Origin of the sequence: Baekduia sp. (genome assembly GCF_035996765.1) — a bacterium.
Classification (GTDB): domain Bacteria; phylum Actinomycetota; class Thermoleophilia; order Solirubrobacterales; family Solirubrobacteraceae; genus Baekduia.
This window is the reverse complement of sequence record NZ_DASYJG010000014.1, coordinates 1-56,396: the sequence shown is the minus strand read 5'-3', so window position 1 is coordinate 56,396 and position 56,396 is coordinate 1. Positions and strand designations below refer to the sequence as shown.

Here is a 56,396-nt window from a genome sequence, read left to right as displayed (position 1 = left end):
GCCACGGTGCAGCTCGAGAACATCCGCGCCACCGGCTTGCGCGGCAGCTATGACACCAACCACACGGACGTCGTTCAGCCATGGGGCGGTGTGGCCCGGCTGCGCATCGATCGCCTCACGGCGACCACTAACTACCAGGGCATCTTCAACCAGCCCGACCAGGGTCCGATCGGCCCGGTCGACCTGCGCCACGTCGACCTCGCCTACGACAACGTCGGCGCGAAGACCGGCGGGTACCTGCTCTGGTTGAGCAACGGGTGTTCCACTGCCACCACGGCGCTGACCGAGGTGTACGTCAAGGGCCGGCCGGGGTCGAGCCTCGGCTCGACCGTCTGGCCGCCGACGGGCCAGGCGACCAACTGCCCGGCCGTCGTGTCGGGCACCACCGCCGGCTGGCCGTCCCTACCGATCACGGGCGTCGCGCGCTGGGGTGCGCCGGCGGGTGGGTCGTTCGTGCTGCCGGCCGATGCCGGCACGGCCTACCGCTCGCCGGGCTATAGCTGAGCCGGGCCACGACTTCAGCCATTTGTCCAAGTGACCAGCATCAATCCCGGTCGGGCGCAAGAGACCGTCGATAGGACGTGTGACCGCCGGAGGGCTTCCTCCCGGTCAAGGTCCCACGTGGACCGAACGCCCCTGCCGCCAGCGCACCGCCCCGGTTGCGCTCTCCCCACACCCGAGGAATCCCGAATGCCGTCCCCGCGTCTCCGCGGGCTGCCCACGCCTGGGCGCCTGCGCCCGGCCATCGTCGCCGCCCTTGCCGCCCTGCTCATGATCCCGGCTGCCGCCTCGGCCGACGTCACGGTGACCACCACGCCCGGCGAGTCGTTCACCTCGTCGGCCACCTACATCCGCGCCGTCGCAGATGGGGCGGCCGAGGGCGGCAAGACGCTGGCGATGTACACGGCCGGGACCGCGCAGGCGACGGTCACGCCCTCGTCGCCCACCAGCTCGATCGCGGTCCTCCTACGCGGCACGGAGTGCGACGGCGCCCCGACGCTGCAGGTGACCGTCGACGGCGTGAAGACCGTGACCTTCACGGTCGCCGCGACCAAGTACTCCAACTACACCGTTGCCAAGAGCCTGTCCGCCGGCTCGCACACGATCGCGCTCGCGCTGACCAACGACCACAGCAGCGCGTCGTGCGACCGCAACGTCTACGTCGACACCGTGCGCACGCTCAGCCCATCCGTGAGCGGTCCGGTGACGGCGGTCGCCGTCTCCTCGAAGCTCCGCTGGCCCGCGCCGGCGCTCACGGCGCCGACGACGATCGCTGTCGCCCAAGGGGACCAGACCTACACCCTCGACAAGACCAAGGACTACGTGCTGAACCTCGGCACCACGACCCACCAGGGCAACGTCACGATCAGCGGTGGGCGCAACGTGGTCATGAAGGGTGGGGCGATCGCCTTGCCAGCGACCTCGACGAAGAGCACCGCGCTCAACATCGTGGGCAGCGTCGGGATCGTGCAGGTCGAAGGCGTCCTGTTCAACGGGGCCACCCACGAGATGGATGCGATCCAGATCAACGCGCCCGCGGCGATCGTGCAGGTGGAGAATGTGCGCGCGGTCGGCCTGCTCGGCTCCTTTGACACCAACCACACCGACGTGATCCAGCCGTGGGGCGGCGTGAAGGACCTGCGCGTCGACCACCTGACCGCGGACTCGAACTACCAGGGCATCTACACACGTCCTGACCAGGGCGGGATCGGGTCCGTCGAGTTGCAGAACGTCGACCTCACGTTCAACGCTGCCGACGCGACGTCCTCGGGCGGCTACCTGCTCTGGATGACCAACGGCTGCGCGATGGCGCCAACCACGCTCTCCAACCTCTACCTCACGCCGCGCCTGGGGACGAGCCTCGGGTCGGCGGTCTGGCCGGCCACCAACGACGCGTCCTGCCCGTCGAAGCTCACGGGCAACACGGTCAGCTTCCCCAAGCTGCCGGTCACCGGTGGCGTCATCGGCGGCGCGCCGCCGGCCGGCGCGTTCGTCCCGGCGGGCAAGGCGGGCACCGCCTACGCCTCCCCCGGCTATCAGTGAGCGCCGGCGGCGCCCGCCAGCACCGCGTCGCACAGCGCGTGCCAGCCGGCGCAGATCTCGTCCACGGACATCCCGCGCGCGTCGCGCTGGTAGAGGAACGGCTGGGCGCTCAGCGGCCCGAGTAGCGCGTCGACGAGGTACTCGTGGTGCTCGGTCTCGCCCAGCGCCTGACGCAGGAGCAGCGAGACGTGGGTGCGGTAGAAGGCGTAGACCGGGTGGCCGTAGCGCTTGCCACCGGCCAGCAGCTCACCCGCCTGGATGTAGACCGCGTGGCTGTCGAGGAACGTCAGAACCCCCTCGCCGAAGGCATGCAGGCGCTCGGCGGGCGGGGCGCCCGGGCCTAGCGGCGCGGCGCCGCGGATCAGCTCGTCCTGGAAGGCCTGCTCGGGCTCGGAGATCAGCGCGCGCAGCAGCGAGGAGCGGTCGCCGAAGCGGCGGTAGAGCGTGCCCTTGCCGACGCCGGCCTCGGCGGCGACGTCGTCCATCGACATGCAGTCGATGCCGACGCGGTCGATCAGGCGTGCGGTCGCGCAGAGGATGCGCTCGCGGTTGCGCCGTGCGTCGGCGCGCTCCCGATCTGCCGGTGCTGGGCCCGACATCGGAAGCTCGAAGGGTGGCGCCACATAGAGCACCTTAAACCGCCTGGGAGTCCCGGGCTCCCACTCTTGCGGCCAGGACGCCGAGCAACTCCTCCAGCGCGGTGCGCAGATCGGGCTCGATCAGGTGGCCGTCGTCGCCGAACGCGCCGTGGGCCTGGCCGACCGGCAACTCGCCGTCGAGCACGTCGGCGCCGATGATGCCGAGGATCTTCTTGGTCTCCGCCTGGGCCCAGACCGCGCCGAAGAGGCCGGTGGAGGCGCCGAGCACCGCGGTGGGCTTGCCCTTCAGCGCGCTGTCGGGGAAGGGGCGCGAGGCCCAGTCCAGCGCGTTCTTGAGCACGCCGGGGATCGAGCCGTTGAACTCGGGGGTGGAGATCAGGATGCCGTCGGCCTCGGCGATCGCCTCACGCAGACGCGCGACGGCCTCAATCGGATCCCGCCCACCCTCGACGTCGAGATCGGCGTCGTATGGAGGCAGGTCCCGGAGGCCGTCGTAGACCTCCAGCTCCACCCCGGACGGCAGCGAGAGCGCCGCCGCCCGGAGGAGGGCCGTGTTGTGGGACCCGCTTCGGAGGCTTCCGGAGAGGCCGAGGATCCGGATCGCAGACATGTGGCTCCTTACGCCTGCTTGACGAGCTGCAGGTCGACGGTGAGGGTGACCTCCCAGGCCAGCGAGTCGTTGCCGTTGGGGAGGGCGTTCTGCCAGGTGAGGCCGAACTCGCGGCGGTCGACGGTCGTCGACAGCTCGAACGCGATGCGGTCGTTGCCGAAGGGGTCGGGGCCGGCGGCGATGTTGCCCTTGGCGACGACGGGCTTGGTGACGCCACGGATCGTGAGCTCGCCGGCGACCTCGCCGGTCCCGTCCTCGTTGACCGTGATGTCGGTCGAGCGGAACGTGACCGTCGGGGTGACCTCGGCGTTGAAGAAGTCCTCGGCGAGGAGATGGCCCTTGAAGTTGGGCTCGTCGATCGTGACCGACGCGACGTCGGCAGAGCCGGTGAGGACGCCGTCGGCGTAAGCCGCGTCGTACTTCTCGAAGGAGCTGCGGAACGTGGCCAGGCCGTTGTACTTGACGCCGAAGCCGATGGAGCTGTGGACGGGATCGAGGCCGTAGGTGCCGGCGGGGATCTCGGTGATCGTGGTGCTCATGGGGAGGTTCTCCTGAGGGTAAGATGTGGACTGTGGTCCGCTTATGGAGGACACTATAGCGGACTCCGGTCCGCTTTTGTCAAGTCGGTGTCCGACCGTCAAGGGTTTGGCGCTTGCGGCCGATGGAAGAGGACGTGTCTGCGTCTGCCTCTTCGTCTTCCCCTGCCCCGACGATCGCGAAGGTGACCAAGGGCGCGAACGAGCCGAACCTCAACACGCTCAAGGGCACCACGACCGCGATCCCCAAGCAGTCGTTCTCCGAGAAGCTCCAGCAGTTCGGCACCGACTGGCAGGGCTTCGGCTCGCTGGTCTTCATCGTGATCATCGCCGTGGTCATGTGGCGTCTCTTGAAGACGATGCCCAAGACCAAGCCGGTCGAGATCAAGCCCGACGCCAACGTAGAGGTCGCCTGGTCCGACATCGCCGGCGTCGACGAGGCCAAGATGGAGCTCCAGGAGGTCGTCGACTTCCTGAAGGACCCCGAGCGCTTCGTCAAGGTCGGCGCGCGCGTGCCCGCCGGCGTCCTGCTGCACGGTCCGCCCGGCACCGGCAAGACGCTGCTGGCCAAGGCCGTGGCCCACGAGTCCGGCGCGACCTTCTACGCGCAGTCGGCGTCCTCGTTCGTCGAGATGTTCGCCGGCCTCGGCGCCGCCCGCATCCGCCGTCTGTTCCGCGAGGCGGGCAAGCACGAGCCGGCCATCATCTTCATCGACGAGCTCGACGCCGTCGGCGCCAAGCGCGGCAGCGACAACAACTCCGAGCGCGAGCAGACCCTCAACCAGCTGTTGGTCGAGATGGACGGCTTCTCGTCCTCGGGCCGCGTCGTCGTCATGGCCGCCTCCAACCTGCTCGAGAAGCTCGACCCGGCACTGCTGCGCCCCGGCCGCTTTGACCGTCAGGTCTTCGTCTCGCCGCCCGACGTCGAGGGCCGCCGGCGCATCCTCGCCGTCCACACCGCCAACAAGCCGCTGGCCGCCGACGTCGACCTGCAGAAGGTCGCCCAGCAGACCAGCGGCCTGTCGGGCGCCGAGCTGGCCAACCTCTGCAACGAGGCCGCGATCTTCGCCGCGCGCCGCGGCGTGGAGGCCGTCGGCCGCGAGGACTTCGACGACGCCCTGGAGCGGGTCGTCGCCGGCGTGCAGTCCAACACCACGCTCAACGAGCACGAGCGCCGCGTCGTCGCCTACCACGAGGCCGGCCATGCGCTGACGCGCGAGCTGCTCGAGACGACCGAGCGCACGCACAAGATCTCGATCGTTCCCCGTGGCAACGCGCTCGGCTTCGTCCTCAACCTGCCCGACGAGGACAGCTACCTCAAGACGCGCGAAGAGCTCATCGACCAGATCACGGTCCTGCTCGGCGGGCGCGTCGCCGAGGAGATCGTCTTCGGCGCGGTGACCACCGGTGCGGCCAACGACCTGCACCGCGTCGCCGAGATCACGCACGCGATGGTCCACGAGTACTCGATGGGCACCTCGACGGCCGGCGTCCGCGCCGTCACCGACCACAACATCGTCTCCGACCTCACCCGCCGCATCCGCGACGAGGAGCAGCAGGAGCTGGCCTTCGAGGCCCAGCGCGCCGCCTACGACCTCATCACGTCACACCGGCCGAAGCTCGAGGAGCTCGCCAACGCGCTGCTCGAGCGCGAGACGCTGGATCGCGACGAGATCGACACGATCATGGCCGGCATCCCACCGGTCAACCGCCGTCGCCCCTACGCGGTCCCGGCGCCGCCGGCGCGTCCGCACATCGCCGCGGTCACGCCGCTGCCCCATCCGGGCGGCGAAGACGACAACGTGGCGTAGCGCCACCGACCGTTCGCTTCCCACTAATGTCGCGCGCCATGTTCGCGCGCATCGACCACGTGGGCGTCGCCGTCGAGGATCTCGACGCCGCCATCGCCCTCTATGAGAAGACGTATGAGATGGAGCTCGTCCACCGCGAGACGGTGACCGAGCAGGGCGTCGAGGCCGTGCTGCTGGACGTCGGCGAGAACCACGTGGAGTTGCTGGCGGCGCTCGGGCCCGACACGCCCGTCGGGAAGTTCCTGGCCAAGAAGGGCCCGGGAATCCACCATGTCGCCTACCAGGTGACCGACATCGACGCGACGTTGGCGGCGCTGAAGGCAGCCGGGACCAGGCTCATCGACGAGACGCCGCGGGTCGGCATCCGCGGCTCGCGGGTCGCCTTCCTGCACCCGGCGGCCAGCGGCGGGGTGCTGACGGAGATCGTCGAGCCGGCGCACTGAGGGCAAGTAGGATCGCCGGCATGGCTCAGCGCATCTCGATCGGCTTCCACGCCAGCCCCCCATTGGCGACCCGCGTCAGCGACCAGGAGCTAGAACGGCTTCATGGTGCCCTCGGCACCGAGGGCTGGCATGACGTCGAGGCCGAAGATGGATCGATTCGTCTTAACCTTAAGCACGTCCTGTGGCTGCGGGTCGAGAAGGACGAGCAGCGGGTGGGGTTCGGGATCGGGAGTTAGACCCGACACGCGCGACCTGTCCATTCGGGCAGGCGGTGTTGCTGCACGGCGGGAAAGCCGTAACCTCCCGCATTCGGGCCGGCCACTGATGGACTGTCGCGCTCAATACCTCTATGGCCTGCACCGTCTCGCTCATCGTGCGCTGCTTCAACGAGGAAGCGCATATCGGACGTCTTCTGACAGGTGCGCTGCGGCAAACGCGACCGCCCGAGGAGATCATCGTCGTCGACTCCGGGTCGACCGACGCCACGCTCGCGATCGCCTCGCAGTTCGGCGTCAAGGTCGTCCACATCCGGCCCGGCAGCTTCTCCTTCGGCGGCTCGCTCAACCGTGGCATCGAGGTGGCTCAGGGCGACATATGCGTCTTCGCCAGCGCGCACGTCTACCCGGTCTACGACACCTGGCTGGAGCACCTCGTGGCGCCGCTGGAGGAGGACGAGACGGTCGCCCTCTCCTACGGGCGTCAGGTGATCCCCGCCCACGGGCAGTTCTCCGAGGGCCGCCTGCTCGAGCAGTGGTTTCCCGCCACGTCGAATCCCCGCCAGCGGGACCCCTTCTGCAACAACGCCAACTCGGCGATCCGGCGGGCGGTCTGGCGCGATCTTCCGTTCGACGAGGACTTGACGGGCCTCGAAGACCTTGACTGGGCCAAGCGCGTGCTGGAGCAAGGCAATGTCCTGGCCTACTGCGCCGAGGCGCCGATCGTGCACGTCCACGACGAGGTGTTCGGCCAGATCGTCAACCGCTACCGCCGCGAGGCGATCGCCCACAAGACGATCTACGACGAGCAGGAGATGTCGGCGCTCCACGCGATCCGGCTCGCGCTCCAGAACGTCGTCCTCGACGCGCTGGCCGCCCGGCGCGAGGGCCGGCTGGCGGCCGAGGCCCGCGGGATCGTCCGGTTCCGGCTGGGGCAGTTCTACGGCGCCTACCGCGGCTTCCGCCAGCACGGCCCCGTCTCCCAGCTGCTGCGCTGGCGTTTCTACTACCCGCCGAAGTCCGGCGCCGTCCCGCCGTCTGAGGAGCAGGCCGTCCCGGGCAACATCATCAACTACGACGAGCTGCCCAGCGAGGATCGCGCGTGAGCGCCTTCATCGACATCTCGGTGCCGCTGGCGCCCGGCATGGTCGCCTGGCCGGGCAGCCCGAACGTCGAGGCGCCGTACTTCCTGGCGATGGCCGACGGCGACCCTGCCAACGCGACGCGGCTGTCGCTCGACGTCCACTGCGGCACGCACGTCGACGCGCCGCTGCACCAGATCGACGGCGCCGCGCCGATGGCGTCCATGGCGCTAGACGACCTCTGCGGTCCGGCGGTCGTCGCCGAGATCGGCGACGCCAGGCGCATCGGGCCCGCCGAGCTCGCCGCAGCGGTGCCTGACGGCGCGACCCGGATCCTCCTGAAGACCTCCAACTCGCGCGGCGGCGTCGCGGACGACGCCTTCGACGAGGACTACGCGGCGATCACCGCGGACGGGGCGCAGTGGCTGGTCGATCGCGGCGTGCGCCTCGTCGGTATCGACTACCTGTCGATTCAGCGCTACGACGATGACGCCACAACGCACAAGATCCTGCTCCAGGCGCCTGTCATCATCCTCGAAGGGCTGGCGCTCGCGCACGTCGATCCGGGGCCGTATGAGCTTCTGTGCCTGCCCATCGCCGTTCCCGCGCTCGAGGCCGCGCCGGCCCGGGCCGTCTTGAGACCTCTGGAGATCTCCTAGGTGCACATCGCCGCGTTCGTTCCCATGCGCCACAGCAGTGAACGCGTCAAGGGGAAGAACTACCGATCGCTCGGCGGTCGCCCGCTGTTTCACCACATCGTCGAGACGCTGCTGGCGGTCGACGAGATCGACGAGGTCGTGATCGACACCGACAGCGACGTCATCGCGTCCGACACCGCGGAGGCGTTCCCGGCCGTGCGCGTCCTGGAGCGCCCCGAGCACCTGCGGTCGGGCGACACGCCGATGAACGACGTCCTGCTCAACGCGATCGCGTCGGTGCCCGCCGACCTCTATCTCCAGACCCACAGCACCAACCCGCTGCTGACGGCGGCGACGGTACGAGACGGCATCCGCCAACTGCGCGACGCCGGCGACGCCCACGACTCGCTGTTCACGGTGACGCCGCTGCACACGCGGCTGTGGACGCCCGCGGGCGAGGCGATCAACCACGACCCCGCTGTCCTGCTGCGCACGCAGGACCTGCCGCCGGTCATGGAGGAGAACTCCTGCATGTACCTGTTCGACGCCGACACGCTGCGCCGGCGCGGCAACCGCATCGGCGAGCGGCCGATCCTCAAGCCGATTTCCGGCGCCGAGGCGTGGGACATCGACGACGAGCTCGACTGGGCCGTCGTGGAGGCGCTGTACGCGGCTCGGGGGACGCACCCGTGAGCACCGCACGCGTCCTCGTGACCTGCAAGCAGATGCAGAACGTCTTCGAGACCTTCCGGCCGCGCTTCGAGGCCGCCCAGGTCGAGGCGATCCTGCCGACGGTCGAGCGCCAGCAGCTCTCCGAGGACGAGCTGATCGCGCTGATCGCAGACGTCGACGGCATCATCGCCGGCGACGATCCGCTCACCGCGCGGGTGCTCGAGCACGCGGGGCGCATGAAGACGATCGCCAAATGGGGCGTCGGGACCGACGCCATCGACTTCGACGCGGCCGCGGCGCAGGGCATCACCGTCACCAACACGCCGGGGGTCTTCGGCGAGGACGTCGCCGACGCGGCGCTCGGCTACCTGCTGTCGCTGACGCGCCACATCGCACGCATCCACATGGCGGTCGTGGCGGGCGACTGGCTGAAGATCGAGGGGACCCGGCTGGCGGGCAAGACGGCGGGCGTGTACGGGTTCGGGTCGATCGGCAAGGCGACGGCGCGGCGGCTGGTGGCGTTCGGGTGCGACACCCTCGCCTACGACGCCTTCCCCGCCGCGCTGGAGGGCGCCGCCGAACTGGGCGTCGCCGGCGTCGGGCTCGATGAGCTGCTGGAGCGCTCGGAGGTGCTCGTGCTCTGCGCGCCGCTGACGCCCGACACCCACCACGTCATCGACGCCGCGGCGCTCGCCAAGCTGCCCGACGGTGCGCTGTTCGTCAACGTCTCGCGCGGGCAGCTGGTCGATGAGCCGGCGCTCGTCGCGGCGCTGCGCAGCGGCAGGGTCGCGGCGGCGGCGCTCGATGTCTTCGAGGACGAGCCGCTGGCGCCAGACAACCCGTTGCGCGACTTCGAGCAGTGCGTGTTCGGCTCCCACAACGGATCCAACACGGCTGAAGGCGTGCTCCAGTGCAGCGCGCAGGCGGTCGACAACCTCTTCCGGGAGCTGGGCCTGCCGTGAGCCGCGTCGCCGTGGTCACCGGTGCGGCCGGCGGGGTGGGCTCGGCCACCTGCGACGTCCTCGAGGCCCAGGGCTGGTCGGTGATCGCCGTCGACCGGCGGCCCGTCGACCGCGAGGGAGCGCTGCAGGTCGATCTCGCCGACGCCCCGTACGTGATGGAGGTGCTGCGTCGCTGCGAGCGCGTCGACGCCCTCGTCAACAACGCGGCGCTGCAGCTCTTCAAGCCGCTGGAGGACACGACGCTCGCCGAGTGGGACGCCGTGCATCACGTCAACCTGCGAGGGGCGTTCGCCTGTCTGAAGGCGTGCCGCGACCAGCTGATCGAGGCCGGCGGCGCCGTGGTGAACGTCGCGTCGGTGCACGCCACCGCGACGTCGCACTCCATCAGCGCCTACGCCGCCTCCAAGGGTGGCCTGCTCGCCTTCACCCGCGCGGCCGCGCTGGAGCTGGCGCCCCACGGCGTGCGCGTCAACGCGGTCGTCCCCGGCGCGGTCGACACCCCGGCGCTGCGCGACGGCTTCGCGCGGCGCGAGAACGCCGAGGCGTCGCTGATCGCCTCGACGCCGCTGCAGCGCATCGGCCGGCCGGAGGAGATCGCCGAGTCGATCGCCTTCCTGGCCGACAACGGACGCTCGGGGTTCATCACCGGTCAGTCCTTGACCATCGACGGCGGCGCCCTCGCGGCGCTGAGCACCGAGTAGAGGCACGTGGCGATGTCCTCGGGCACCAAGGAACGCGGGCTCAAGGCGGCGTACGGGCGGCGGCGCTCGCCGCTGGTCAACAAGGTCAAGACGCGCGTCACCTGGGGGCTGCAGCAGCGTGCGCTGGGCAAGGCGGAGGGCCAGCGCTTCGACTACCTGGAGGTCGTCCCGCCGGTCGGCGACGACCCGACCGCGCTGGCCGATGTCTCGGCGCGCATCAACTGGTATCTGTCGGACCGGGGCGTCCCGGTCTTCATGGAGGGCGCGTCGGGCAGGACGATCGCTCCGGAGCAGGCGCCGTACCTCGACCCCGAGCTCGTGCGCGATCCCGGCTGGGCGGCGACCCGGCCCGCGGGCCGCCCGCTGCGGCTCGTCCACCGCTACACGCCGAAGCTGGTGGCCGAATACCTGCGCGCGCCGGCCTCGACCCGGGTCATCGACCCCAACTTCGCGCTGGTCGACGAGATCGCGTACTTCCACCTGGCGCAGGATCTCGCCGGCGAGGACGGTTTGCCCGACGCCGCGACCTCGTCTGCCCGCCTGCTGGCGCGCGCCAAGCCCGGTGGCTCGGCGTTCGTCCTGGCCACGGGGCCATCTGCGTCGATGGTCGACCCGGAGGCCGTCGACACCGACCTGCGCGTGACCTGCAACTCCGCGGTGCGCGACCACGAGCTGCTCGAGAAGCTCAAGCCCGACGTCATCGCGTTCAGCGACCGCGTCTTTCACTTTGGCCCCAGCCGCTACGCCGCGGCGTTCCGCCGCGACCTGCGCCACGCCTACGAGGCCACCGACGCGCTGATCGTGACCTCGCGGCTGTGGGCGCGACCCCTGCTCGCGCACATGCCCGAGCTGGCGCCGCGGGTCGTGGCGATCGACCATCGCCAGGACGTCGGCTGGCGCTGGCCGACGGAGAATGACGTCAGGGTCAAGAGTACCGGCAACGTGCTGACCAATCTGATGCTGCCGGTAGCTTTCGCGCTGGCCGACCGCGTCGAGATCGCCGGCTGCGACGGCCGCAACCCCGATGAGAACTACTTCTGGAAGCACAACGCCAAGACGCAGTACGCCGACGACCTGATGCAGGCCGCGTTCGAGGCGCACCCCGCGTTCTTCGCCGACCGCGACTACGGCGACTACTACGACGAGCACGTCGTGCAGCTCGAGGAGCTGCTGGCGACCGGCGAGCGCGCTCAGAAGACGAGCACCGGGGTCACGCCGAGCCACATCCCGGCGCTGCTGACGCGCGGCGCGCCACGGTTCGAGAAGGCGACCTCCGGATGAACGCACCGCCGACGGGGCGCAAGCTCTGCATCCTGGGTAGTCGCGGCTTCCCGAGCACCTACGGCGGCTACGAGACGCTGGTCCGCTACCTCGCGCGGCACATGGTGCACGAGGGCCATGAGGTCACCGTGTACTGCCGCACCCGCGACGAGGGCCGGCGGTCCTGGATCACCGAGGACGTGCGGTGCATCGCCACGCACGGCCGCGACTCGAAGTCGCTGTCGACCCTCAGCTACGGGTTGACCTCCACCGTCGACGCGGTCTTCCGCCGCTACGACGCCGTGCTGGTGCTGAACATCGCCAACGGGTTCTGGCTTCCGCTGCTGCGCGCATCACGGACCCCGTTCGCCATCAACACCGATGGCGTCGAGTGGGAGCGCGGCAAGTGGAGCCCGCTGGGCCGCGCGACGTTCAAGGCCGGCGCGCGCATGACGGCGCGGTGCGCGCCGGCGCTGATCTGCGACTCGGTCGCCATCGGCGACGTCTGGCAGCGCGAGTTCGGCCGCACGTCGACCTTCATCCCCTACGGGGCGCCCGTCCACGAGGACGTCCCGACCGACCGGATCGACGCGCTCGACCTCGACCCTGAGTCCTACCTGCTCGCGGTTGCCCGGCTCGTGCCCGAGAACAACGTGGAGCTCACCCTCGACGCCATCGAGCGGATGGGCGGGCGCGGGCCGCGGCCGGTGATCGTCGGCAGCGCGAACTTCGACTCGCCGATCGAGCACCGTCTCAAGGCGCTGGAGGCCGAGGACAAGGTGATGTGGTTGGGGCATGTCGACGATCAGGAGCTGCTGCGCCAGCTCTGGGCGCATGCCGGCGTCTACGTACACGGGCACTCCGTCGGCGGGACCAACCCCGCGCTGCTCCAGGCGCTTGGCGCCGGGGCGCCGACGCTGGCGCTCGACACGGTCTTCAACAGCGAGGTCCTGCCGATCGCCGAGCAGCGCTACCGGCACGACATCGACTCCCTGGTCGATCGGATCGAGCACGTGATGTCCTCCTCCGCGGTCCGCGCCGAGATGCGCGACCGCGGCCGGCAGATCGTCCGCGAGCGGTACGCGTGGGACGACGTCTGCCGTCGCTACACCGAGCTCCTGCTGTCGCTGGCCGACCGCGAGACCGGCGCCGTCGCGGTGTGAAGGCCGAGATCCTGTGCAGCAGCCGGGAGCTCTTTGGCGCCGACCGGTCGGCGTTGCGGCTGGCGGGTGTCCTCGCCGACGTTGGCGCCGACGTCACGCTCGTCGTGCCCGAGCAGCGGCCTGACCTGGGGCTCGACGACGAGGCGCGGCGGCGCGGTGTCGCGGTGGATGTGCGTCCGGTGGCGATCGCCTCCAGCCGCGGCGTCGAGGCGCCGCGGGCGCTGGTGCAGCGATGCCGTCCCACCCACCCCGCGCCGGACTTGACCATCCACAACACGACGGCGGTCCTCGGGGCAGGGCGCGGCAGCGGACGGAAGGTGATGATGGTCCGCGAGTGGCTGGAGCCCTCGTCGCCCAAGCACCGCGGGCTCGTCGCGGTGCATCGCCTCGGCCTCTCGGCGGTGGTCGGCATCTCCGGCGACGTGCTGACCCAATGGCGCGCCTGCGTGCGCGGGCCGCGGGTGCAGGCGCTGGTGCCCAACTGGCTGGAGGACGAGAAGGTCCCGGCCGCGCCGAACGTCGAGGAGGCGTCGCGGGAGGGCATCCTCTTTCTCGGGCGGTTCAACGACTGGAAGGGCCAGGACGTCCTGGCCGACGCCTACGAGCAGGCGTTTGCGGGCGCCGACGCGACATCCCGGCCGTCGCTGACCTTCGTCGGCGCCCAGCCCGGCACGGTCTTCGCCGATGCCGCCGAGCGCTTGGAGGCCCGCGGCCGCAACGGCGGCTGGACGGTGCTGCCGTTCGCCGACGATCCGACGCCCCACCTCGAGCGTGCAGCGCTGCTGGTCGTCCCCTCGCTGCACCCGGAGCCGTTCGGCATGGTGATCCTCGAGGCGCTTGCCCGCGGTTGCCGCGTCCTCGCGTTCCCGGGCGGCGGGGCGTCGGATCTCGCGGGGCCGTTTGGGGCGGCGCTGACGACCGTGCCGAGGACCACCGCCGATCTGGCCGCCGCGCTGCGCCGCTGGGCCGACGACGGAGCGACATCCCAGCAAGCCGAGACATGGTCGGGCACCCTCGCGACGCTGCGTACCGAGTACTCGCCGGCGGCGGCGGCCCGGCGCTGGACCCGGCTGCTGGACGAGTTGGGCTAGCCGGCCGCCTCTTCGGCGGGCGCTCTGCCGTCTCGCCGTCGCATCATCAAGCCTCCCGCGACGGCCGCTCCGGCCATCACGATCCCTCCCCGGACAGCGAGCCCGGCGACGCCCTCATCGGGCGTGAGCAGGGCGAACGCGGCGTAGACGACCACGATGGCGGCAAGCCCGGTGATGGCCCGGCGCCACTCGAGCCCGACCGGGCTGCCGAGCACGACCGCGTACAGGGTCGTGCCGAGCAGGAGCAGGAGGTAGCCGGCCGCCGAGGCGATCGCGGCAGCACGCAGCCCGTGGTCGGGGACCAGCCAGTAGATGAGCCCGAGGTTCAGCGCGGCGCTCGACGCCGTCGTGACCCAGACGAACGACGTCCTGCCCATCACGAGGCTCAGGCTGTTCATCGGGATGTAGTAGGCGCCGAGGAACGCGTAACCGAGCACGAGCCACGGCACCAACGAGGCCGCCCCGGAGAAGCTGGCGGGCGCGATCACGGTCACGAGCGGCGGCAGCAGCACGGCGCAGATCAGGCACAACGACGCCGCGATGATGAGCTGCGTCGTGGCGACGGTCGCGATGCCCTTGCGCTCGTCCGCGCTGTGGGCGGCGCGCGCGTACATCGGCATCAAGCCCTGGTTGAGCGACTGGACGGCGATCATCGCCGGCAGCGACAGGTTCGCCGTGAGGCTGTAGATGCCGACGGCGCTGGCGCTCACCAGGCCGATCAGCGCCGCGCGGTCGGCGAGCTGGAGCGCCCAGTGCGACAAGAAGTGCGGCATCAGCGGGACGCCGATCTTCAGGGCCGATCGCAGGTGCGGCCAGTCCATCGGATGGGGCCGGTGGAAGGGGATGATCAGCGCTGCCACGACCGCGGAGATGGCGTTTGCCGTGACGGCCGCGAGCAGCCAGCCTTCGATGCCGAGGTCCAGCACGATGACCGCCGTCACGGTCAGCCCGGTCGTCAGGATCGCCGAGATGACCGTCAGGGTGATGAAGTCCTTGAGCCGCTGCTCGGCGCGCAGCACCGTGAGCGGCACGGTCGTCGAGATCACCAGTGCGCCTGCCGACCACACGCCGAGAGCCATGTCCACCGGTTCGAGCCGGTTGTGCTGCAGCAGCAGGAAGGCCGCGCCGGTGAACACGAGGCATCCGGCGACGGCGGTGACGCAGGTGAGCACCCAGGCCGACCAGACCAGGTTCGCCTGCGCGTAGGAGTCGCCCTGCAGCCCGAAGTAGGTGCGAAACAGCGCCGAGTCGAGCCCGAGAGCGAGCAGGATCACGATCGCGGTGCTGATCGAGAGGATGACGGACAGGTCGCCGTACTCGGCCGGGGTGAGGGCCCGCGTGTAGAGCGGCAGCAGCAGCAGGCCGAGCGCACGCTGGGAGGCTCCGGCGAGCGCGTAGACCGCGCCGCTGACCAGCGCACGCTGCGCACGGGGCTCAGCCAAAGTCGGCTTCCGTCGTGCCGTGCAAGCGGCCAGCGTACCGGACCCTCGTTTCTCTCCTTCTTCCGGAGTACATGCACGACCTGCCACACTTCGCGGGCTCGCGAGAACGACTTGAGGCGGTGTGGATTTGCAGGCCGGTTGGCGTTACCTGGCGATCATCTGGAGGCGCAAGTGGATCGTCGTGCCGCTCGTCGTCATCCCGACGGCGGCAGCCTTCTTCCTGTCGCACAAGCAGGAGCGCATGTACCAGGGAACCGCCGAGGTGCTGCTCCAGCGCCAGAACCTGGCGAACGCGCTCACGAACCTGCCCGATCCCTCGACCGGGAGCACCGATGCGATCCGGCTGCTCGAGACGCAGGCCAGCGTGGCCCGTTCCATCAACGTCGCCAAGTTGGTCGTCGCTGCCGATCCGGACGTCGGCGTGAGCGCCGACGAGGTGCTGGCGCGGTCGAAGGTCGCCGCCGAGCGCAACGCCGACCTGTTGGAGTTCAGCGTCGAGAACCCGGATCCGGCGAAGGCGGTGCGGCTCAGCAACCTGTATGCGAAGGCCTTCACCGTCTATCGCGGGCAGCTCGACACGCGCGCGGTGCAGACGGCCATCCGGTCGGTCAACAAGAAGCTGGAGGGCTTGCGCTCCGAGTCCAGCACGTTGCACGACTCGCTGGAGGAGAAGAAGGAGCAGCTCGACACGTTGCAGGCGCTGCAGACGTCGAACGCGACCGTGGTCAACCCGGCGCGCGCTGCGGTCAAGACGGCGCCGAGGACCAAGCGCAACGTCGCGGCGGGCTTCGTGCTCGGCTGCGTCCTGGCCCTGTTGATCGCGCTCGCGCTCGAGTCGCGGCCCCCGCGGGCCCGGCCCGCCGAGCCGCTGCCTGACGAGCAGAGGCCCCACCGCTCGCACACCGAGCAGCTCGTCTGATCCGTGACGGAAGACCGCACCAGCCAGAGCGACTGGCTCGTGCTGGGCATGGCGGCGAGCTGCATCGTCATCGTCCGCGCGCCGCTGCTGGTCGGGCACACCCAGCCGCTCAAGCTCCTGATGCTCCTGTTGCTGTGGGCGGCCACGGCAGCGGCGGCGCAGGGCGAGCGGCGGTTCGCGCCGCCGCGTGAGGGAGCGCTGGCCCTCGGGCTGCTGTACGCCGGCTCCGTCGGCCTCGAGGTGATCCGCGGGAGCAAGGCGGGCGTCTACGGGTCGGCCATCAACGCCTATCAGCTCGCGGTGCTGTTCCTGGGCCTCGTGGTCTTCGCCTACATGGCGATCAACCGAGCGTCGAGCGAGGTGCAGCGCGAACGGCGGTTGATCGCGCTGGCCTTGGCGCCGGGGGTCTACGTCACGCTCAACGTGCTGCTCTGGGCGGCCGGCATCTCCTCGCCGGCCGCAGACGCGCCGGGCGGCGGCAGCGTCGCCCTCGGCGATCCGTCCTCGACGCTGGCCGCCGTCGGGATCCACGTCGGCCGGGTCGAGTTCCCGATGGCCAACTCGATCAACCTGTTCGGCGTCGCGGCCGCGGGCGGGTTTGCGGCGATCGGCGTCATGCTCGTGCGCCGCTCGCCGCACGTGCCGCGGCGCCTGGCGTTGCTGCTCGCTGCCGGCTGTCTCGCGGGACTGCTGCTGGGTGACTCGCGCGGCTCGCTGCTCATCGCCATCGCCGTGGTCCTGTGGTTCGTCTTCAGCGCACGCATCCGGGCCGCCTCGGGCGTGGCGGTGCTCGTTCCCGTCCTGCCGCTGCTGCTGCTCACCGTCCTCGGGCTGGTGGCAGGGACCGCGTTCGACACGTCCCTGTCGCGCAGCGGCAGCGGGGATCTCGCCACCGGCACCAACCGCCTGTACATCTGGCAGGGCGCGTGGGACGTGATCAAGCATCCGGCCGTCGACGCCGTGTGGGGCTGGGGCGCAGGGGGGCAGATCACGTCGGGTGCGTCGCTGAACTACGCCTACCTCTTCACCGGGGTGGCAGACCCGACGACGATGCCCGCCCACAGCCTGGTGCTGCAGACGCTGTTGGACGGCGGCTACATCGGCCTGCTGATCCTCTTGGCGGTGCTGGCGTCCTCGATCACGAGCCTTGCGCGAATCACCCGCGCCCGCCCGCGGTCCGGAAGCGGGCCGCTGCTGGCGTCGGTGGTGACGATCGTGCTGGCGGGCACGACGGAGGTCGCGCCCACCTACTACGCCCAGGAGGCCTTCATCACGATGCTTCTGGCGGTCGGCGCGGCGGCGGCCGTTGCCGTTCGCATCCCCGCGCCCGCGGCCGCTCGGGTGCCGGTGGTCAGCGCGTCGCCTTCCGCGACCGCGTGACGTCCGACATCGGTCCAGCCCGGTTTTGCCGGTTGGGCCGGCTGTCGACCCTAGGACCGATGTCCGTCACGCGCCATCCCTCGCTCCTCCGCGCCCTTGCCGTGCTCGTCGCGGTGCTCGCCGCTGCGGCGTGCGCGGCTGCGCCCGCGCACGCGGGGCCGACGCGCGCCGACAGCGCGGCGCCTCCCGGCGCCGACCCGAGCTGGCTGCCGGCAGAGAGCTGGGTCATGCAGCGTTGGCTGCCGTTCGACGAGCCGGCGCTCGAGCGGATCTACGCCATGGACACGGGACGGATCGCTGCGGAGCTCGACCGCACCGGCATCACGCTCAATCAGCTCGCAAAGCGGCGCCACGTGCCCACCCAGGGCCTGGCCGGCCGCCTGCTGGCGTCGCGGCATCTCGCGCGCGGCTCGGTCCTCCGCGCGACGCTCCTGGCGCGCACCAGGCGCATGCTGACCCAGTCCCACCTGGCCGTGCACGTCCTCAGCCACGTGTTTCACACCTGGACGGTGACGCGTGACACGGAAGGGATCTTCAGCGTCAGCCAGGACCGGTTCAAGGACCTGTACTTCACCCAGAAGCAGACGATGGGCGCGATCGCCGCCCAGGGTGGGGTGGGCACGGCGACGCTGCGGACGCGGGCCCTGCGCGCGGCCGAGCGGGCTGGGGCGCTGGGCGTCGCCCAAGGTGCGCTCTCTGCGCGCGAGAACCGGCTCATGCGCCAGCGCGACCGGCGCAACTTCCCCAGCTGGGCCGCCTACCACCTGCCCGGCCAGGCGGCGACCGCCAAGGCCGCCGCGGTCGCCCCGACAGGCCCGTCGCACCCGTTCTTCTGCCCGCTGTAGCGCCCTAGAGGACGCTGACGAGGAAGTCGCGGTAGGCCGCGGCCGTCGTCGCGAGGCTGAACTCGTGGGCGACGTCGCGCCTGGTGGCGATCAGCGCGGCGAGGCAGGTCGCGGCGTCGAGATCGGGCAGCCGTTGCACGACGACCATCCCCTCCCGCGTCTCGGGGCTGAACCCGGCGGCGCCGAGCGGCGTCGTGACCACCGTCCGCCCGGCCAGGAGCGCTTCGGCGATCTTCACCTTGATCCCCGTGCCGCTGAACACGGGGATGACGGCGGCGTCCACCTCGCGCCAGAAGTCCGCGGGGGTGGCCACGGGCCCGAGGATGGTCGCGCCGGCGTCGCGCAACGCGGGGTGGCGGTCGGACTCCCAGCCGCCCAGCACGACGTCGATCTCCGGCGCTTGGGCGGCCGGCGAGGCGAGGAGCGCGTTGGCGCTGTCGAGCGTCGGTTGGTGGGCGAAGTTGCCGAGGAAGCCGATGCGCAGGCGGCCGTCGGGAGGACGGGGTGCGACCGGCTCGGCCGACACGCCTGTCGGGACCCAGCGCGACGGGCGGCCGAGATGCTCGAGCCGGCGATGGTCGTCCCACCCGGCGACGAGCAGCGCCCGCGCGCGACGCAGCGCGGTCTCTTCGCTGCGGCGCACCCGTGCCGCGTAGGCGGCGCGGACGGCCGCCAGGGGCAGTTGCGCGGCGCGGGCGTCGATCTCATGGCCGCGCCACACGAGGTCGTAGACGTCGACGATGGGCGCTTCGGGCAACGCCTTGATCGCGGGCGCCAGATAGCTCGTGTGCAGCAGTGGAACGGCGCCTTGTTTGATGTGATCGCTCCACTGCTCGATCAGCGCCGCGACGGCGTGCCGGCCCGACTCGAACAGCGTGTGGGGGAAGACGCGCCGCTTGAGGCCCGCCGACGCGGCTGCGCCGTGTGCGCCGGCCCCATCCACCCCCGCGGCCGGCTCCTCCGTGCGCCAGCGGCCGGCCGGGGCGTCGAACCACACCACGACCGTCTCGCCGAGCGGCTCGGTGGCTCGCACCGCGGTCCGCAGCCGCAACGTCCCGCCCTGCTCCCGGTCCGGCCGGAAGGGATAAAAGTGGACGAACGGCGGCAAGGGCGCCATCGTACCCAGCGTTGTGGCGCCAAAACGGCCCTTCAGCTTCGTCAATCCTGGTCGACCGACCCGGATGACGCGCACCGTTTCTCAGCATAAGCCCGTATTCTGGGGTAAATGAGAGAAGGTGCCGAGCTCCGGGCACCCTCACGATCACCATGACCTCGCTCCTTGTCGCCGCCTCCGGTGGACACCTCGCGCAGCTGCATCGTCTTGCGCGGCGGCTCGACGCGATCGAGGAGGATCGGGTGTGGGTCACGTTCGACGGGCCTCAGAGCCGGTCGTTGCTGGAGGGCGAGAAGGTGGTCTTCGTGCCTTACGTCGGGCCGAGGGATCTGCGCATGGCGCTGCGCAACACGTGGCGGGCGCGGAAGATCCTGACCGAGTACGAGCCCAACGCGGTCGTCAGCACCGGCTCGGCGGTCGCGATGTCGTTTCTGCCGCTCGCGCGTCTCCGCGGGATCCCGACGATCTACGTCGAGAGCGCTGCGCGCGCCGACGGTCCCTCGCTGACCGGCCGGCTGCTGCAGCGCGTCCCTGGCGTCCAGCGCTTCTCGCAGTACCGGATGTGGGCGGATGACACCTGGCGCTACGTCGGGTCGGTCTTCGACGGCTTCAAGCCCGTCCCCGCCACCGCGCCGCCCGTCGGCCGGCCGCTGAAGATCGTCGTGACGTTCGGCCTGATCGAGGGCTACGGCTTTCGCCGGCTCGTCGAGCGGCTGCTGGCGATCCTGCCCGCCGATGCCGAGGTGCTGTGGCAGGTCGGCGACACCGACATGACCGGGCTGACGATGACCGCCTGCCGGTCGCTGCCGTGGCTCGACCTCACGGTGGCGATGAAGGAGGCCGATGTCGTCGTCGCCCACACCGGCATCGGCTCGGCGATCGACGCGATGGAGTGCGGGAAGTGTCCGGTGCTCGTGCCGCGCGAGGCCCGCCATGGCGAGCATGTCGACGACCACCAGCGCCAGATCGCCGCCGAGCTCGCTGCGGCTGGTCTGGCGATCTACCGGTCGGCCGAGGAGCTGACCTTCGGAGATCTGCGCGCCGCGATGGAGGTCCGCGTCGAGGAGCTCAGCGACCCGCCGATGATCCACACGCTGCCTGCGGATCGCCGCGCGGCGTGACGGCCGCACCGCCGCGCCCCGAGCAACAGACGCTGCGATGGGCGCGGGTCCTGGCGCTCGTGCTCGTCGCGACGGTGCCGGTCCTGTCGGGCGTCAAGCGCGGCCTGCCCGTGCCGGGCTTCCGGCTGAGCGAGCTGTTGACCGTCGTGCTCGGCGGCGCCGTGCTCGTCGCCTGCGGCCGGCGCTCGCTCGCGCGCCCCGGCGTGCTCGACTGGCTCGCGCTGGCCTACGCGGTCGCGACGCTCGTCCTCGGCGCGATCGACCTGCTGCACCGCGACGCGCCGTTTGACTCCGACAACCTCAGCGGTCTCCTGGGGCCGTTTCAGTTCTTGGTGCTCTACCGCGCGGTCGAGGTGACGGCGACCACGGACACCATCCGCCGCGACGTGCTGCGCGCGCTGCTGCTGGCGAGCATCCCGGTGGCGCTGCTGGCGGTGCTCCAGAGCCTCGACATCGATGCGTTCGTGAACTTCGGCGTGCACCTCACTGGCTCGGACTACCGCGGCGTCTTCGCCGACCAGGGCTTCGTCCGGGCGACGGGCACGTTCCCGCACTGGCAGGTCGCAGCCGGCTACTTCCTGACGATCGGCGTGCTCGGCTTCGCGCTGCTGATGCGCCCTGGTCATGGCGTCTTGGCCGACCGCGTGCTGCTGGCGGTCGTCGCCCTCGACATCATCGCGCTGCTGCGCACGGTGACCACGGGCGCGAGCACCGCGCTGGCCGTCACCTGCGTCCTGCTGGCGGTTGCCTCGGGACGGCTGCGCAACCCGCTGGCCTGGCCGCCGGTCATCGTGCTCGTCGTGCTGGTCATCGGCGGCTCGGTCCTCGCGCCGCGCTACCGCGAGCAATATCGGCCCGTTGAGCGTGGGCCGGAGGCGCATGGCATCGTGCCGCGGACGATCGTCTACCGCTATGACATCTGGAAGGACCAGTACCTGCCGGTCCTCGAGCACCGGTGGCTGGCCGGCTTCGGCCCCGACATCCCGCCCGACGCGCGCTGGAAGTACACCGAGTCGGTCTACGTGACCATGCTGCTGCGCGGCGGCATCTTGTTGTTGGCGATCTATCTGGCGTTCATGGTGCGCCTGGCGATCGAGGGGCGCCGCCTGATGCGCGACGGGCCGCCGTTGCACGTGGGCATCGGCTCCGCGGCTGTGGCGATCGTGCTCGTGCTCGCCGTGACGCAGATCATCGCCACGTACTTCACGACCAGCGGTGCGCCGCAGGTCGTCTGGGTGCTCGCCGCGCTCGGGGTCGCCACCGGCCTCCAACGGCGGGAGCTGCCCACATGACCCGGCTCGCCGTCATCGCCTGGACGCCGAGTCAGCGGCCGCACGAGCTCGCCGCTGCGCTCGGGGGTATCGCCCACACGCCGCACTTCCCGCGGCTGACGCAGCGCGCGCTCGTCCCGCTGCGCTACGGCGTCAGCGCCGTGCTGACTGCGGGCTTCCTGGTGCTCCGGCGCCCGCGCGCGGTGCTCGTGCAGAACCCGCCGATCGTGCCGGGCGCCATCGCCTACCTCTACTGCCGCATGACCGGGGCGCGCCTGGTGCTCGACAGCCACCCGCGCGGCTTCGGCCTCAAGGGCAGCCGCGCCGGGCGCCTCTTCCGGCCGTTGCATGACCACTTCATGCGCCACGCCGCCGCCACCATGGTGGCCAGCGAGCCGCTGGCCGGCGAGGTCCGCCGCGCCGGTGGCCGCCCCCTCGTCGTCCACGAGCCGCCGCCGCTGTGGCGAATCGACGCGCCACCGCCCGCCGACGCGCCGACCAGCGTGCTGTGGGTCGGCATCTTCGCCACCGACGAGCCGATCGCCGAGGTCGTCGAGGCCGCCCGGCTGACGCCCGACGTCCCGTTCGTCCTCTGCGGGGATCCGGACCGCTGCCCGCCGGAGGTGCGCGCGCAGGCGCCGGCGAACGTGACGTTCTCGGGCTACCGCCGTGGCGAGGACTACCGTGCGCTCGTCGCGGACGCGACGATCATGATGGTGTTGACCACCGCTCCGACATCCGTTCCCCGCGGCGCGTTCGAGGCGGTGGCCGCTCTGCGCCCGTTGATCGTCAGCGACCAGCCGCTGCTGCGCCAGCAGTTCCCCGAGGCGGTGTTCGCGGCCAACGAGGCGGCGGCGCTGGCCGGCGCCGTGCAGGAGGCCCGCGACCGGCGCGTCGCGCTGGCGGCCGTCGCCGGGCAGGCGCGTGAGCGCGACGCGCAGCGCTGGGCCGCCCAGCGCGCGGAGCTGCTGGCGGCGCTGGGGCTCGAGGCGTGAGCGACGGCACCCCGCGCCGCGCCCTGACGATGGGGACCGGCATCTACGAGGCGGGCGCGCCGCCCGTGTCGTTCCCGTTTGCCGACGCGCCTCGCTGGAGCGTCCTGGTGCTGTCTGACGGGACGCCGGCGGCGCGCATCGAGCTGCCCTCGCCCGGCGGCGGTGGTCCTCGGCTGCTCGCAGCGGCGCTCGGCCGTCAGGGCGACGCGGTGGCCTTCCGGCGGGCGCTGCGCGACGACCTGCGCGGGCGCCTCGGCGCGCCGCTGATCGTCGAGCCCCAGCACACGCTGCGGATATCGGTGATCCTCTGCACCCACCGCCGACCGCAGTACATCCGCGACGTGCTCGGCGGCCTCGCCCAGTTGGATCCGGCGCCGCACGAAGTCATCGTCGTCGACAACGATCCGGGCGAGGACGACTGCCGCGCGATCGTCGAGGCCGCCGGCTTCCGCTACGTGCGCGAGGACCGGCGCGGGCTCGACAACGCCCGCAACACCGGCGTGCGCCACGCGACCGGAGAGATCGTGGCGTTCACCGACGACGACTGCGTCCCGTGGCCGGCGTGGCTGCGCAGCGTGCCCGCGACGTTCGCCGATCCGCTCGTCGGGGCGATGTCGGGACCGGCGTTCCCGTGGAAGCTGGACACGCCGTCGCGGGTGCGGATGGAGCGCCAGGCGCCGCTCAGCCGCGGCCTGAACCGCCTCCAGTACACGTGGCACTCGATCTCGATCAACCACGCCGGCGGCGTCGGCTTCGGGGCCAACATGGCCTTCCGCCGGTCCGTGTTGGCCGCGCTGGGTCCGGAGCCGTTCCCGCCCGAGCTCGACGCCGGCACGCCCACGGAGTCCGGCGGCGACTACTACGTCTTCGCCCGCACGATCGTCGGCGGGCATCGGGTCGTCTACGAGCCCGACATGTTCACCTTCCACCAGCACCGCCCGGACCCGCGCGCGCTGCATCGCGCGGTGCGCGGCTACGGCGTCGGCTGCTCGGCGGCGATCAGCAAGATGCTCGTCGAGCACGGCGAGCTCGAGACGTGGCGCGCCTGGTGGTGGCTGATCGCCCAGTACCTGCGGACCCAGCGGCGGCGGACCGTCGGCCGCGCCGACACGGTGGAGACCCGCCTGTCGTGCGAGTTCATCGCCGGCTGGCTGCTCGGCCCGCGGCGCTGGCGCCGGTCGCTGGCCCAGCAGCGGGCGATCGCGGCGGCGGCGCAGACGGACACGACGAGCGCCGCGGCCACGAGCCCGGTGCCGGTCGATGGCGATGACGCCGGCGGTGCCACACCAGGCGGCGCGGCGCCCGCGCTCTCGGTCGTCATCCCCACCCACCAGCGTCCGGAGGCCATCGGTCGCTGCCTGGACCACCTTGCCCTCCAGACCGCCCCCGCCGACGCCTTCGAGGTGCTCGTCATCGACGACGCCGCGCCCGCCGTGCTCCGGCTCGCCGAGGTCCGGCGCGCGGGCCTCATCGTCCGCCTGATCGCCACCGGCGGCCGCGGCGCCTCGGCCGCGCGCAACCTCGGGGCTGAGGAAGCCGCCGCGCCCCTCGTCCTGTTCCTCGACGACGACATGCTCGCCGACCCCCGGCTGATCGAGCGCCATCTGGCGCGCCACGCCAGCGCCGCGGGCCCGACGGCCGTGGTCGGCGCCTACCCGCCCGCGCCGCCGTCGCCGTCGTTGGCCGCGCGCTCGACGGCGATCTGGTGGAGCGACACGTTCGAGCTGCTGCGCCGGTCGACCAGCCACACGTTCATGTCGCTGTTGAGCGGCAACCTCTCGGTGCCGCGCGACGCGTTCCTCGCGCTCGGCGGGTTCTCGGACGTGATCCCCTACCGGCGCGAGGACTGGGAGCTCGGCGTTCGCTGGACGGCCGCCGGCCACGCGATCGCCTACGAACCCGACGCCATCGCCGTCCACGAGTACACGCTGAGCACCGCTGCGCGGCTGCGCGGCGCCGAGCTGGAGGGCTTCGGCGACGCGACGCTCGCGCACCTGTATCCGGCGATCGTCGGCACGCTGCCGTTGATCGAGCACACGCCACCGGCCGCCGGCGGCCGCCTGCGCGCGGGTGCCTTCGCCGCCTGGCGACTCGGCGCCGTGCGCGCGGTCGTGGGCCTTGTCCTCGCTGCGCTCGAGGCAGGCCGGCTGCGCGAGGCATGGCTGCGATCGATCAAGCTCGCTCAGCGGCTCAGCTACCACGACGGATTGCAGCGGGCCGGGTGGGACGGGCCGCCGGAGCCCGAGCTGTCGGTCGATGTCGAGTTGCTCGACGGTGCGCCGCTGGCGCCCGCTGGCGCCGTCGCGCCGTCGCTGCGCCTGCTGCTCGACGGCGAGGAGGTCGGCTGGTGCCGGCCCGCGGAGGGCTTCTGGGGCCCGCACATCGCCGACCAGATCGTCGAGGCGCTCGACCCGAGCGACATCGAGCGGGTGGCCGCCGCGCGCGGCTGGGGCGCCGGACGGCCCGAGCCGTCGCCGCTGCGTGCCGAGGTCGCCGTCCTGCCGCGTGCCGGCTGGGCCGAGATCGCCGCGCTCGCCGCCGCCACCGAGGCACCGCTCGTCGCGATCCCCCTGGCGCCCGCCGACCCCGATGACTTCTGGCTCGACGAGGCGCTCGACGCCTTCGACGCCACCACCGTCGACCTCGCCTTCGGCTGCGGCGTGCCGTCCACCCTGCCCGCCCGGCCACTGCACCTCCACGACGCTGCGGCGCCCCCGTCGTTTGCCGTCGACGACGCGCCCGCCTACCTGGTGGTGCGCGCGGCGCGGCTGCGGGAGCTCGGCGGCGTTCCCCATGCACTTGCCCACCACGGCGCGAGCGCGCCCGCCCTCGCGCTGGTCGAGGCCGTGCTGCGCGCGGGCGGGGTGGTCGCCCGCCGCGACGTCCATGGCCTCGGCGACCCGGGCGTCGCGCCCGCCGAGCAGGGCGCCTCGTGGGCCGCGGCGGGCCTGGCCCACGCGCCGTCGCGACGCGCGGCGGTCGCGCGCGGCGCCGTCGGCGTCGCCGCCACCGTCCTCTGGCGCACCTACAAGGACGGCCCGGACCGTCGCCTGCTGGCCGCCGCCCGCGGCGCGCTCGCCGTGGCCCGGAACCGCGGCTAAGCCGCGTCGCCGATCGTCCAGCGCCGCAGCCGCGGCAGGTAGACGAAGTCGGTGTAGCGGTTGCCGCGCACCCGCAGCTTGTGTGCGCGCCAGTGGTAGTCATAGGAGAACGCCCAGTCGATCGGGAAGACCCCGATGTCGACGAAGTACGTCCCGGGCGCCAGTTCGACGTCGTCGAGGGCGAGCGTGACCCTGCGCGTTCCGCCCGCTGTCACGGGGCCGACCTGGACGCCGTCGGCCTGCGTGTTGACGTCGACGCACATGATCTCGCCCTCGGGCCGCTGGATGGCCAGCGACACGGCGAGCTCCTCGTGGGCGGCGTCGGCGTGGAGGGTGAACGCGACGTCCAGCGTCTCGCCGGGATCGAGGTCCCCGGCGCCGTCGGCGCCGATCCGGACGTCCTCGATCCGCACCTCCTGGGACCCGAAGCGCGTCTCCTGCAGGACGAGCCCCTCGGGCGTCTCGCCGTCGGCCGAGCCCTCGCGGTCGGGCGCCGGCGTGATCCTCAGCGTCGCCTCCTGCGCGGCGCCGCGGTAGCGCTCCACGACCTCGTCGGCCTCGCCGTACCCGAGCAGGCGGCCCTGCTCCAGCCACAGAACCTCGTCGCACTCCTCGATGACCTGCTCGAGGTTGTGCGAGGCGAACAGCAGGCTCGTCCCGGCCTCGCGGACCTCGCGGATCCACTCCATGCACTTCTCCTGGAAGCTCAGGTCGCCGACCGCCAGCACCTCGTCGAGGATCAACAGCCGCGGCCGCATCTGGGCGACGACGCCGAACGCGAGGCGCAGCTTCATGCCGTCGCTGTAGGAGCGCATCGGCGCGTCAGCGAATTCGTCCAGCTCGGCGAAGTCGAGGATCGCGGGCATCGCCGCCTGGGCGTCGCGCACCCGCATCCCGTGGACCAGCGCTGCGGTAAGCGCGTTCTCGCGGCCGGTCAGCTCCAAGTTGAAGGTGTCGCCGAGCGAGAGGACCGAGGCGGTGTCGCTGGCGACCGAGATCGCGCCGCGCGTCGGCTGGCTGACCCCGGAGGCCAGGCGCAACAACGTGGACTTGCCCGCGCCGTTGTGGCCGACGACGCCGAGCGCGTCGCCCGCCTCCAGCGTGAACGACACGTCGCGCAGGGCCCAGCGCGTCTCGGCCGAGCGCCGCTGCGCGCGCAGCGACGGGGTCAGCATCGAGCGCACGCTGCGCGTTCCCGCCTGCCAGCGGGGAAAGGACTTCCAGACGCCGTCGAATTCGAGCTGGATCACAGGTTGTCGGCGAAGTTGCGAGACAGACGGGCGAAGGTGAGGTAGCCGCCGATGCACAGGACGATCGCGAGGACCGCGACGTAGATGAAGTGCCCGGCCGACGGCCACGGCGCCCCGAGCAGCGCAGCGCGGTAGGCCTCGACGAGCGTCGTCATCGGGTTGAGCTCCAGGATCGACTGGTACTCGTCGGGCACCGTGCGCAACCCGTAGAAGACGGGCGTCATGTAGAAGAGGATCTGCAGGACGACCTGTACCAGGTTGGGCACATCACGGAAGAAGACGCTCACCGATGAGACCAGCCACGAAATGCCGGCCATCAGCGCGAGCTGCAGGACGACGAGCAGCGGCGTCACGACGATCGTCCACTCCACGCCGGTCTCCAGCGCCGCCATCACGAGCAGGATCGGCAGCGCGAGCAGCACGTCGACCAGCGGCACGACGATCGACACGATCGGCAACACGGCGGCCGGCAGCCGCGGTTGGAAGACGAGATGGCGGTCGTCGAGCAGGACGGTCGTGGCGGTGCCGACGCCGGTCGAGAACCACGTCCACGCGATCAGGCCGCTGAAGACGAAGACCGGGAAGTGCGGGATGCCCTGGTCGATGACCGACCCGAAGATGAACACCAGCGCGGCGAGCTGGGCGAGCTGGCGGGCGACCGGCCACGCCCAGCCCAGCAGGGTCATGCGGTGCGTCGCGTCGATCTCGCGCCGCACCAGGTGCAGCACGACCTCCTGGAACACGCCGGGGGTCAGCCGCCGCGTGCCGGGGGCGGTGAGGGCCGCCTCCGCAGGGGGTGACGGGCTGGCGGTCCGTGCTGCCATCCGGTTCATTGTCCCACGCCGGGGCGCGCCCACCCGTCGAGCTGCTCGACGCGGCGCCGGATCTGGGCGAGTCGGAGGGCCGCGCCATCGGCCCGCACGGTGCCCGCGAGGGTCAGCAGGCCGCGCATCACGGCGCGCAGGACAGTCGCCGCGCCGCGCCGCGTAGCGAGCAGCAGCACCGGTCTTAGCGGTCCCGGGACACCCGTCAGGAGGTCGCTTGCCCGCTTCGCCACGGCGGCGTCCGGATGCAGGCGCGCCAGCTGCGCCTGCTCGGCGCCTTGGGCACGCGCATCGGCGAAGAACGCCTCCGGAGCGCGGGCATAACGATGGGCCGCGCGCAGCTGCGGCGCGAAAACGCCCTGCAGCCCGGCCGCGCGGCAGCGCAGCCCGAAGTCCCGGTCCTCGTGGCGATACCCGCGGTAGTCCGGGTTGTGGAGGCCGACGCGCAGGGCATCGGTGCGGCGCAGCGACACGTTGCCCATCCAGAGCCGCTCGAGCACCTCGGCCGGATCGGCCTCCCAGCCAGCGACACGCCGCGCATAGTCGGCGGCGTACAACGCCCGCGGGTAGCGCGGGCGCGGCTCGGACGGTCCCAGATCGACCGGCATCGCCCCGACGACGACCACCTCGTCGCGCGCGGCGTGGCGCGCCGCGTGCCCCGAGACGAGTCCCGGCGCGGCCACCACGTCGTCGTCGAGCAGCAGCACGACGTCGCCCACGGCGGCCTGCGCGCCGGCTTGACGCGCCGGAGCCGGGCCCTGGCCGCCACCGGCCACGATGCGCACCCGCGGGTCGTCCGGCAGCCCTAGGCCCGGCGTCGGATCCGGGCGATCGTCGACGACCACGACCTCGGCGGGCTCGCCGGCCAGCGCCGCCGCGACGACCTGCGCCAGCGCCGCCGACCGACCAGCGGTCGGGACGACCACGGAGACCGTGAGACCAGGGGCTTCCGTGGGCATCTGCGAGTAGTATCGCGCGCTCCATGGCGTCGATCTCGGTCGTCATACCGGCCTACAACCGGGAGGCGACGCTGGGCGTGTCCCTCGACGCGCTGCTCGCCCAGGGCCACCAGGACTGGGAGGCGATCGTCGTCGACGACGGTTCGGCCGATCGCACGGCGGCCGTCGCGCAGGAGTACGCCGCGCGAGACCCGCGCATCCGCGTGCACCGCCAGGCCAACGGCGGCGTCAGCGTGGCGCGCAACACCGCGATCGGCCTGGCCCGCCATCCGTGGCTGTTCTTCCTGGACGCCGACGACTGGATCACGCCCGAGGCCTTCGCGCAGCTCACGGCCGCGTTGGAGCGCCATCCGGACGCCCAGCTGGTCAACGGCGGCTGCACGCGCGTGCTCGCCGACGGGACCGAGATCCCCGAGGAGCGCGTGGCCCAGGGCGAGGACCTGTTTGCCAAGTTCGCCCGCACCTGCGCGTTCTCCATCCACACGTCGCTGGTCGACACCGAGCTGGTCCGGCGCCTCGGCGGCTTCGACACCTCGTTGATCACCTGCGAGGACTGGGATCTCTGGCAGCGCATCGTCCGCACCAACGTCCGCTTCGCGTCGATCCCCGACAACGTCGCCTACTACCGCGTGCGCAGTGGCTCGGCCTCCGGCGACGGCGTCCGCATGCTCACCGACGGGCTGCGCGTCATCGCCCAGGGCTACGGCGAGGATCCGCGGCTCGACGGCTGGCCCGGCGCCCGGCGCAGCGGCGAGGGGGAGGATGCGGCGCGCGCGGCGCGCCTGTACCTGGCCGCCTACGCCGCCGGCCTAGAGGTCGCCAAGGGCCAGGACGGCTCCGCGCTGCTGGACCTCATCGAGGACCGCCACGCGGGCGACACCGACGCGTCGGGCATGGCGCACACGATCTTCAACGCGATCGCCGTCGCCCGCGGGACCTCGGTGCGGCGCTGGCCGGACTACCCGCCCGAGGTCCATGAGCACCTGCACGGCTTCGTGGAGGCGCTCGGTCGGTTCACGCGCGATCACTGGTTCGCGCTGAGCATGAGCCAGACGCTTGAGGAGCTCATCCTCCAGAACGGCACCGACCACGCGGAGCTGCTCGTCGGGCGCACGCAGGTCACGCGGCCGCCGGTGGCCGGACCGATCGCCGACGTGGCGCTGCGCGGCGCGCAGCGCCTGATGATCGCGCCCCGCGACCTTGAGGACGGCTCGCCGCCGATCGTCCTGCCGGTCGCCGGGCCAACCGTCCCGGCCATGGTGATCGCCGACGCGCTCGCGACGACGCACGGGTGGGAGATCCTGCGGCGCCATTTCGCGGCCACGATCTACCCGGAGCTGACCGTGCGCCGCGACGCGCGGATCGTCGTGCACCGCGGGCGCGTCAAGCTCGCCGACGGCGAGGCGGCGCCAGAGGTCGAGACCGCGCAGGCGCTGCACACCGCGGTGGGCTGGATCGTGTTGTTGCAGGAGCTCTGGGGCCGCCCGGACTGGGAGCACGACCGCTTCTACGACCTGGGCGTCAAGCCGGCCCGCGAGGATCGCGGCGGGCCGGTGGTCGCGCGTGAGGAGCTGGGGATCGTCGAGATCGCCGAGGAGCTGCCCGCGGTCACCGGTGTGGATGGGCCGCTCGACGTCGACGTGGCCCTGGCCGGCCTTCCGCTCCTGCGCGTCCGCGTCCATCCGACGCGTGGCGCGGTCTCCGCGCAGGCGCTGCGCGGAGCGATCAGCTACGCGGGTGGCTTCGAGCTGTGCAACGTCGTTGTTCGGGAGGGGCTCCTCCTACCCGATCCCGCCCACCCCACGGAGGAACCGCTGCGCGCGCGCCTCGCTGCGGCGGCGGCGCGGCGCCGCGCCACGGCCAACGGCGCCGCGCCGGCGGGATCGGAGCAGCTGCTGCCCGGCTGGGCGGCAGTGGCGCAGGAGGTCGCCCCGTCGGGCGTCGCGCTCCTGGGCCGCCACCGCTACGGCACGATCAGCGGTGCTGCGGGGCGCCCCGCCCTGCTGCCCGGGAAGGCCGCTGCCCACCTCGAGGCGCTGGCCGGGCACACGGGCCAGCCGCTGGTCGCCCCGTCCGGCGGCGGCGCGCCCTTGGCGGTGCTGCACGCGCCGTTCCTCATCGACCGCGACCGCGAGCCGGTCGAGCTCGGGCTGAAGTCCGACGGCCGCGCCCGCTGGTTCGAGCGCCGCCACATGGCCGTCGGGCGGCTCGCGGCGGGGTCGGTCGCCGGGGCGCGCCGCGCCCACGTCCTCGAGCTGCTGCCACCCACGGCGGGGCAGGTGCTCGAGGTCGGGTGCTCGGATCCGGTCCTCACCGCCGAGCTCGGGGCCCGAGCCGAGCGGCTCGTCGTGGCCGACATCTCGTGGCTGGCGCTGCAGGAGGCCGCCGCCCGCTGCGCGGACGCGGCCAACGTGTCGTTTCAGCGCACCGACCTCTTCGAGGAGCCGCTGCCGCCCGGCAACGACCTGATCGTCTGCGGCGACGTCCTGCGGTGGGCCGAGAAGCCCGCCCAGCTGCAGGCCGGCGCCCGCCGTCTCATCGACGCGCTGGCGCCGGGCGGGGCGCTGGTCGTGACCAGCAGCACGTCGAGCGCCGACCAGGTCTGGCGCGCGCTGCACGCCGGGCGCCGCTTGGCGTTGACCGAGGAGCTGCGCGGCGCCACGTTTCGCATCCAGCGCTACGAGGTGCGCGCCTCGCGCCTCCCACGCCCGCTGCACCGTCCCGCGCCGGTGCGTCTGCGCACGCTCACGATCGCCGAAGAGACCGCCGAGACGGCGCCTGCGCCGGTGACCGTGACCGCCGGCGAGGTCACCGCCGCACTGCCGGTCCTGATGTACCACCGGATCGCCAACGACGGTGAGCCGCGTGCGCGCCGCTGGCGCACCGAGCCGGCGGCCTTCGAGGAGCAACTGCACTGGCTGCGCGAGGAGGGCTTCCGCTCGGTCGACGTCGACGAGTGGGCCGGCGCCGCCGCACTCGATCAAGAGCTGCCGGGGCGGGGCATCATCCTGACCTTCGACGACGGCTTCGCCGACTTCGGCGAAGAGGCCGCTCCGCTGTTGCAGCGCTACGGCTTCCGCGCCGAGCTGTTCGTCGTCAGCGGCCACGTCGGCGGCACGGACTCCTGGGACACCAGTTGGGAGCGGCGCGAGCCGCTGATGGACTGGCAGGCGCTCGCCGACCTGCCACCCGAGGTGGTGCGGATCGGCTCGCACACGGTCGGCCACGCGCCGCTGACCGCGGTCTCCCACCAAGAAGTGGTTCGTGAGCTCGTCGAGAGCCGGATCACGCTCGAGGATCGGCTGGGACGGCGGGTCACGACGATCGCCTACCCGTTCGGACTCAACGACGGGGCGGTTCAGCGGATGGCCGGCGCGGTCGGCTACGAGGTCGGTTACACGACGATGCCGTGGTGGGCATATCCGACACGCAACCTTTTGGACCTTCCTCGCCTGGAGGTCCGTGGCGGCGAAAAGCTGGAGACATTCCGGCGTTTGGTTGACCGTCCTTCCCCATAATTGCCTGAATTCTCGAGTCCGGCGAGTGGACTTATAGTCGAGTGCAGTTTGGCCGTTAGCGGCTAGGCAAGGCCACCTGCTCTCGCTACGGTGGTTCAGACACACGGCGTTCACATCCCACGGCTGGGAGTGACGCACCACCTGACCGGGGTCACGAAGGGCAGGAACTCCGGTCGGCCATAAGTCTGTAGGGCCAACTCCTAGGACAAGGAAAGCGTTTCCCTTGCGAGTTCCGCTACGCGTGGCCGAAACCGGCCGCGGTACGACCAAGCTCATGCGGATGACCGGGCTGCGCTCGGTCCCGCCCATCATCGAAGAAGTCAAACCAAACGGCGCCGTCATGCTGCGCGACCGCCGCTACCGGCGCAGCCTCGTGGTGGCCGACGCGTTGTCGGCCCTCGTGGCGCTGGTGTTCGCCACCAACGTGCTCGGCACCAACCAGCTGGGGCTGCAGATCCTGCTGGGCCTGCCGCTCGTGACGCTGGCGTGCAAGCTCAGCGGGCTGTATGACCGCGACGAGCTCGTCATCCGCAAGACGACGCTGGACGAGGCGCCCGCGTTCCTGGAGCTGGCCACGCTTTACACGCTCGCCGTGTGGATGCTCGACGGCGTCGTGCTCAGCGGCCCGCTCACCAAGGAGGCCGCGCTGATCCTCTGGGTCTCGCTGTTCGCCTTCGGGCTCGTGTTCCGTCGCGTCGCCCGCTACGTCGCGTCACGCGCCGTCCCTGAGGAGCGCCTGCTGCTCATCGGCGACGCGGCGACCTACGCCCGCGTCCAGCACAAGCTCGAGGCCGGCGACGTCCACGCGCGCCTGGTCGGCCGCATGTCGCTGCAGCGCGTGTCGGACTTCAGCGCCGACGAGCGCCCGGTCGACGAGGCGACGCTCGGTCAGCTGATCCGCGACCTCGATGCTGATCGTGTGCTCGTGGTGCCGAGCCAGACCAACCCGCAGGTGACGCTCGACCTGATCCGTGCGACGAAGGCCATCGGCGTCCGCGCCAGCATCGTCCCGCACGTCTTCGACGTCGTCGGCCAGTCGGTTGTCTTCGACGATCTGAGCGGCATGACGTTGCTCGGCGTCCGCGAGTTCGCCCTCGGCCGCTCCTCGCAGGTCGTCAAGCGGGCGTTCGACCTGCTCGGCGCGGTGGCGGCGCTGCTGGTCTTCGCGCCGGTGCTGGCGCTCATCGCCGTGCTGATCAAGCTCGACAGCCGCGGTCCCGTCTTCTTCCGTCAGGAGCGGATCGGGCGCGACGGCGAGCCGTTTCGCATCTTCAAGTTCCGGACCATGGTGGCCGACGCCGAGGCCCGCAAGGCCGAGCTGATGGCCCACAACGAGGCGGACGGCCTCTTCAAGATCGCCGACGATCCGCGCATCACCCGGGTCGGGTGCGTCCTGCGCAAAACGTCGCTGGACGAGCTGCCGCAGCTGCTCAACGTGCTGCTCGGGGAGATGTCGCTGGTCGGCCCGCGCCCGCTGATCAACAGCGAGGACGAGACCATCACCGGCTATGACCGCCGCCGGCTGCACCTGACGCCGGGCATGACTGGTCACTGGCAGATCATGGGGTCCTCTCGCGTTCCCATGCACGAGATGCTGAAGATTGACTATGTCTACGTCACGACCTGGAGCCTCTTCGAGGACATCAAGATCCTGACGCGGACCGTGCCCTACATGCTCGCCCGCCGGGGCATGTGAGGCTGCGGGGGAGATCATCCGCCTCACCGGGTGATGGAGATCACTCGCTTTGCGAGAAACGGCGGGATAGTTTTGGCCGAACAGGAGGTCCGTGCGGGGACTTCCAGGACTGTGAAAGGGCCATCGGTGGCCGACAGCAATTGGGTGTTCGTGGAGCGCTCGCGCGGACGCATGCGGCGCGTGACTCTGCTCAACGACGAGTTCGAGATCATCTCGACGCACGATCGCGGGAGCGACTCGGCTGAAGGTGAGCCTGACGAGTGTCAGCTCCTGCGGGCCGTCGAGCTCGAGCGCAGCATCCGACTCACCGCCTGAGAGTCGATCCCCGCCCGCCCCGCGCTGCGCCGCAGGCGGGCGACGGACTACCGTTGCCCGTCGCATGACCGCCGCCCTCGACACCGCGCTCTATCGCGCTGCCCGCACCTACGGGCACGCGCCCGCGACCGAGCGTGCCGTGGCGCGGTTCTCCCACCTCGGTGAGCACGCTGCGCTGTGGTTCGCCATCGGCGCCACCGGCGCGGCGCTGGATCGGCCGCGGCGCCGTCGCTGGAAGCGGGCGCTGGCGGGGGTCGGTGCGGCCTACGTCGCCAACGTCGCCGTCAAGTACGTCGTGCGACGGCCCCGCCCGTTGTTCGAGGACTTGCCGCAGTTGATCGGGACCCCGACGCAGCTGAGCTTTCCTTCGTCGCACGCCACCTCGTCGTTTGCCGCCGCCCGCGCCTACGCCCCGTTGCTGGGCGCGGCAGGTCCGGTCGTCTATCCGCTGGCGGCGGCCATGGCCGCCACGCGCGTCTACCTCGGCGTGCACTACCCCTCAGACATCCTCGCCGGCGCGCTGCTCGGCACGCTCGTAGGAGAAGCGACTCGATGAAGGTCGGCATCGTCGGCATGCCCAACGCGGGCAAGTCCTCCCTCTTCAACGCCCTGACCAAAGCGGGGGCCGAGGCGGCCAACTACCCGTTCACGACGATCGAGCCCAACGTGGCGATCGTGCCGGTGCGCGACGAGCGCATGGAGCAGGTCGCGGCGTTGTTGCAGTCCTCGGAGATCGTGTGGGACACGATCGCCTTCCACGACATCGCCGGCTTGGTCAAGGGCGCGTCGGAAGGCGAGGGCCTGGGCAACAAGTTCCTGGCCAACATCCGCGAGACCGACGCGATCGTCCACGTCGTCCGCGCCCACACCGACTCCTCCATCTTGCACTCGGAGGGCTCGGTCGATCCGGCGCGCGACGTCGAGACGATCGAGACCGAGCTGATCTACGCCGACCTCGAGCAGGCCGAGCGCCGCCACGAGCGCGTGCTCAAGCAGGCGCGCGGCGGCGACAAGGAGGCCACGGCCGAGCAGAAGTGGCTCGAGGAGATCATCGCCGGGTTGCAGGCGGGCACGTCCGTCCGTGCCGCCATCGTCGACCACCCGGTGCCCGATGCGGCGCCCGAGTCGTTGCGCAACCTCTCGCCGTTGACGAGCAAGCCGGTGTTGTTCGTGGTCAACGTCGACGAGGGCTCCGACGAGATCCCACCGGTCATCGCCGAGCACGCCGCGGCGCAGGATGCCGGCGTCGTCGCCGTCTCCAGCCGCCTGGAGGCTGAGCTGTCGGAGATGGACGACCAGGACGCCGCCGAGATGCGCGCCGACCTCGGCGTCAGCGAGTCCGGCCTGGATCGCGTCGCCCAGGGCGCCTTTGCGTTGTTGCAGCTCAACTCGTTCTTCACGGCCGGTGAGGGCACGATCGCCCAGTCCTGGCATCTGCGCGACGGCCTGACCGCCTGGCACGCGGCGGGCGAGATCCACACCGACATCCAGAAGGGCTTCGTCCGCGCCGAGGTCATCGGCTGGGATGCGCTGGTGGAGGCGGGAAGCTACGCCGGCGCGCGCGAACGCGGGACGCTGCGCCTGGAAGGCCGCGACTACGTGATGCGCGACGGCGACGTCATCAACGTCAAGTTCACGCCCTGATCCTCACGACCGGGTACACGCCTCCTATGGACCTTCCCCGCCGCGTCGACAAGCCCTGGGGCCACGAGCTCTGGTACGCCTTGACCGACCGATACGCCGGCAAGATCTTGTACGTGAACGCCGGTCACCGGTTGTCGCTGCAGTTCCACCATGACAAGGACGAGAGCAACTACCTGCTCTCGGGCCGCCTGAGGCTGATCAAGGGCACAAGTGCCGACGACCTCGTCGAGACCGAGATCGGCCCGGGCCACACCTGGCGCAACGAGCCGGGCGAGGTCCACACGATCGAGGCGCTTGAGGATGCGCAGGTCCTCGAGGTCTCGACCCCGGAGGTCGACGACGTCGTGCGGCTCTCCGACAGCTACGGCCGCGAGGGCACGACGGCGCATTAGCGTGGTCGGCGCGCGCCCACGTCGCCGGCGCGCGCGCCGCGTTGCACTCGGGCTATTGGCCCTCGTGGCGCTCGCCGCCATCGCGGCGGCCGTCGTGCTGGCGCGGGGCAGCTATGAGACCTATCCGCGGACCGGGCTCCTGACGGCGGCCGGCCGCCGCGCCGCGCCCGCGTGGACGCGACCCTGCTGGACGACCGCGCGCCACCTGCGCGCGACGACCTGCGCGCACGTCTCAGGCCGTGTCGTCTGGATCCAGCACCACGACCCCGACGGCGACGGCGACCGCCATCTCATCGTCGTCGAGCGGTTGCACCCGCGCATCGTGAAGATCGCACCGTCGCTGCCGGTCTCGCACCTGCCGGGGTACGGGACGCGGATCGATGCCGTCGGCTACCTCGACCTCGGCGGCAGCGGGAACATGGAGCTCATCGCCGCACGGCTGGTGCCCGGCGGGCCGACGGGCCGCTGAGCGTCACCAGGCGGTGCGGACGTCGTAGGCCGTGAACCTGCGATCGGCCGTCAGGATCACGGCGTCCTCGAGTTGCGCCTGAGCGATCAACATGCGATCGAACGGGTCGCGATGGTGAAGGGGCAAGGCGGCCGCCGCCTTGGCATGGTCATGGGTGATCGGCAGAAGCGTTACGAGGTCGGGCTCGTAGAGGGCGTTCAGGTCGTCCACGCCGTCGAGCTTGCCCAGCGCCTCCTTCATCCGTAGCTCCCAGATCGTTACGGCGCTGAAGAGGAAGGGATTTGCGTCGTCCTCCATCAGCGACTGCGCGTGCTCGGTCAACTGTCGCGAGCCTTTGAGCCACCACAGCAGCGCGTGGGAGTCCGGGAGAACTCTCATCGCATGCCGAAAGCTTCGGCGATGTCGTCCGGTAGCTCGTCGAAGTCGTCTGCGATCCAGATGCCCTTCATCGAACCGCAGAGCTCGGCGCGCGAACGCTTCGGCTTCTCGATGGCGACCAGGCGCGCCACCGGGACGCCCCGGCGCTCGAGCACGACCTCTTCACCGCTCTCTACGGCCGCGACCAGCTGCGACAGCTTCGTCTTGGCTTCGTGCATGCCCACGCGCGTCATGCCAGGAGCGTAGCACTCCTATCTAGCTAGATCGACTAAGTCAATCTAGCTAGGCCACGCTGCGCAGCGCCACCGGCGCGTCGACCGGCTCATCGCTGCGCGCCGCCCGGTGCGCGCGGATGACCCGCAGGCGCCGCTCGCGCGTCTCGCGGTCGTCGGCGAGGATCGCGCCGCGCCAGCCGAAGAAGGCCCACAGGTCGACGCCGAGCAGGATGCCCACGGCGATCAGGATCGCGATCGCGAAGCCGAGGCCGACGCGGCCGCGGTGGTGGTCGGGCACGCGCGTGTCGAGTGCTAGCGCGACGTCGGCGTCCGGCCGCACCAGCGGCGTCGCCTTGATGTCCTTGCGCAGCACGTCGTAGGCCGGCTTGGGCCGCCCGTCGTAGGTGATCAGGCCCTTGTGGTGGATCGAGGTGCGGTCGGCGGATCGCAGCTGCGCCCCACCGTCCCACTGCGGCTTGACCGCGAACTCCTGCAGCGTCCAGTAGATCGCGCCGCTGAGCGTCGGGGCCCGGCGCACGGCGCTGAGCACGTCGCGCGTGTAGAGCTCCTGGAAGGCGTAGGTCTGCTTCTCGCTGGCCGGGCCCGTCATCGTCGACTCGGCGCCGAACTCGGTCAGCACGAGCCCCGCGTTGGGGTACATCGCGCGCATGCCGCTGAGGTACGGGCCGAGCGAGCGGATGTCGGCGGTCGAGTGGCCCGGCTTGCCCGGATACCAGCCGAAGTAGCTGTTGATGCCCAGCAGGTCGAAGGCCGCGTAGGCCTCCTGGCGCGCGTAGCCGGGGTAGCTGAGCGTGTCGACGGCGGTCGGCAGCGTCGGGTCGAGGTCGACGGTGAGCGCGCGGGCGTCGCGCAGGAAGGCGGCGGTCCCCGGCACCTTGTCCGGGATGACCGACAGCTCGTTGGCGACCGAGTGCGTGATCGTCGACGGGTGGTTGCGCGTGGCCATCACCGCGGCGCGGACGGTCGACAGCGCCGTGTCGCGCTGGGCATCGGTGACCAGCAGCTTGTCGCGGTGGTAGATCGGCGCCTGGGTCCAGACCATGATCCCGGCCTCGTCGAGCTTGCGCTGCAGCCGCTCGTCGAGCGCGTAGTGCGCGCGGGTCACGTTGGCGCCGACGGCCTTCAGCTGGGCGACGATCGCGTTGACGTCCTCGTCGGTCAGCGCGGGCCCGTGGCCATCGACGTCCTCCTGGATCGACGCGCCGCGCAGCTCGACCGGCTTGCCGTTGAGCTCGAGCAGGCCGTTGCGAACGGTGACCGTGCGCAGGCCGATCCGCGCGCCGTCGTGCTGCTGGACGCCGCTGGGCCCGATCGTGTCCAGTGCCGCGCCATAGAGCGCCGGATGGCCCGGGCCCCAGAGCTTTGCGGTACCGGAGACCGGAACGCTGAAGCGCACGCGGGCGCGCTCGCCGGGCGCCAGCGGGCGGGCGGTGGCGCCCGCGCTTCCCGCCGGCTTGCCATCCGGATTGCTCAGCCGCGCGGCCAGGCGCGGGCGCACGGTCGCCGCGCTGCGGTTCTCGACCGTCGCGTCGACCAGCACGCTCCACGTGCAGTTGCCGCCGTCTTCATCGCAGCGCTGGCGCGGCAGGAAGCCGGCATCGTGGGTGACCAGCGCGCCGAGCGCCACCAGCTGGGCCGGACGCGTCATCCCGCCCCAGTTCCACCAGCCCTCGCGCGGCTCCTTGGCCTTGTGGTTGTCGGCCCGGACGACGAGCTCGTGCGGCTGCCCGTCGGCCAGTGCGGGCAGCGCGATGGTGAAGGGCGCGTAGGGATCGGTGTGGACGGCGATCCGCTTGCCGTCGAGGAAGACGTCGGCCACGCGGCGGATCTGCTCGAAGCGCACGCCCCAGGAGAAGCCGGCCGGCGTTCCGCTCGGCTGGGTGAGCTTGATGCGGTACCAGCCGGTCTGGCCGTGGAAGACCTTGGCGTCGGGATGCGGGTCGAAGACGTGGGGAAGGTCGACGGCCGACCACGTCGCGCCGCCGTGGCCATCGGCCCAGCCATCGCGCAACCCGGCGTCGGTGGGGTCGGGCGCGTACTCCCAGCCGGCGGCGTCGAGGTTGACCGCGCGCGGGGGCCCCGGAGCCGCCGAAGCCGTACCGACGCCCGCTGCGCAAATCAGCGCAGCGGCAGTCAGAAAGGCGGCGGCTCGTCGCACCACGCGGTGGATCATCGCTGAGGCATCGGCAGATGGTGCATCGGGCTTCAGCCCGGCGTTCGCCCGCGCACGCCCTACTCCTGCTTGGCCAGCTCCTCCAAGCGGCTCGCCAAGCGGTTCATCCCGCGCGCCGACGCGGCCGTGGCGGCCTCGCCGAAGGTGGTCGGCGCATCGGAGGGACACGCCACTGGGATCGGCTGCAGCGTCGCGATCTTGCGGAACTCGCGCAGCTCCTCAGCTTGATTTCGGAGCGCTGCGGCGACGCGTGGGCGCTCTTGGTCAGCGTTGGCGATGGCTGTGTCGAGATCGCCATGCACGCGCAGGATCTCCCCCGCCGTCTTCTCCCCGATGCCCTTGGCGCCCGGAATGCCGTCCGACGGATCGCCGCGCAGGGCGATGAAGTCCGGCACCTGGTCGGGGCGGATGCCGTAGCGCGCCTTGACCCCCGCGACGTCGACGAGCTCCGGGCCGTCCTTGCCGCCGCGCGGGTACAGGACGCGCACCGACTCCCCCACGCACTGGAACATGTCGCGGTCGCCGCTGAAGATCAGCGCGGTCCCGCCGGCGTCGACCTCGCAGCGGGCGTAGGCGCCGAGCAGATCGTCGGCCTCCAGGTCGCCCGCGTCCTCCCAGAGCCACCCGAACGCGTCGAAGAACGCTGGCGCATCAGCCCACTGGGGCGCCAGCTCGTCCGGGACCGGCGGGCGGGTGGCGTGGTAGGAGGCCAGCGACTCCGCGCGGTAGGCAGCGGCTTCGGCGCCCGTGCAGAGAACGACGGCCCGCGGCGCGTGGCGCTCGACCGCCCACAGCACCTGGTTGGCGAAGCCCAGCAGCGCGTTGACCGGCGTGCCGTCGGCGCCGGTGATCGACTTGGGCAGGCCGTAGAAGGCGCGGTAGAGCAGCGATGGCGCGTCGACGGTGAGCAGCGGACCCATGGGCGCCGTACTCTGCCAGGTGCCGCCGATGCCCAAGATCCCCACCAGCCGCCTCGCGCGCACCGCGAAGTTCGGCGGCCTGGTCGCCGGCCAGAGCGCGCGTTGGGCGGGCACCCAGGCCGCCAACCGCCTGCGCTCCGACGACCAGGCCGAGGCAGCCGACGCCAAGCGGGCGCTCGCGCTCGCCGACGAGCTGGTCACTCAGCTCGGGCAGATGAAGGGCGCGGCCATGAAGCTCGGCCAGGTCCTCTCGACCATCGACTTCGACATGGTCCCCGAGGGCGAGCGCGAGGCCTTCAAGGAGAAGTTGTCGTCCTTGCGCGACGACGCGCCGCAGGTGCCGTTCAAGAAGATGGAGAAGGTGATCATCGACGACCTCGGCGGGTCGCTCGACGAGCACTTCTCCGCGTTTGACAGCACGCCGGTCGCGGCAGCGTCGATCGGACAGGTCTACCGCGCGGTGCTGCACGACGGGCGGGACGTCGCGGTCAAGGTCCAGTACCCGGGCGTGGCGGAGGCGGTCGAGACCGATCTGCGGAATGCCGCCGTCCTGCTGCCGCTGGTGCGGCGCCTGGCGCCGGGGTTGGATGCCAAGGCGATCCTGCGCGAGCTGCGCGACCGGATCGGCGAGGAGCTCGATTACGAGCTTGAGGCTCAGAACCAGCGGCGGGTGGCGCGGGCGTTCAAGGACCATCCCTTCATCCGCGTGCCCGACGTCGTCACCTCGATGTCGACCCGGCGTGTGCTGATCAGCGAGTTCGTCGACGGCCGCGGCTTCGGCGAGGTCAAAGGACTGTCGGAGGCCGAGCGTGATCGCTTCGCCGAGATCTGCTTCCGGTTCTTCTACGGGTTGCTGCGGCGCGAGCGGATCGCCGCGGGCGACCCGCATCCGGGCAACTACCTGCTGGCCGACGATGGTCGTGTGTGCTTCTTGGACTTCGGGTTGATCCGGCGGATGGACGCCGAATACCTCGAAGGAGAGCGCGCGGTCGCACGGGCGGTCATCGGTGGCGACGCCGACGCCGTGCACCGCGGCCTGGCGACGCTCGGCTACCTGCCCGATCCGGACGCGTTCGATCCCGACCGCGTCCTCGGTCAGCTCGCTGCCGCGGGCGAGTGGTACTTCATCACCGGCTTTCGCCGTCTCGATCCGGAGTACGTGCGCTCCTCGATGGAGATCTCCGGCTCACCCGCTTCGCCGTACTTCGAGGAGATGCGCCGCCAGACGATCCCGCCTCAGGCGCTGCTGCTGCGGCGCATGGAGGGGTTGTTGTTCAGCGTGCTTGGTGAGTTGCGGGCCGGTGCTGATTGGGGGACGCTGGCGCTGGAGTACATCGCCGATGAGCCGCCGTCGACGGAGCTGGGGCGGGCTGAGGGCGAGTGGCTGGCGGGCTCGGCCTGATCGTCGGTTTGCTGCGGTGGGTCGGGGTGCGGGCGGGGTTGGTAGGGCGGCGCTCCGCGACGATCGCCACCGCGCTCGGGTGGTCTGGGGCGTTGGGTGAAAGTGTTGGGGCGTGGTTCGGCGCCCATTTGTGTGGGCACCGAACGGGTGCCGCGCGGATGTCGACATCACGGATCGCCGCCTCGTCCCGACGCGCTCGTGCCGCGTGCGAGCGCCATCTCGCTGGGACGGATCGCACCTAGACGTTGAGATCCAACGTCAACGTGCGATCCGTCGTTCGAGGGCCCGCCGGGTCATTTCAGGCTGCCGCGCTTGGCCAGCCAACGAGTGGGCTGGCCGGTGATCGCCGCGATGCGGTCGTAGTCCTCGTCGTAATGCAGCACCGCCACGTCTGCGGCCTCGGCAGCGGCCGCGATCAAGAGGTCGGCGTGCTTGACCGACCGCTGGTGCGCGCCGCCCTGGGCGCTCAATTGCTCGTACACCCACAGCGCGCGCCCCCACTGCTCCTTGCCGACCGGGCAATCCGGGAGCGCGTCCAACTCCTCGCGCAGGTCTGCGAACTCGCCGGCGTTCCGTGCGCTGTACAGCAACTCCATCCGCACCATGTCGCACGTCGCAATCTCGCCGTCGACGAGCGCGGTGTCGAACTCGTGACGCAGGGCAGGTCGACCGGCCGCGCGCGACCACACCCACGCGCTCGTGTCCGCGAGGACGCTCACGCAGCACGGCCGGCGGGCCGACGCAGCGCGTCAAGCGCGTCGGGCGTCAGGTCCTCGAACCCGCGCTCAGCCAGACGCGCTCGACGAGCGCGCGCGACGACGCCGCGGAGCGCCTCGTGGACCGTGTCGGTCGTGCGCTCCGTTCCCAACTCGTGGGCCGCCTGCTCCACGAGGTCCATATCGAGGTTGATGTTCGTGCGCTTGATCACAGGCTCACTGTACACATGCCCACGTTCGCTTCATACACCTCGCTGCGGTGGGTCGGGGTGCGGTGTGTGGTTGGTTGGGCGGCGCTCCGCGACGATCGCCACCGCGCTCGGGTGGTCTGGGGTGTTGGGTGAAAGTGTTGCGCTGTGGTTCGGCGCGCATTTGTGTGGGCACCGAACGGGCGCCGCGCGGATGGGGACATCACGGATCGCCGCCTCGTCCCAACGCGCTCGCGCCGCCAGCGCGGCGCCGCGCGCTTCGAGTCGGAACTGCGACGCGGCTGTCACGAGACGCCAACGCCATGCGGGCCACTGCCTGGCGATCTCTCGCGCTCGAGGTCCGGGTCGCCTCGTGATCAATAATTCACCACCAAACGCCCCGTATCGATCCGGGTCGTCTGCCCCTCGCATATGAGGGGGCAGACGACCCGGATCCGACGCCCGCCATCCCCGAGACCAAAGCGGACGACAGGCCAACGCCGAGAGGCACCGACCCCGCTCACTCTCCTCGGTGCCGACGGACCACGCCGCACACCCCGACCCCGATCGCGCTGAGCACCACGACGTCGGTACACGAAGTTGTTGGTGTTGTCTCCGATCGGACAGCATCTCTCGAACATCGCAACGATTCTGCGCAATCGAGCACCTCCGTCCACTCCCCCGGCTAGGCTCCACCCTTCAACCAAATCAAGACCCCCGCGACCGCTGACACGGCCCGGGGGCATGACCCAAAGGAGCATCAACTCCCATGAGTACCCCGCAGCGTACCCACGCCCGCATGCTCGTCGTCGATCGCGAGACCGCCGACGTTCTCCGGCGTGAGACCAAGAAGATGATGGATCTCGGCCACGAGCTCTTCGAGGATTTCCTCCTCTACGGCCCCGAAGCCCAATACGTGCTCGCCATGCGCTTCTGTGACGCAACAGCACTCATCACCGCCGTCGGCTGGGACCCCGACAAGGACGACCCCGACGTCGAGACCTTCGAGGTCCCGCTCACCGACGACCTCATCGAGCAGCTGCGCCACCGCCGCTACGACCTCGCCCTCTGCAACAACGACCGCCTCGACGGCCTACCTGTCGACAAGCCGATCGACCCCGACCTCCTCGCCGCAATCACCGTCGACCGCCTGGCGGCCCAAGCACTCGACCACCTCTTCGCCACCTACGCCAAGGCCACCAAGAACTAGGCAGCACCCCCCGGCCCAGCGGGCGGCGGTCAACCCGCCGCCCGCACCGCCGAACGCCCGAATCCCGACACTAGACTTCACCCGATGACAGCCACCGTCATCCACGGGCTCGACGAGCTCAAGAGCAAGGTTGGTCAGGAGCTGGGTGTCAGCGACTGGCTGGAGGTCACCCAGGAGGCGGTCGATGCGTTTGCTGAGACGACCGGCGACCACCAGTGGATCCACGTCGATCCCGAGCGGGCGAAGGACACGCCGTTCGGCGGCACGATCGCCCACGGGCTCTACACGCTGGGCCTCGGTCCGCAGTTCTCCTATGCCATGTTCGAGATCTCCGGTGTGGCGTTCGGCATCAACTACGGCTACGACAAGGTGCGTTTCCCGGCGCCGTTGCCGGTGGGCTCGAAGGTCCGGATGGGCGCGACGCTGACCAAGGCCGAGGATGTGCCGGGTGGGGTGCAGTTCACCGTGACCCAGACGTTCGAGCGCGAGGGTGGCGACAAGCCGGTCTGCGTCGCTGAGTCGCTCTCGCGCGTCTACGGCGGCTGAGCGCAGAAACGAGCTACGCGGCGCGGGCGAGCGTGAAGCCGTCGCCGCCCATCGCGCTGCGGTCGCGCGTGTGGTCTAGCTCGAAGTACGGCCGGGCCTCGAAGGTGCCGAGCTTGCGCAGCAGCCTGCCGGCCAGACGGTTGCGGCGGCGGGTGTAGAGGCGGACGTCGGCGTTGTAGATGCGCCGCGCGGCCTGCGCTTCGTCTTCGATGTGGCTCAGGCGGGCTTGGAGGTCGACGAAGGCGCCGGTGGCGCCGAGGCCTGGATGGTGCTCGGCCAGCGTGGCGATAGCGGCGATTCCGGCGACGAGGCGACGCTCGGCGTTGGCGCGCTCCCACGGGCTCGTGGCGGCGACCGCATGGTCGCGGGCGGCGGTGACCCGGGCCAGTGTCTCGGCCTCGACCGGCGTCTCGGCCTGGACGGCGGCCACGAGCGCGCCGATGAGCGCGTGACGGTCGCGGAGGTGGACGTCGATGGCGTTCCACGCGCTGTCGGCGGCGTTCCGTGCAGCGACCAACCCGCGCCAGGCCGACAGCAGCCAGAGCGCGCCAAGCGCAAGCACTGCGATCGCCATCGACACGCCGGTCATATCTGCGCGATCGGCAGTTCGGCGCCAAACGTGAGCGTTGGAGTGCCGTTCTCAGCGGACATTTGTCACGGCCGCTAGAGAATCCGGGTCGCTGAGCGCTGCCTATCGCAGCTCGCAGCGACCCAGAACCTGGCGGGAAGTCCTATCCGCCGGTCGTCGCGACCTGGCCGCCCGTGGCGTCGGCGGCAGGCGGTGGCGTGGCGCCGCCGCTGGTCGGCGAGGTCGTGGCGCCGGGGGCGGTCGTGCTGGCCGGGACGTCGGCCGGGGTGTCGCCGTCCCCGCCGCCGTCCTCATCGGACGACTGCTTCTTCGTCCCCGAGATGTAGGTGAACGATGCCCAGGTGTCAAACAGCCCGAGGCGCGTGCGTAGCTGCGGGCCGGTGACCTGGGTGACGCCGTTGGTGCCGTCGACCTCGGCGCGCACGATGCGCGGGGACGCGCCGCGCTCCAGAACCGTGATGCCGCGGAAGGAGCCGCGGATCAACCCCTTCAACTTGGCTTGCACGCTCGCCTGCGAGAAGGTGAACGGCCCCCAGTTGTGACGGGGCGAGACGCTGTCGAACGGATCGTCGACGCCCTTGAGCCACGTGCGCGGCAGCGCGCCGATGAACGAGTCCTCGATGTTCTCGGTGTGGCCGCCCGATGTGGAGAAGAAGTAGGTGGTGACCGGTTTGCCGTCCTGGGCGACGACCTCGTCGTTGGTGGCGGCGACCGCGGCGTCGGTGCTCGGGAACTCGGCGGCGACGCCCTTGTACATCTGCGAGCGCGTGTCGGCGTACTGGTCGATGCCGTCGGTGGTCGTGCCGACGTTGGTCGTCACCGCGTAGGTGCGCGCCGCGACGGCCTGGGCCTTCAACGCTTCGGCTGGCCAGGTCGACGGCGACTCGGCCGAGACGACGCCGCGGACGTAGTCCTCCAAGTTGAGCGCGTTGATCGCCTCCACGCGAGAACCGACCACGCGGAGCTCCAGCGCCCCGCGGTAGCGCCCGTCACGCGTGCCGTTGGCCGCGGCGCCGCGCAGCCGGAACGCCCCGGCCTTCGGCGCGCTCAACCGCAGCGGCGCGGCGTAGGTGCCCAACCGGCGGCCCGAGGCGGCATACAGCGAGACGCGCCCGCCGCTGGCGCCGACCGAGTAGCTCGAGGTGGCCTTCAGCTTGCGCGATCCGCCCGCGACCATGCCGCTGACGACGACCCGTCGCGTCGTCTGCAACAGCACCCGCACGTCCGGCGGATCGGCCAGCGGCACGACGTTGGTCTGCTCGTAGTAGTGGCTGAGGATGTCGCGGTAGGAGCTGCCGTGCTGCGCGTAGCCAAGCGCGCCGTACTGGCTCATCCCGATGCCGTGGCCGAAGCCGTGGCCCTTGACCACCAGCCGCCCGGCCGCGGGCGCACCGGGCGCGAGGGCCAGCGCGGCTGCCAGCGCGAGCGAGAGGGAGGCGGCGATCCGGCGCATGCCCGTTGCAAAACGCGGGCAGGGGAGGTGAGTTGCGGTGCTAGGTTCGGTCGACATCGGGCGTTGTCTCAAGCGCTGCAGCCAGTCAGGGTAGGGAAAGCACATGTCCAAGCGGCGAGCATCTGACCTCTTCGTCGAATGCCTCGAGGCGGAGGGCGTCAAGTACGTGTTCGGCATTCCGGGGGAGGAGACGCTGGACCTCAACCAGTCGCTCGCGAGCTCCTCGGTCTCCTTCATCCCCGTTCGACACGAACAGGGCGGGGCCTACATGGCCGACATGTACGGACGTCTGACCGGGCGCGCGGGCGTCTGCCTGGGGACGCTCGGGCCGGGCGCGATGAACCTTGTCACCGCGATCGGCGACGCCTTCCTGGACCGCGCGCCGCTCGTCGCGCTGACCGGTCAGGCCGACCTCGAACGGATGCACAAGGAGTCGCATCAGTTCATCGACCTGGTCGAGCTCTTCCGCCCGATCACCAAGTGGAACGCGCGCGTGACGAGCCCGGAGATCATCCCCGAGGTCGTCCGCAAGGCCTTCAAGGTCGCCGAGTCCGAGAAGCCCGGCGCCACCCACCTGGAGCTGCCCGAGGACGTCATGGCCGCCGAGGTCGACGCGCGCCCCCTGCCGCGCCGCCGGCCGGTCAAGCCCGAGCCGAGCGCGCGTGAGCTGCTCAAGGCCGCCGACCTGATCCGCAACGCCATCAACCCGGTCGCGCTGGCCGGCAACGGCGCGGTGCGCGCCGGCGCGGCACCCGCGCTGCGCGAGTTCTGCCGCGCGACCGGTATCGCGGTCGCCGAGACGTTCATGGGCAAGGGCCTCCTGGACTACGAGGATCCCAAGGCGCTGGGCACCGTCGGGCTGCAGGCGCGCGACTACGCGCTGGCCGGCTTCGAGGACGCCGACGTGGTCATCGCGATCGGCTACGACCTCGTCGAGCACGCGCCCAAGTACTGGAACCCGCGGCGCGACAAGACGATCATCGTGCTCGACTCCGAGGCCGCCGAGATCGACGAGTACTTCACGCCCGAGGTCGAGCTGGTCGGCGATATCTACCACGTGCTCACGCGGCTGGCCGAGGAGTGCCGGGACGTCCCGCACTCCGGTGGTTCTCCCCGGCTGCGCTCGCTCGTGGAAGGTCGCTTGGAGGGCGCGCGCGATGACGACGCGTTCCCGATGCAACCGCCGCGGGTGCTCTACGAGATCCGCAAGGCGCTGCGACCCGACGACATCCTGATCTCCGACGTCGGGCTCCACAAGCTCTGGATCGGGCGCATGTTCCCGGCCCACGAGCCCAACACGGTGATGATCGCCAACGGCCTGGCGGGGATGGGCTTCGCGGTCCCGTGCGCGGTCGCGGCCAAGCTCGTGCACCCGAGCAAGCGCGTGGTGACGGTCAGCGGCGACGGCGGCATCTTGATGAACTTCCAGGAGTTCGAGACCGCGATGCGCCTCAAGACGCCGTTCGTCAACGTCGTCTGGGAGAACCGGCAGTTCGGCTCGATCGTCTGGAAGCAGGACAAGAAGTTCGGCGAGCACTTCGGGGTGGACTTCACCAATCCGGATTTCGTCAAGCTCGCCGAGGCGTTCGGGATGCCGGCGTGGCGCTGCCAGGCGCCCGACGACTTCGGCAAGCACCTGCGCCACGCGCTGACGCTTGACCTGCCGTCGCTCATCGTGCTGCCGATCGACTACTCCATGGACGTCGCGTTCTCGTCCGAGCTGGGCGACGAGACGGTGGCCAACACCTAGACCATGGCTTCTTCGCGCACCTGGGCGGGCACCACGCTGGAGGACCGGGCCGCGGCACGCCGCGCCGCGCTGATCGACGCGGGCACTGAGCTGCTGGGGACCGACGGCGCGGCCGGTGTCACCGTGCGTGCGGCCTGCCGGGCGACCAAGCTGTCGGAGCGCTACTTCTACGAGAGCTTCGACGGGCGTGACGCGCTGCTGCGCGCGGTTCACGCGCAGGTCGCTGCCCAGGCGCGCGCCGCGATCGTCGCCGTCGTGGCCGCGCACGTGGCAGGCGGCGGTGAGGCCGAGGGTGAGGCGCTGGCCGCCACGACGGCCGAGGTCGACGATCCGCGCGAACGCCACCAGGCGGCGCTCGCCTACGCCGCCGTCGGCGCCTTCACCGCCTTCCTGGAAGAGGATCCGCGCCGCGGCCGCGTCCTGCTCAGCGAGTCGTTCTCCGACACGGTCCTGGCTCGCCACGACGTCGAGCTGGTCCCGGCGTTCGCCGCGCTGCTCGTTGCGCAGATCACGGCGCTGCCCGACGCTCCGGACGCGGTCGACGCCGAGCTGACCGCGGTCGCGTTGATCGGCGCGCTGCGCAACCTCTATCTCGCGTGGATGGGGAGCCGCCCGCCGATCTCGACCGAGCGGCTCAACGCCCATGCGGCGCGGCTGATCATCGCCGCGGCGCGCGTGAGCTCTCGAGAGACGTGATTGACAACGAGCGTTGTCATCTTCAGACTGGCAGCGGATGCCGTCCGATGACGCCCGCCCGCTCGGCCCCGATTCGCTGACCTGGCGCTACTTCGGCGACGCCCGCGGCATGCTGCTCACCGTGCGCGCCGGCGTCCTGCAGGCGATGCACCCGGCGATCAACGCCGCGCTGCTGCAGCACTCCGACTTCCTCGAGAACCCGCTCAACCGGCTGCTGCGCTCGGCGCCGCCGATCCTCGGTGTGGTCTACGACGGGCCGGAGGCCGGCGCGACCGGCGCGTGGGTGCGCGACCAGCACAAGTCGATCAAGGGCACCGACAGCCAGGGCCGCAAGTACCACGCGCTCAGCCCCGACGCCTTTTACTGGGCCCACGCGACCTTCTTCGAGTCGATCATCGCCGGCCAAGAGCTCTTCGGAAACCGCCTCGGGGCGGCCGAGCTCGAGCTGCTCTACGAGGAGTCGATCGACTGGTACGCGCTCTACGGCCTGACGATGCGCCCGGTTCCGGAGAGCTACGCAGCGTTCCAGGAGTACTGGGAGCACATGCTGCACGACGTGCTGGAGCGCACACCGGTCGCCGCCGGCACGTTCGCGCCCAACGGCGAGCTGCCCGCGCCCTACCCCTGGCTGGCGGGTCCGGCGTGGGCCGCGCTGCGGCCGCTGGCCAGCCGCGGTCCGGCCTGGATCGCGCGGGGCACGCTGCCGCCGGCCGCGCGGGAGACGCTCGGCCTGTCGTGGTCGACGGCGGAGGAGATCGTCCTGCGCACGATGCTGACCAGCCTGCGGGCCAGCTGGCCGCTGGTGCCTGGGCCGTTGCGCTACCTGCCTCGCGCTCGAAATGCAATGCGTCGCGAGGCCGCGCTGGCCCGCGCTGTTGCCTAAAGTGCACCAAAGCTCCCCATAGACGAGCGGCTACGCGCCGGGTCTTATCGGAGACGGGGTCCGATACCCATAAGCGGGGATGCGCTGGCCTAGGCAGATGTCCGATGGCAGGGATGTGTTGCCGCTCCCTCTCCTCCTCTCCCTGCTGCTGCTGGCCCTCGCCGTCCCCATGTCCGCCGCGCTGCTCGCCGCAGCCGCGCCGGCTGTCGAGGCCCACGCCGTCGCCCTCGAGGCCAAGTACCTCGTGGGTCGCTGCATCGCGCTCGTCGCGCTGCTGCTCGTCGCGCCCGTTCTGATCGCAGCCGCGCTCGCCGTGCGCGGCACCTCACGCGGGCCCATCCTCTTTCGCCAGCGCCGCGTCGGCCAGGACGGCGAGCTCTTCGAGATGCTCAAGTTTCGCTCGATGCGCGTCGCCGATGACGCCGGCTTCGTCCCCGCCGGCGGCAGCGCTCCCGGCGGCATCGAAGGCGTCGACCGGCGCACCGCGGTCGGGCGCTTCCTGCGTCGCTCCTCGCTCGACGAGCTGCCGCAGCTGTGGAACGTCGTCTGCGGCGACATGGCCCTCGTCGGCCCGCGCCCCGAGCGCCCCGAGCACGTCGAGCGCTTCAGCGACGACGTCCCCGGCTACGCGCGCCGCCATCGCGTCCGCGTCGGGCTGACCGGCCTCGCGCAGGTCGAGGGCTCACGTGGTGCGACCTGCATCGCCACGCGGGCGCAGTTGGACAACGCCTACATCGACGAGTGGTCGCTCGCGCTGGACGTCAAGATCCTTGGCCGCACGTTCGGCGCGGTCCTGCGTGGCGCGGAATAGTCATAGGTCATAGCTGCTGGTTTCGCCGCTACGGCACACCGGGCAGTCGTATCCTCGGAGGCTCAACCAAGGAGGACCGGCAGATGGCAGCGACAGCGGACGAGACCCGGGTGGTCGAGGGCGTCAAGACCCAGCTCTTCATCGGTGGGCAGTGGCGCGACGCGACCGGTGGCGCGACGCTCGACGTCGAGGATCCGGCGACGGGCGAGACGATTGCGACGGTCGCCGATGCGACGCACGAGGACGCCGATGCGGCGCTGGCCGCGGCGACCGAGGCGTTCAAGACGTGGCGCAACGTCGCCCCGCGTGAGCGTGCCGACATCCTGCGGCGCGCCTACGACCTGATCCACGCGCGCGCCGAGGAGCTCGCGTTGTTGATGACCTTGGAGATGGGCAAGCCGGTCGCAGAGTCGCTCGGCGAGATCACCTACGCCAACAACTTCCTGCGCTGGTACTCCGAGGAGGCGGTCCGCATCAACGGGCGCTTCACGGTCAACGAGACCGGCAAGGGGCGCGTGCTGACGTTGCGCCAGCCGATCGGCCCATGCCTGTTCATCACGCCCTGGAACTTCCCATTGGCGATGGGCACGCGCAAGATCGGCCCCGCGCTGGCGACCGGCTGCACCTGCGTCGTCAAGCCGGCCAAGCAGACGCCGCTCTCGATGCTGGCGCTGGCGCAGATCTTCGAGGAGGCCGGGCTGCCGGGCGGCGTGCTGAACGTCATCACCGCGTCGTCCTCGGGGTCGATCATGGCGCCCCTGATCGAGGACCCGCGCGTGCGCAAGATGTCGTTCACCGGTTCGACGCCGGTCGGCAAGGAGCTGATCAAGCAGTCGGCCGAGCAGGTGCTGAAGGTCTCGATGGAGCTCGGCGGCAACGCGCCGTTCCTGGTCTTCGAGGACGCGGACCTGGATGCGGCCGTCGAGGGTGCGCTGCTGGCCAAGATGCGCAACGGCGGTGAGGCGTGCACGAGCGCCAACCGCTTCCACGTCCACGAGTCCGTCGCGTCGGAGTTCGCCGACAGGCTCGCGGCGAAGATCGGCGCGCTGAAGGTCGGGCGCGGAACCGAGGACGGGATCCAGGTCGGGCCGCTGATCGACGAGGCGCAGCGCTCGAAGGTCGCCGAGCTGGTCGACGACGCGGTGGGGAAGGGCGCGCGTGTCCTGACCGGCGGCGCGCGGGTCGACGGCGCGGGCTACTTCTACGAGCCGACCGTCCTGGCCGACGTCCCGGACGGTGCGGACCTGCTGTCGGAGGAGATCTTCGGGCCGGTGGCGCCGATCACGACGTTCGCTTCCGACGAGGAGGCGATCGCGCGCGCCAACGACACCGAGTACGGCCTCGTCTCCTACATCTTCACCACCGACCTCAACCGCGCCTTCAAGGTCATCGAGTCGCTCGAGACGGGGATGATTGGCCTCAACCAGGGCATGGTCTCCAACGCCGGCGCGCCGTTTGGCGGCGTCAAGCAGTCGGGCTTTGGCCGCGAGGGCGGGCCCGAGGGGCTCGACGAATACCTGGAGACCAAGTACGTGGCGATGAACGTCGGCACCGAGCCGACGGCGCTCTAGACGGAGGTCCGTTGCAGGACATGCGGCGTCGGTCGCGAAGACGGCGAGCCGACACCGCTCCGGAGAGAGGTCCGTTGCAGGACATGCGGCGTCGGTCGCGAAGTCGGCTGCGCCGATGCCTCGCTTCGTGGACCTCAGTGCGCCCATCACTCCGTCACCGCCGGAGTTGCCCGACATCTTGCGCACCGACGTCGAGTTCTCCGACCACGCGGAGGGCGCGAAGACGATCGAGGCGATGCTCGGAGTCGGCCCGGAGCTGCTGCGCGATCGCGAGGGTTGGGCGGTCGAGACGTTCACGCGGTTCGGGACCCACAACTCGACCCATGTCGATGCGCCCTACCACTACAACTCGACGATCGGCGGCGCACCGGCCAAGCGGATCGACGAGTTGCCGCTGGAATGGTTCTTCGGGCCGGGCGTCGTGCTCGACATGTCGCACAAGGCTGATGGGGAGGCGATGACGGTCGAGGAGGCGCAGGCCGCGTTGGATGCCGCCGGGCACGACTTGTCCCCCGGAGACATCGTGCTGGTCCGGACCGACCGCGATGACTTCATCGACTCCTTGGACTACATGACCCGCGGTCCGGGCGTGACCGTCGAGGCCACGCGCTGGCTGCACGCCCAAGGCGTCCGTGTGATGGGCATCGACGCCTGGGGCTGGGACGCGCCGCTGCACCTCCAGGCCGCCGCGGCGAAGGAGGCCGGCGAGCCCGGAATCTTCTGGGCCGCGCACCAGGCCGACCTCGAGTACTGCCAGATCGAGCGCCTCTGCGCGCTGCGCGAGCTGCCGCCGACGGGCTTCACCGTCTCGGTCTTCCCGCTGCGGCTGGTAGGCGGCTCGGCGGCGCCTGCTCGTGCGGTTGCCATCATCGACGACTGACCTGATGCGCGACACCGGTCTCAAGCTCGTGGTCTCGGCTGCCTTGGCGGTGGCGATGCTGGTTGGCGGGACGGCCGTGGTGCTGGGCGCGATCGGCTCGCGGCCCCAGGGCGAGTCGCTCGTGCCGCCCGCTGCGCACGGTGGGCCGGATGGGCGCCTGGCGGTCGCCGGCCCCTGGGTGCAGGCGCGCGATCCCGACGACACCGGTGAGTTGGCCGGCTGGGCCGCGGGCCACTTCGGTGGCCGGCTGGTCACGCTGCCGAACGTCGCCAACGCCGCGAAGGTCACCGGTGCGGCGGGCGTCGCGGCCTACCGCGGTGGGATCGCCTGGTATCGCACGACGTTGATCGCGCCGCGCACCGGCTCCTTCGCGCTGCGCTTCGAGTCCGTTCACCATGTCGCGGAGGTCTGGCTCGACGGGCAGCTGCTCGGAACGCACACCGGTGCCTATCTCCCGTTTGAGTTCACCTTGCGCTTGCGCGAGGGCGTGCCGCACCGGCTGGTCGTCAAGGCCGACTACCGCTTCCCGTCGCGCCAGAAGCGTGAGGGCTGGCACCGGACCTGGTTCAACTACGGCGGCATCAATCGCGAGGTGACGCTGCGCCCGCTGGGGCGGTCGGAGCTGGAGGCGCCGGCGCTGCGCACGCAGCTGTCGCCCGGCGGCGCCGCGACCGTTGACGTGAGCGTGTTGGTGCACAACCGCAGCGACTGGGCGCGGACGGTGCAGGTGCGCGGGACGCTGCGCCGTCGCGGCTCCGGCCCGGACCTCGTCTTCTCACCGGTGCGCGTCGGTGGGGGTCAGACGCGCCGGGTGACCTCGCGCGTGGTGATCAAGGACCCTGCCTTGTGGGCGCCCGGGTCGCCGTCGTTGTACGCCTTGCACCTCGCGGTGGCGGGCGAGAGCGCGTGGGACGACCAGGTCGGCCTGCGCGAGATCCGCCGCGAGGGCAACATCGTGCTGCTCAACGGCAAGCGGTTGCGGCTGCACGGCGCGTCGATCAACGAGGACGCCGAGGGCCACGGCGACGCGCTGACGAGTGCTGACATGGACGCGATCGTGCGCGAGCTGAAGGCCGTCGGCGCCAACGCGACGCGCGCCCAGCACGCGCTGTCGGCGCCGCTGCTGGAGCGGCTGGACCGCGCCGGGATCATGGTCTGGCAGGGTGTCGGCCCCGTCGACGCGCCGGGGGCGTGGACGTCGAGCACACCGGCGCTGGCGCATGCGGCGCGCGAGCGCGTCCGGGTCAGCGTCCGCCAGGAGCAGCTGCATCCTTCTGTCATCGCCTGGAACCTGGTCAACGAGATCGCCGGCAATGGCCACGACGCCTCGCAGGTCGCCTACGTGCGCGACATGGCGCGCGAGCTGCACCAGCGCGACCCGGGCCGGCTAGTCGCCGTCGACCTCTGGGGCGCGCATCCACCCGCGGTGCCCGGGGCGATCTATCGGGACGTGGACGCGGTCGCGCTGACCAACTACGTCGGGTGGTACGAGGGCGGCGACGAGTCCCGCGCCGACATCGTCGCGCGGCTGCACGACACCGCCGTCGGCTTCACGCGGACGTTCAAGAACAAGGTCTTGCTCGTGAGCGAGTTCGGGGCGGAGGCCAACGGATCGAACCCCCTCGACGCACCGGGCGGCTACGACTACCAGTCCTGGCTGCTGCGCCGCCACATCAAGACCTACAGCTCGATGTCGGCGTTGTCCGGCATGTTGGTGTGGAACCTCCAGGACTTCGGCGTGGCGCCGACCTTCGCGGGCGGCTCGATCTCGTCGGTGGTGCCCGACATCCACATCGAGCGCGGCCTCAACACCAAGGGGTTGTTTGACTACGCGGGCCGGCCCAAGCCGGCGGTGGCGGCCGTCCGCCGCGCCTTCGCCCCCTTGGGCACGGGCCTCTCCTAGGTCCGCGCGGCGACGTTCCCTGCGCCGCGCAGGGGCGAACCTCCTGTCCGGGGCGCCTCGTGGTGAATATGTCACCACGAAACGACCTGGATCATCGAATCGCGAAGCTCGCCGGCTCCCAACACGGCCCGGTGGCTCACCGGCAACTTCGGGCCCTCGGTCTCAGCCACCAGCAGATCGCGTACCGGCTGCGTGTCGGGCGGCTCATCCGCCACTTCCCAGAGGTCTATCTCGTTGGCCACGACGTGCTGCCGCGCGAAGGGCGATGGATGGGTGCCGTGCTGGCTTGCGGCGAGAAGGCAGTCCTCAGCCACGCCGATGCGGCCGCCCACTGGGGGCTGATGCCGTCGCGCGGACGTCTGATTGACGTCACGACCCCATGGCGTTCCGGACGTCATCCCGACCGGACGCGGATCAGGCTCCACCGCGTTGGGACCCTGCGCGCCTGGGAGTGCACGCTCATCGAGGAGATACCAACCACCACGGTGGCACGGACGCTCCTGGACCTTTCACCGGAGTTGCGACCCAGGGCGATGGAGGATGCCATCGCACAGGCGAATCGCCTCGACCTCTTCGATCTCCTCGCTGTCCGCCGGTGCCTCGATGAGCATCCGCGTCAGCATGGAGCGCCGGCGCTTCGGCGATTGCTCGATGCGCTCCAGGGCGTGGGCGCCGCAGACGTGCGGAGCATCCTCGAGGTCCTCGTGCTCCAACTCTGCGACGACCACGTGCTTCCGCAGCCGGTCGCGAACGCCAGGGTCGAGGGCTTCTTGGTGGACTTCTTCTGGCCCGCCAAGCGCTTGATGGTCGAAGCCGACAGCTACACCTATCACTCGATGCCCGGCGCCTTCGAGCGCGACCGCGAACGCGATCAGCAGCTCACGCTCGCCGGCTACACCGTCGTCCGGTTCACCTACACCCAGGTCGCCCAAACGCCGGCGCTGGTCCGGCGCCGTCTCCGGCGACTCCTGTCCTGATGCGGGGCGTCTCGGGGGGAATAATTCACCACG

Annotated in this window: 55 protein-coding genes (1 of these 55 running past the window's edge); 38 read left to right on the top strand and 17 right to left on the bottom strand. The window is 71.1% G+C overall.

Translation table 11 applies throughout. The features are described 5' to 3' along the window. Positions 1 to 504: the end of a hypothetical protein gene (locus tag VGO10_RS02970; protein WP_327464990.1), read on the top strand. 852 nt of this gene lie to the left of the window's left edge; the window shows 504 of its 1,356 coding nt (coding positions 853-1,356); its start codon lies off the left edge, out of view; it ends in the stop codon at positions 502 to 504. Positions 505 to 690: 186 nt separating this feature from the next. Next, a complete protein-coding gene (locus tag VGO10_RS02965; protein WP_327464988.1) occupies positions 691 to 2,043 on the top strand; it encodes a carbohydrate-binding domain-containing protein in 1,353 nt (450 codons plus the stop codon). Here the strand turns inward: VGO10_RS02965 and VGO10_RS02960 are convergent. Genes VGO10_RS02960 through VGO10_RS02950 form a run of 3 tightly spaced genes read right to left on the bottom strand, consistent with a single transcriptional unit; the run spans position 2,037 to position 3,791 of the window. Then, positions 2,037 to 2,666, bottom strand: coding sequence for a TetR/AcrR family transcriptional regulator (locus tag VGO10_RS02960; RefSeq protein WP_327464986.1), 630 nt, complete (start codon positions 2,664 to 2,666; stop codon positions 2,037 to 2,039). The genes VGO10_RS02965 and VGO10_RS02960 overlap by 7 nt on opposite strands. Positions 2,667 to 2,676: 10 nt before the next feature. After that, a complete protein-coding gene (locus VGO10_RS02955; RefSeq protein ID WP_327464984.1) occupies positions 2,677 to 3,252 on the bottom strand; it encodes an NAD(P)H-dependent oxidoreductase in 576 nt (191 codons plus the stop codon). Between the two features lie 8 nt (positions 3,253 to 3,260). Then, positions 3,261 to 3,791 (bottom strand): YceI family protein, encoded by a 531-nt coding sequence (locus VGO10_RS02950; protein WP_327464982.1) that lies wholly within the window; start codon positions 3,789 to 3,791, stop codon positions 3,261 to 3,263. Between the two features lie 182 nt (positions 3,792 to 3,973). On the opposite strand from VGO10_RS02950, the gene VGO10_RS02945 reads away from it, so the two are divergent. The 11 genes from VGO10_RS02945 (at position 3,974) to VGO10_RS02895 (ending at position 13,826) form a co-directional block, all read left to right on the top strand. Continuing rightward, a complete protein-coding gene (locus tag VGO10_RS02945; protein ID WP_327464980.1) occupies positions 3,974 to 5,599 on the top strand; it encodes an ATP-dependent metallopeptidase FtsH/Yme1/Tma family protein in 1,626 nt (541 codons plus the stop codon). A 38-nt stretch (positions 5,600 to 5,637) separates the two neighbouring features. Continuing rightward, positions 5,638 to 6,042 carry a methylmalonyl-CoA epimerase gene (gene mce, locus VGO10_RS02940; RefSeq protein WP_327464978.1) on the top strand — a complete coding sequence of 135 codons (405 nt, stop codon included), beginning with the start codon at positions 5,638 to 5,640 and terminating at the stop codon, positions 6,040 to 6,042. 20 nt (positions 6,043 to 6,062) lie between these two features. Beyond that, positions 6,063 to 6,278 (top strand): hypothetical protein, encoded by a 216-nt coding sequence (locus VGO10_RS02935; protein WP_327464976.1) that lies wholly within the window; start codon positions 6,063 to 6,065, stop codon positions 6,276 to 6,278. Between the two features lie 113 nt (positions 6,279 to 6,391). Then, complete coding sequence (locus VGO10_RS02930; RefSeq protein WP_327464974.1) at positions 6,392 to 7,363, top strand: glycosyltransferase family 2 protein; 972 nt, start codon at positions 6,392 to 6,394, stop codon at positions 7,361 to 7,363. Continuing rightward, a complete protein-coding gene (locus VGO10_RS02925) occupies positions 7,360 to 7,998 on the top strand; it encodes a cyclase family protein (RefSeq protein WP_327464971.1) in 639 nt (212 codons plus the stop codon). The genes VGO10_RS02930 and VGO10_RS02925 overlap by 4 nt, the downstream gene beginning before the upstream one ends. Next, positions 7,999 to 8,670 carry an acylneuraminate cytidylyltransferase family protein gene (locus tag VGO10_RS02920; protein WP_327464969.1) on the top strand — a complete coding sequence of 224 codons (672 nt, stop codon included), beginning with the start codon at positions 7,999 to 8,001 and terminating at the stop codon, positions 8,668 to 8,670. After that, a complete protein-coding gene (locus tag VGO10_RS02915) occupies positions 8,667 to 9,611 on the top strand; it encodes a phosphoglycerate dehydrogenase (protein ID WP_327464967.1) in 945 nt (314 codons plus the stop codon). The genes VGO10_RS02920 and VGO10_RS02915 overlap by 4 nt, the downstream gene beginning before the upstream one ends. Further along, entirely contained in the window at positions 9,608 to 10,312 is a 705-nt protein-coding gene (locus VGO10_RS02910; protein WP_327464963.1) for an SDR family oxidoreductase, read from the top strand. Before VGO10_RS02915 ends, VGO10_RS02910 begins: the two co-directional genes overlap by 4 nt. A 12-nt stretch (positions 10,313 to 10,324) precedes the next feature. Then, a complete protein-coding gene (locus VGO10_RS02905; protein ID WP_327464961.1) occupies positions 10,325 to 11,593 on the top strand; it encodes a hypothetical protein in 1,269 nt (422 codons plus the stop codon). Continuing rightward, positions 11,590 to 12,735 carry a DUF1972 domain-containing protein gene (locus tag VGO10_RS02900; RefSeq protein WP_327464959.1) on the top strand — a complete coding sequence of 382 codons (1,146 nt, stop codon included), beginning with the start codon at positions 11,590 to 11,592 and terminating at the stop codon, positions 12,733 to 12,735. Before VGO10_RS02905 ends, VGO10_RS02900 begins: the two co-directional genes overlap by 4 nt. After that, positions 12,732 to 13,826 (top strand): glycosyltransferase family 4 protein, encoded by a 1,095-nt coding sequence (locus VGO10_RS02895; RefSeq protein ID WP_327464957.1) that lies wholly within the window; start codon positions 12,732 to 12,734, stop codon positions 13,824 to 13,826. The genes VGO10_RS02900 and VGO10_RS02895 overlap by 4 nt, the downstream gene beginning before the upstream one ends. Here VGO10_RS02895 and VGO10_RS02890 read toward each other — a convergent pair. After that, complete coding sequence (locus tag VGO10_RS02890; RefSeq protein ID WP_327464955.1) at positions 13,823 to 15,268, bottom strand: lipopolysaccharide biosynthesis protein; 1,446 nt, start codon at positions 15,266 to 15,268, stop codon at positions 13,823 to 13,825. The genes VGO10_RS02895 and VGO10_RS02890 overlap by 4 nt on opposite strands. Before the next feature lie 121 nt (positions 15,269 to 15,389). Between VGO10_RS02890 and VGO10_RS02885 the strand changes: the two genes are divergently transcribed. Genes VGO10_RS02885 through VGO10_RS02875 form a run of 3 tightly spaced genes read left to right on the top strand, consistent with a single transcriptional unit; the run spans position 15,390 to position 18,412 of the window. After that, positions 15,390 to 16,187, top strand: coding sequence for a hypothetical protein (locus VGO10_RS02885; protein WP_327464953.1), 798 nt, complete (start codon positions 15,390 to 15,392; stop codon positions 16,185 to 16,187). Positions 16,188 to 16,190: 3 nt separating this feature from the next. After that, entirely contained in the window at positions 16,191 to 17,567 is a 1,377-nt protein-coding gene (locus VGO10_RS02880) for an O-antigen ligase family protein (protein WP_327464951.1), read from the top strand. A gap of 59 nt (positions 17,568 to 17,626) precedes the next feature. Next, positions 17,627 to 18,412, top strand: coding sequence for a hypothetical protein (locus tag VGO10_RS02875; protein ID WP_327464949.1), 786 nt, complete (start codon positions 17,627 to 17,629; stop codon positions 18,410 to 18,412). Positions 18,413 to 18,416: 4 nt separating this feature from the next. Here VGO10_RS02875 and VGO10_RS02870 read toward each other — a convergent pair whose 3' ends face one another. Then, positions 18,417 to 19,520, bottom strand: a complete 1,104-nt coding sequence (locus VGO10_RS02870) for a glycosyltransferase (protein ID WP_327464947.1) — start codon at positions 19,518 to 19,520, stop codon at positions 18,417 to 18,419. A gap of 158 nt (positions 19,521 to 19,678) precedes the next feature. On the opposite strand from VGO10_RS02870, the gene VGO10_RS02865 reads away from it, so the two are divergent. The 4 genes from VGO10_RS02865 to VGO10_RS02850 are packed head-to-tail and all read left to right on the top strand — an operon-like array spanning position 19,679 to position 26,014. After that, positions 19,679 to 20,647, top strand: a complete 969-nt coding sequence (locus tag VGO10_RS02865) for a glycosyltransferase (RefSeq protein ID WP_327464945.1) — start codon at positions 19,679 to 19,681, stop codon at positions 20,645 to 20,647. Then, positions 20,644 to 21,939, top strand: a complete 1,296-nt coding sequence (locus VGO10_RS02860) for a hypothetical protein (protein WP_327464943.1) — start codon at positions 20,644 to 20,646, stop codon at positions 21,937 to 21,939. Before VGO10_RS02865 ends, VGO10_RS02860 begins: the two co-directional genes overlap by 4 nt. Next, complete coding sequence (locus tag VGO10_RS02855) at positions 21,936 to 22,913, top strand: glycosyltransferase (protein WP_327464941.1); 978 nt, start codon at positions 21,936 to 21,938, stop codon at positions 22,911 to 22,913. The genes VGO10_RS02860 and VGO10_RS02855 overlap by 4 nt, the downstream gene beginning before the upstream one ends. Beyond that, complete coding sequence (locus tag VGO10_RS02850; RefSeq protein ID WP_327464939.1) at positions 22,910 to 26,014, top strand: glycosyltransferase; 3,105 nt, start codon at positions 22,910 to 22,912, stop codon at positions 26,012 to 26,014. Before VGO10_RS02855 ends, VGO10_RS02850 begins: the two co-directional genes overlap by 4 nt. Here the strand turns inward: VGO10_RS02850 and VGO10_RS02845 are convergent. From VGO10_RS02845 to VGO10_RS02835, 3 genes are read right to left on the bottom strand one after another with little or no spacing between them, the layout of a single operon-like run. After that, a complete protein-coding gene (locus VGO10_RS02845; RefSeq protein ID WP_327464937.1) occupies positions 26,011 to 27,264 on the bottom strand; it encodes an ABC transporter ATP-binding protein in 1,254 nt (417 codons plus the stop codon). The two genes, VGO10_RS02850 and VGO10_RS02845, sit on opposite strands and share 4 nt — an antisense overlap. Beyond that, the gene (locus tag VGO10_RS02840) at positions 27,261 to 28,088 is read right to left on the bottom strand and encodes an ABC transporter permease (protein WP_327464935.1); all 828 of its coding nucleotides are present in this window, start codon (positions 28,086 to 28,088) and stop codon (positions 27,261 to 27,263) included. Before VGO10_RS02840 ends, VGO10_RS02845 begins: the two co-directional genes overlap by 4 nt. 5 nt (positions 28,089 to 28,093) lie before the next feature. Further along, positions 28,094 to 29,047, bottom strand: a complete 954-nt coding sequence (locus tag VGO10_RS02835) for a glycosyltransferase family 2 protein (protein ID WP_327464933.1) — start codon at positions 29,045 to 29,047, stop codon at positions 28,094 to 28,096. 23 nt (positions 29,048 to 29,070) lie between these two features. Between VGO10_RS02835 and VGO10_RS02830 the strand changes: the two genes are divergently transcribed. The 7 genes from VGO10_RS02830 (at position 29,071) to VGO10_RS02800 (ending at position 37,081) form a co-directional block, all read left to right on the top strand. Then, positions 29,071 to 32,565 (top strand): trifunctional glycosyltransferase/class I SAM-dependent methyltransferase/polysaccharide deacetylase, encoded by a 3,495-nt coding sequence (locus VGO10_RS02830; RefSeq protein ID WP_327464931.1) that lies wholly within the window; start codon positions 29,071 to 29,073, stop codon positions 32,563 to 32,565. A 241-nt stretch (positions 32,566 to 32,806) separates the two neighbouring features. After that, positions 32,807 to 34,261, top strand: a complete 1,455-nt coding sequence (locus VGO10_RS02825) for an exopolysaccharide biosynthesis polyprenyl glycosylphosphotransferase (RefSeq protein ID WP_327464929.1) — start codon at positions 32,807 to 32,809, stop codon at positions 34,259 to 34,261. A 180-nt stretch (positions 34,262 to 34,441) separates the two neighbouring features. After that, positions 34,442 to 34,576, top strand: a complete 135-nt coding sequence (locus tag VGO10_RS02820) for a hypothetical protein (RefSeq protein WP_327464927.1) — start codon at positions 34,442 to 34,444, stop codon at positions 34,574 to 34,576. Positions 34,577 to 34,640: 64 nt separating this feature from the next. After that, positions 34,641 to 35,132 (top strand): phosphatase PAP2 family protein, encoded by a 492-nt coding sequence (locus VGO10_RS02815; RefSeq protein ID WP_327464925.1) that lies wholly within the window; start codon positions 34,641 to 34,643, stop codon positions 35,130 to 35,132. Continuing rightward, complete coding sequence (gene ychF / locus VGO10_RS02810; RefSeq protein ID WP_327464923.1) at positions 35,129 to 36,220, top strand: redox-regulated ATPase YchF; 1,092 nt, start codon at positions 35,129 to 35,131, stop codon at positions 36,218 to 36,220. The genes VGO10_RS02815 and ychF overlap by 4 nt, the downstream gene beginning before the upstream one ends. 26 nt (positions 36,221 to 36,246) lie before the next feature. After that, on the top strand, positions 36,247 to 36,612 hold the full coding sequence (locus tag VGO10_RS02805; protein ID WP_327464921.1) for a cupin: 366 nt from the start codon (positions 36,247 to 36,249) through the stop codon (positions 36,610 to 36,612). A 64-nt stretch (positions 36,613 to 36,676) separates the two neighbouring features. Continuing rightward, on the top strand, positions 36,677 to 37,081 hold the full coding sequence (locus VGO10_RS02800) for a hypothetical protein (protein WP_327464919.1): 405 nt from the start codon (positions 36,677 to 36,679) through the stop codon (positions 37,079 to 37,081). Positions 37,082 to 37,084: 3 nt separating this feature from the next. Here VGO10_RS02800 and VGO10_RS02795 read toward each other — a convergent pair whose 3' ends face one another. The 4 genes from VGO10_RS02795 to VGO10_RS02780 form a co-directional block, all read right to left on the bottom strand. Beyond that, positions 37,085 to 37,459: a type II toxin-antitoxin system VapC family toxin gene (locus VGO10_RS02795; RefSeq protein WP_327464917.1), complete on the bottom strand. Its 375-nt coding sequence runs from the start codon at positions 37,457 to 37,459 to the stop codon at positions 37,085 to 37,087. Then, the gene (locus VGO10_RS02790) at positions 37,456 to 37,692 is read right to left on the bottom strand and encodes a type II toxin-antitoxin system prevent-host-death family antitoxin (RefSeq protein WP_327464915.1); all 237 of its coding nucleotides are present in this window, start codon (positions 37,690 to 37,692) and stop codon (positions 37,456 to 37,458) included. Before VGO10_RS02790 ends, VGO10_RS02795 begins: the two co-directional genes overlap by 4 nt. A gap of 49 nt (positions 37,693 to 37,741) precedes the next feature. Then, positions 37,742 to 39,856 carry a glycoside hydrolase family 2 protein gene (locus VGO10_RS02785; RefSeq protein WP_327464913.1) on the bottom strand — a complete coding sequence of 705 codons (2,115 nt, stop codon included), beginning with the start codon at positions 39,854 to 39,856 and terminating at the stop codon, positions 37,742 to 37,744. A gap of 71 nt (positions 39,857 to 39,927) precedes the next feature. Next, positions 39,928 to 40,788, bottom strand: coding sequence for a 5'-3' exonuclease (locus VGO10_RS02780; RefSeq protein ID WP_327464911.1), 861 nt, complete (start codon positions 40,786 to 40,788; stop codon positions 39,928 to 39,930). 28 nt (positions 40,789 to 40,816) lie between these two features. Between VGO10_RS02780 and VGO10_RS02775 the strand changes: the two genes are divergently transcribed. After that, on the top strand, positions 40,817 to 42,190 hold the full coding sequence (locus VGO10_RS02775) for an AarF/ABC1/UbiB kinase family protein (RefSeq protein ID WP_327464909.1): 1,374 nt from the start codon (positions 40,817 to 40,819) through the stop codon (positions 42,188 to 42,190). A 293-nt stretch (positions 42,191 to 42,483) separates the two neighbouring features. Here VGO10_RS02775 and VGO10_RS02770 read toward each other — a convergent pair whose 3' ends face one another. Both VGO10_RS02770 and VGO10_RS02765 read right to left on the bottom strand, forming a co-directional pair. Beyond that, positions 42,484 to 42,909 carry a PIN domain-containing protein gene (locus VGO10_RS02770; protein ID WP_327464907.1) on the bottom strand — a complete coding sequence of 142 codons (426 nt, stop codon included), beginning with the start codon at positions 42,907 to 42,909 and terminating at the stop codon, positions 42,484 to 42,486. Next, a complete protein-coding gene (locus VGO10_RS02765) occupies positions 42,906 to 43,118 on the bottom strand; it encodes a type II toxin-antitoxin system VapB family antitoxin (protein WP_327464905.1) in 213 nt (70 codons plus the stop codon). Before VGO10_RS02765 ends, VGO10_RS02770 begins: the two co-directional genes overlap by 4 nt. Positions 43,119 to 43,863: 745 nt before the next feature. Here VGO10_RS02765 and VGO10_RS02760 point away from each other — a divergent pair. Further along, positions 43,864 to 44,304: a hypothetical protein gene (locus VGO10_RS02760; protein WP_327464903.1), complete on the top strand. Its 441-nt coding sequence runs from the start codon at positions 43,864 to 43,866 to the stop codon at positions 44,302 to 44,304. A gap of 84 nt (positions 44,305 to 44,388) precedes the next feature. Beyond that, positions 44,389 to 44,850, top strand: a complete 462-nt coding sequence (locus tag VGO10_RS02755; protein WP_327464901.1) for a MaoC family dehydratase — start codon at positions 44,389 to 44,391, stop codon at positions 44,848 to 44,850. 13 nt (positions 44,851 to 44,863) lie between these two features. Here the strand turns inward: VGO10_RS02755 and VGO10_RS02750 are convergent, their stop codons facing one another. Next, entirely contained in the window at positions 44,864 to 45,424 is a 561-nt protein-coding gene (locus tag VGO10_RS02750; RefSeq protein ID WP_327464899.1) for a LemA family protein, read from the bottom strand. 157 nt (positions 45,425 to 45,581) lie between these two features. Next, entirely contained in the window at positions 45,582 to 46,892 is a 1,311-nt protein-coding gene (locus VGO10_RS02745) for a SpoIID/LytB domain-containing protein (protein ID WP_327464897.1), read from the bottom strand. Positions 46,893 to 46,995: 103 nt separating this feature from the next. Between VGO10_RS02745 and VGO10_RS02740 the strand changes: the two genes are divergently transcribed. From VGO10_RS02740 to VGO10_RS02710, 7 genes are all read left to right on the top strand, one after another. Further along, positions 46,996 to 48,642 (top strand): acetolactate synthase large subunit, encoded by a 1,647-nt coding sequence (locus tag VGO10_RS02740; protein ID WP_327464895.1) that lies wholly within the window; start codon positions 46,996 to 46,998, stop codon positions 48,640 to 48,642. A 3-nt stretch (positions 48,643 to 48,645) separates the two neighbouring features. Continuing rightward, entirely contained in the window at positions 48,646 to 49,338 is a 693-nt protein-coding gene (locus tag VGO10_RS02735; RefSeq protein ID WP_327464893.1) for a TetR family transcriptional regulator, read from the top strand. 37 nt (positions 49,339 to 49,375) lie between these two features. Continuing rightward, positions 49,376 to 50,221, top strand: a complete 846-nt coding sequence (locus tag VGO10_RS02730) for an oxygenase MpaB family protein (protein WP_327464891.1) — start codon at positions 49,376 to 49,378, stop codon at positions 50,219 to 50,221. A gap of 118 nt (positions 50,222 to 50,339) precedes the next feature. After that, positions 50,340 to 51,032 carry a sugar transferase gene (locus VGO10_RS02725; protein WP_327464889.1) on the top strand — a complete coding sequence of 231 codons (693 nt, stop codon included), beginning with the start codon at positions 50,340 to 50,342 and terminating at the stop codon, positions 51,030 to 51,032. An 83-nt stretch (positions 51,033 to 51,115) separates the two neighbouring features. Further along, positions 51,116 to 52,603 carry an NAD-dependent succinate-semialdehyde dehydrogenase gene (locus tag VGO10_RS02720; RefSeq protein ID WP_327464888.1) on the top strand — a complete coding sequence of 496 codons (1,488 nt, stop codon included), beginning with the start codon at positions 51,116 to 51,118 and terminating at the stop codon, positions 52,601 to 52,603. A gap of 115 nt (positions 52,604 to 52,718) precedes the next feature. Then, positions 52,719 to 53,483 (top strand): cyclase family protein, encoded by a 765-nt coding sequence (locus tag VGO10_RS02715; RefSeq protein WP_327464886.1) that lies wholly within the window; start codon positions 52,719 to 52,721, stop codon positions 53,481 to 53,483. 4 nt (positions 53,484 to 53,487) lie between these two features. Continuing rightward, positions 53,488 to 55,386, top strand: a complete 1,899-nt coding sequence (locus VGO10_RS02710) for a glycoside hydrolase family 2 protein (RefSeq protein ID WP_327464884.1) — start codon at positions 53,488 to 53,490, stop codon at positions 55,384 to 55,386. Positions 55,387 to 55,457: 71 nt separating this feature from the next. On the opposite strand, the gene VGO10_RS02705 is transcribed toward VGO10_RS02710, so the two are convergent. Beyond that, positions 55,458 to 55,718, bottom strand: coding sequence for a hypothetical protein (locus tag VGO10_RS02705; RefSeq protein WP_327464882.1), 261 nt, complete (start codon positions 55,716 to 55,718; stop codon positions 55,458 to 55,460). 333 nt (positions 55,719 to 56,051) lie between these two features. Between VGO10_RS02705 and VGO10_RS02700 the strand changes: the two genes are divergently transcribed. Further along, positions 56,052 to 56,363, top strand: coding sequence for an endonuclease domain-containing protein (locus VGO10_RS02700; protein ID WP_327464881.1), 312 nt, complete (start codon positions 56,052 to 56,054; stop codon positions 56,361 to 56,363). Positions 56,364 to 56,396 lie beyond the last annotated feature (33 nt).

Excerpts from the sequence above, each read along its gene's own strand:
- VGO10_RS02965 (WP_327464988.1), top strand. The coding sequence starts at position 691 with ATGCCGTCCCCGCGTCTCCGCGGGCTGCCCACGCCTGGGCGCCTGCGC.
- VGO10_RS02955 (WP_327464984.1), bottom strand. The coding sequence starts at position 3,252 with ATGTCTGCGATCCGGATCCTCGGCCTCTCCGGAAGCCTCCGAAGCGGG.
- VGO10_RS02950 (WP_327464982.1), bottom strand. The coding sequence starts at position 3,791 with ATGAGCACCACGATCACCGAGATCCCCGCCGGCACCTACGGCCTCGAT.
- mce (WP_327464978.1), top strand. The coding sequence starts at position 5,638 with ATGTTCGCGCGCATCGACCACGTGGGCGTCGCCGTCGAGGATCTCGAC.
- VGO10_RS02935 (WP_327464976.1), top strand. The coding sequence starts at position 6,063 with ATGGCTCAGCGCATCTCGATCGGCTTCCACGCCAGCCCCCCATTGGCG.
- VGO10_RS02930 (WP_327464974.1), top strand. The coding sequence starts at position 6,392 with ATGGCCTGCACCGTCTCGCTCATCGTGCGCTGCTTCAACGAGGAAGCG.
- VGO10_RS02905 (WP_327464961.1), top strand. The coding sequence starts at position 10,325 with ATGTCCTCGGGCACCAAGGAACGCGGGCTCAAGGCGGCGTACGGGCGG.
- VGO10_RS02900 (WP_327464959.1), top strand. The coding sequence starts at position 11,590 with ATGAACGCACCGCCGACGGGGCGCAAGCTCTGCATCCTGGGTAGTCGC.
- VGO10_RS02875 (WP_327464949.1), top strand. The coding sequence starts at position 17,627 with ATGTCCGTCACGCGCCATCCCTCGCTCCTCCGCGCCCTTGCCGTGCTC.
- VGO10_RS02865 (WP_327464945.1), top strand. The coding sequence starts at position 19,679 with ATGACCTCGCTCCTTGTCGCCGCCTCCGGTGGACACCTCGCGCAGCTG.
- VGO10_RS02855 (WP_327464941.1), top strand. The coding sequence starts at position 21,936 with ATGACCCGGCTCGCCGTCATCGCCTGGACGCCGAGTCAGCGGCCGCAC.
- VGO10_RS02840 (WP_327464935.1), bottom strand. The coding sequence starts at position 28,088 with ATGGCAGCACGGACCGCCAGCCCGTCACCCCCTGCGGAGGCGGCCCTC.
- VGO10_RS02835 (WP_327464933.1), bottom strand. The coding sequence starts at position 29,047 with ATGCCCACGGAAGCCCCTGGTCTCACGGTCTCCGTGGTCGTCCCGACC.
- VGO10_RS02830 (WP_327464931.1), top strand. The coding sequence starts at position 29,071 with ATGGCGTCGATCTCGGTCGTCATACCGGCCTACAACCGGGAGGCGACG.
- VGO10_RS02815 (WP_327464925.1), top strand. The coding sequence starts at position 34,641 with ATGACCGCCGCCCTCGACACCGCGCTCTATCGCGCTGCCCGCACCTAC.
- ychF (WP_327464923.1), top strand. The coding sequence starts at position 35,129 with ATGAAGGTCGGCATCGTCGGCATGCCCAACGCGGGCAAGTCCTCCCTC.
- VGO10_RS02805 (WP_327464921.1), top strand. The coding sequence starts at position 36,247 with ATGGACCTTCCCCGCCGCGTCGACAAGCCCTGGGGCCACGAGCTCTGG.
- VGO10_RS02795 (WP_327464917.1), bottom strand. The coding sequence starts at position 37,459 with ATGAGAGTTCTCCCGGACTCCCACGCGCTGCTGTGGTGGCTCAAAGGC.
- VGO10_RS02790 (WP_327464915.1), bottom strand. The coding sequence starts at position 37,692 with ATGACGCGCGTGGGCATGCACGAAGCCAAGACGAAGCTGTCGCAGCTG.
- VGO10_RS02780 (WP_327464911.1), bottom strand. The coding sequence starts at position 40,788 with ATGGGTCCGCTGCTCACCGTCGACGCGCCATCGCTGCTCTACCGCGCC.
- VGO10_RS02775 (WP_327464909.1), top strand. The coding sequence starts at position 40,817 with ATGCCCAAGATCCCCACCAGCCGCCTCGCGCGCACCGCGAAGTTCGGC.
- VGO10_RS02760 (WP_327464903.1), top strand. The coding sequence starts at position 43,864 with ATGAGTACCCCGCAGCGTACCCACGCCCGCATGCTCGTCGTCGATCGC.
- VGO10_RS02755 (WP_327464901.1), top strand. The coding sequence starts at position 44,389 with ATGACAGCCACCGTCATCCACGGGCTCGACGAGCTCAAGAGCAAGGTT.
- VGO10_RS02750 (WP_327464899.1), bottom strand. The coding sequence starts at position 45,424 with ATGGCGATCGCAGTGCTTGCGCTTGGCGCGCTCTGGCTGCTGTCGGCC.
- VGO10_RS02745 (WP_327464897.1), bottom strand. The coding sequence starts at position 46,892 with ATGCGCCGGATCGCCGCCTCCCTCTCGCTCGCGCTGGCAGCCGCGCTG.
- VGO10_RS02740 (WP_327464895.1), top strand. The coding sequence starts at position 46,996 with ATGTCCAAGCGGCGAGCATCTGACCTCTTCGTCGAATGCCTCGAGGCG.
- VGO10_RS02735 (WP_327464893.1), top strand. The coding sequence starts at position 48,646 with ATGGCTTCTTCGCGCACCTGGGCGGGCACCACGCTGGAGGACCGGGCC.
- VGO10_RS02730 (WP_327464891.1), top strand. The coding sequence starts at position 49,376 with ATGCCGTCCGATGACGCCCGCCCGCTCGGCCCCGATTCGCTGACCTGG.
- VGO10_RS02720 (WP_327464888.1), top strand. The coding sequence starts at position 51,116 with ATGGCAGCGACAGCGGACGAGACCCGGGTGGTCGAGGGCGTCAAGACC.
- VGO10_RS02715 (WP_327464886.1), top strand. The coding sequence starts at position 52,719 with ATGCCTCGCTTCGTGGACCTCAGTGCGCCCATCACTCCGTCACCGCCG.
- VGO10_RS02710 (WP_327464884.1), top strand. The coding sequence starts at position 53,488 with ATGCGCGACACCGGTCTCAAGCTCGTGGTCTCGGCTGCCTTGGCGGTG.